The 55,989-nt window shown below is 66.4% G+C and carries 51 protein-coding genes and 1 riboswitch (2 of these 52 cut by a window edge); of the genes, 16 read left to right on the top strand and 35 right to left on the bottom strand.

What is annotated here, in order from left to right; translation table 11 throughout:
* On the bottom strand, window positions 1–244 hold the beginning of the coding sequence (locus ACODS0_RS08680) for a peptidylprolyl isomerase (protein WP_488834289.1). The gene continues 1,172 nt to the left of window position 1, outside the view; 244 of the gene's 1,416 nt are visible here — the first part of the coding sequence; the start codon lies at window positions 242–244; its stop codon lies beyond the left edge, outside the window.
* Between the two features lie 26 nt (window positions 245–270).
* Complete coding sequence (locus ACODS0_RS08685; protein ID WP_488834374.1) at window positions 271–2,643, bottom strand: LPS-assembly protein LptD; 2,373 nt, start codon at window positions 2,641–2,643, stop codon at window positions 271–273.
* Window positions 2,644–2,807: 164 nt separating this feature from the next.
* On the opposite strand from ACODS0_RS08685, the gene ACODS0_RS08690 reads away from it, so the two are divergent.
* From ACODS0_RS08690 to ACODS0_RS08700, 3 genes are all read left to right on the top strand, one after another.
* Window positions 2,808–3,950: an aminoglycoside phosphotransferase family protein gene (locus tag ACODS0_RS08690; protein WP_488834291.1), complete on the top strand. Its 1,143-nt coding sequence runs from the start codon at window positions 2,808–2,810 to the stop codon at window positions 3,948–3,950.
* A 90-nt stretch (window positions 3,951–4,040) separates the two neighbouring features.
* Window positions 4,041–4,778 (top strand): 16S rRNA (uracil(1498)-N(3))-methyltransferase, encoded by a 738-nt coding sequence (locus tag ACODS0_RS08695; RefSeq protein WP_488834292.1) that lies wholly within the window; start codon window positions 4,041–4,043, stop codon window positions 4,776–4,778.
* A gap of 332 nt (window positions 4,779–5,110) precedes the next feature.
* Entirely contained in the window at window positions 5,111–6,265 is a 1,155-nt protein-coding gene (locus tag ACODS0_RS08700) for a diguanylate cyclase (protein ID WP_228897118.1), read from the top strand.
* Between the two features lie 27 nt (window positions 6,266–6,292).
* Here the strand turns inward: ACODS0_RS08700 and ACODS0_RS08705 are convergent, their stop codons facing one another.
* A complete protein-coding gene (locus ACODS0_RS08705; RefSeq protein ID WP_488834294.1) occupies window positions 6,293–7,582 on the bottom strand; it encodes an acyl-CoA dehydrogenase family protein in 1,290 nt (429 codons plus the stop codon).
* A 198-nt stretch (window positions 7,583–7,780) separates the two neighbouring features.
* Here ACODS0_RS08705 and ACODS0_RS08710 point away from each other — a divergent pair, with 198 nt between their 5' ends.
* Window positions 7,781–8,551 carry an SOS response-associated peptidase gene (locus ACODS0_RS08710; RefSeq protein WP_488834296.1) on the top strand — a complete coding sequence of 257 codons (771 nt, stop codon included), beginning with the start codon at window positions 7,781–7,783 and terminating at the stop codon, window positions 8,549–8,551.
* 40 nt (window positions 8,552–8,591) lie between these two features.
* Here ACODS0_RS08710 and ACODS0_RS08715 read toward each other — a convergent pair whose 3' ends face one another.
* From ACODS0_RS08715 to ubiU, 9 genes are all read right to left on the bottom strand, one after another.
* The gene (locus tag ACODS0_RS08715; protein WP_488834298.1) at window positions 8,592–9,851 is read right to left on the bottom strand and encodes a branched-chain amino acid ABC transporter substrate-binding protein; all 1,260 of its coding nucleotides are present in this window, start codon (window positions 9,849–9,851) and stop codon (window positions 8,592–8,594) included.
* 51 nt (window positions 9,852–9,902) lie between these two features.
* Complete coding sequence (locus ACODS0_RS08720) at window positions 9,903–11,543, bottom strand: long-chain-fatty-acid--CoA ligase (RefSeq protein WP_488834299.1); 1,641 nt, start codon at window positions 11,541–11,543, stop codon at window positions 9,903–9,905.
* A gap of 163 nt (window positions 11,544–11,706) precedes the next feature.
* A complete protein-coding gene (gene ubiD, locus ACODS0_RS08725; protein ID WP_488834301.1) occupies window positions 11,707–13,194 on the bottom strand; it encodes a 4-hydroxy-3-polyprenylbenzoate decarboxylase in 1,488 nt (495 codons plus the stop codon).
* A gap of 66 nt (window positions 13,195–13,260) precedes the next feature.
* Entirely contained in the window at window positions 13,261–13,857 is a 597-nt protein-coding gene (locus ACODS0_RS08730) for a UbiX family flavin prenyltransferase (RefSeq protein WP_060987236.1), read from the bottom strand.
* On the bottom strand, window positions 13,850–14,263 hold the full coding sequence (locus ACODS0_RS08735; RefSeq protein WP_488834303.1) for a putative zinc-binding protein: 414 nt from the start codon (window positions 14,261–14,263) through the stop codon (window positions 13,850–13,852). The genes ACODS0_RS08730 and ACODS0_RS08735 overlap by 8 nt, the downstream gene beginning before the upstream one ends.
* Window positions 14,264–14,265: 2 nt before the next feature.
* A complete protein-coding gene (gene ubiT, locus ACODS0_RS08740; protein WP_488834305.1) occupies window positions 14,266–14,787 on the bottom strand; it encodes a ubiquinone anaerobic biosynthesis accessory factor UbiT in 522 nt (173 codons plus the stop codon).
* A gap of 15 nt (window positions 14,788–14,802) precedes the next feature.
* Window positions 14,803–15,423 (bottom strand): PAQR family membrane homeostasis protein TrhA, encoded by a 621-nt coding sequence (gene trhA / locus ACODS0_RS08745; RefSeq protein ID WP_488834307.1) that lies wholly within the window; start codon window positions 15,421–15,423, stop codon window positions 14,803–14,805.
* A gap of 18 nt (window positions 15,424–15,441) precedes the next feature.
* Window positions 15,442–16,404, bottom strand: coding sequence for a U32 family peptidase (locus ACODS0_RS08750; RefSeq protein WP_488834309.1), 963 nt, complete (start codon window positions 16,402–16,404; stop codon window positions 15,442–15,444).
* A gap of 155 nt (window positions 16,405–16,559) precedes the next feature.
* Window positions 16,560–17,594, bottom strand: a complete 1,035-nt coding sequence (ubiU, locus tag ACODS0_RS08755; RefSeq protein ID WP_488834376.1) for a ubiquinone anaerobic biosynthesis protein UbiU — start codon at window positions 17,592–17,594, stop codon at window positions 16,560–16,562.
* 256 nt (window positions 17,595–17,850) lie between these two features.
* Between ubiU and ACODS0_RS08760 the strand changes: the two genes are divergently transcribed.
* Entirely contained in the window at window positions 17,851–19,035 is a 1,185-nt protein-coding gene (locus ACODS0_RS08760) for an MFS transporter (RefSeq protein ID WP_488834312.1), read from the top strand.
* Here the strand turns inward: ACODS0_RS08760 and ACODS0_RS08765 are convergent.
* Entirely contained in the window at window positions 19,021–19,947 is a 927-nt protein-coding gene (locus ACODS0_RS08765) for a LysR family transcriptional regulator (RefSeq protein ID WP_488834315.1), read from the bottom strand. The two genes, ACODS0_RS08760 and ACODS0_RS08765, sit on opposite strands and share 15 nt — an antisense overlap.
* A gap of 158 nt (window positions 19,948–20,105) precedes the next feature.
* Between ACODS0_RS08765 and ACODS0_RS08770 the strand changes: the two genes are divergently transcribed.
* Entirely contained in the window at window positions 20,106–21,476 is a 1,371-nt protein-coding gene (locus tag ACODS0_RS08770; RefSeq protein WP_488834317.1) for a M20/M25/M40 family metallo-hydrolase, read from the top strand.
* A 212-nt stretch (window positions 21,477–21,688) separates the two neighbouring features.
* A complete protein-coding gene (locus ACODS0_RS08775; protein ID WP_218300767.1) occupies window positions 21,689–22,171 on the top strand; it encodes a YidB family protein in 483 nt (160 codons plus the stop codon).
* A 74-nt stretch (window positions 22,172–22,245) separates the two neighbouring features.
* Here the strand turns inward: ACODS0_RS08775 and ACODS0_RS08780 are convergent, their stop codons facing one another.
* From ACODS0_RS08780 to otnI, 6 genes are all read right to left on the bottom strand, one after another.
* Window positions 22,246–23,118, bottom strand: coding sequence for an alpha/beta hydrolase (locus tag ACODS0_RS08780; protein ID WP_488834319.1), 873 nt, complete (start codon window positions 23,116–23,118; stop codon window positions 22,246–22,248).
* Window positions 23,119–23,241: 123 nt separating this feature from the next.
* Window positions 23,242–23,778 carry a peroxiredoxin family protein gene (locus tag ACODS0_RS08785; RefSeq protein ID WP_487255979.1) on the bottom strand — a complete coding sequence of 179 codons (537 nt, stop codon included), beginning with the start codon at window positions 23,776–23,778 and terminating at the stop codon, window positions 23,242–23,244.
* A gap of 148 nt (window positions 23,779–23,926) precedes the next feature.
* A complete protein-coding gene (locus ACODS0_RS08790) occupies window positions 23,927–25,417 on the bottom strand; it encodes a M20 family metallopeptidase (protein WP_488834321.1) in 1,491 nt (496 codons plus the stop codon).
* 184 nt (window positions 25,418–25,601) lie between these two features.
* On the bottom strand, window positions 25,602–26,858 hold the full coding sequence (locus ACODS0_RS08795) for a GGDEF domain-containing protein (protein ID WP_488834323.1): 1,257 nt from the start codon (window positions 26,856–26,858) through the stop codon (window positions 25,602–25,604).
* Between the two features lie 121 nt (window positions 26,859–26,979).
* On the bottom strand, window positions 26,980–29,040 hold the full coding sequence (locus tag ACODS0_RS08800) for a methyl-accepting chemotaxis protein (protein WP_488834325.1): 2,061 nt from the start codon (window positions 29,038–29,040) through the stop codon (window positions 26,980–26,982).
* A 229-nt stretch (window positions 29,041–29,269) separates the two neighbouring features.
* Entirely contained in the window at window positions 29,270–30,082 is an 813-nt protein-coding gene (gene otnI, locus ACODS0_RS08805; protein ID WP_488834327.1) for a 2-oxo-tetronate isomerase, read from the bottom strand.
* A gap of 191 nt (window positions 30,083–30,273) precedes the next feature.
* On the opposite strand from otnI, the gene ACODS0_RS08810 reads away from it, so the two are divergent.
* Entirely contained in the window at window positions 30,274–30,744 is a 471-nt protein-coding gene (locus tag ACODS0_RS08810) for a MerR family transcriptional regulator (protein WP_488834331.1), read from the top strand.
* 72 nt (window positions 30,745–30,816) lie between these two features.
* The gene (locus tag ACODS0_RS08815; RefSeq protein WP_488834333.1) at window positions 30,817–31,458 is read left to right on the top strand and encodes an NAD(P)H-dependent oxidoreductase; all 642 of its coding nucleotides are present in this window, start codon (window positions 30,817–30,819) and stop codon (window positions 31,456–31,458) included.
* On the opposite strand, the gene ACODS0_RS08820 is transcribed toward ACODS0_RS08815, so the two are convergent.
* The 4 genes from ACODS0_RS08820 to ACODS0_RS08835 form a co-directional block, all read right to left on the bottom strand.
* Entirely contained in the window at window positions 31,436–32,572 is a 1,137-nt protein-coding gene (locus tag ACODS0_RS08820; RefSeq protein WP_488834336.1) for a glycerophosphodiester phosphodiesterase, read from the bottom strand. The genes ACODS0_RS08815 and ACODS0_RS08820 overlap by 23 nt on opposite strands.
* An 83-nt stretch (window positions 32,573–32,655) precedes the next feature.
* Entirely contained in the window at window positions 32,656–33,240 is a 585-nt protein-coding gene (metW, locus tag ACODS0_RS08825; protein WP_108498592.1) for a methionine biosynthesis protein MetW, read from the bottom strand.
* A complete protein-coding gene (metX, locus tag ACODS0_RS08830) occupies window positions 33,237–34,367 on the bottom strand; it encodes a homoserine O-succinyltransferase MetX (RefSeq protein WP_488834338.1) in 1,131 nt (376 codons plus the stop codon). Before metX ends, metW begins: the two co-directional genes overlap by 4 nt.
* A gap of 132 nt (window positions 34,368–34,499) precedes the next feature.
* Window positions 34,500–35,066, bottom strand: coding sequence for a TMEM165/GDT1 family protein (locus tag ACODS0_RS08835; RefSeq protein WP_121421696.1), 567 nt, complete (start codon window positions 35,064–35,066; stop codon window positions 34,500–34,502).
* A gap of 9 nt (window positions 35,067–35,075) precedes the next feature.
* Window positions 35,076–35,268, bottom strand: a riboswitch (yybP-ykoY riboswitch).
* Between the two features lie 333 nt (window positions 35,269–35,601).
* Between ACODS0_RS08835 and rbp (ACODS0_RS08840) the strand changes: the two genes are divergently transcribed.
* Together rbp (ACODS0_RS08840) and rbp (ACODS0_RS08845) are read left to right on the top strand one after the other, a co-directional pair.
* Window positions 35,602–35,991, top strand: a complete 390-nt coding sequence (gene rbp, locus ACODS0_RS08840; RefSeq protein WP_057271457.1) for an RNA-binding regulator — start codon at window positions 35,602–35,604, stop codon at window positions 35,989–35,991.
* 272 nt (window positions 35,992–36,263) lie between these two features.
* The gene (gene rbp / locus ACODS0_RS08845) at window positions 36,264–36,791 is read left to right on the top strand and encodes an RNA-binding regulator (RefSeq protein ID WP_488834342.1); all 528 of its coding nucleotides are present in this window, start codon (window positions 36,264–36,266) and stop codon (window positions 36,789–36,791) included.
* Between the two features lie 132 nt (window positions 36,792–36,923).
* On the opposite strand, the gene ACODS0_RS08850 is transcribed toward rbp (ACODS0_RS08845), so the two are convergent.
* The 4 genes from ACODS0_RS08850 to ACODS0_RS08865 form a co-directional block, all read right to left on the bottom strand.
* Complete coding sequence (locus ACODS0_RS08850) at window positions 36,924–37,703, bottom strand: SDR family oxidoreductase (protein ID WP_218300754.1); 780 nt, start codon at window positions 37,701–37,703, stop codon at window positions 36,924–36,926.
* Window positions 37,704–37,730: 27 nt separating this feature from the next.
* Window positions 37,731–38,354 (bottom strand): LPS export ABC transporter periplasmic protein LptC, encoded by a 624-nt coding sequence (gene lptC, locus ACODS0_RS08855; protein ID WP_121421699.1) that lies wholly within the window; start codon window positions 38,352–38,354, stop codon window positions 37,731–37,733.
* Window positions 38,355–38,421: 67 nt separating this feature from the next.
* Window positions 38,422–38,985 carry a KdsC family phosphatase gene (locus ACODS0_RS08860; RefSeq protein WP_436129439.1) on the bottom strand — a complete coding sequence of 188 codons (564 nt, stop codon included), beginning with the start codon at window positions 38,983–38,985 and terminating at the stop codon, window positions 38,422–38,424.
* Between the two features lie 120 nt (window positions 38,986–39,105).
* Window positions 39,106–40,107, bottom strand: a complete 1,002-nt coding sequence (locus tag ACODS0_RS08865) for a KpsF/GutQ family sugar-phosphate isomerase (RefSeq protein ID WP_228897095.1) — start codon at window positions 40,105–40,107, stop codon at window positions 39,106–39,108.
* A gap of 125 nt (window positions 40,108–40,232) precedes the next feature.
* Between ACODS0_RS08865 and ACODS0_RS08870 the strand changes: the two genes are divergently transcribed.
* Window positions 40,233–42,218 carry a monovalent cation:proton antiporter family protein gene (locus ACODS0_RS08870; protein WP_055401241.1) on the top strand — a complete coding sequence of 662 codons (1,986 nt, stop codon included), beginning with the start codon at window positions 40,233–40,235 and terminating at the stop codon, window positions 42,216–42,218.
* Between the two features lie 216 nt (window positions 42,219–42,434).
* On the opposite strand, the gene ACODS0_RS08875 is transcribed toward ACODS0_RS08870, so the two are convergent.
* Complete coding sequence (locus ACODS0_RS08875) at window positions 42,435–45,488, bottom strand: EAL domain-containing protein (RefSeq protein ID WP_488834347.1); 3,054 nt, start codon at window positions 45,486–45,488, stop codon at window positions 42,435–42,437.
* 194 nt (window positions 45,489–45,682) lie between these two features.
* Between ACODS0_RS08875 and ACODS0_RS08880 the strand changes: the two genes are divergently transcribed.
* Complete coding sequence (locus ACODS0_RS08880) at window positions 45,683–46,237, top strand: adenine phosphoribosyltransferase (protein WP_121421703.1); 555 nt, start codon at window positions 45,683–45,685, stop codon at window positions 46,235–46,237.
* Between the two features lie 45 nt (window positions 46,238–46,282).
* On the opposite strand, the gene ACODS0_RS08885 is transcribed toward ACODS0_RS08880, so the two are convergent.
* From ACODS0_RS08885 to rpmH, 7 genes are all read right to left on the bottom strand, one after another.
* Window positions 46,283–47,200 (bottom strand): hypothetical protein, encoded by a 918-nt coding sequence (locus tag ACODS0_RS08885; protein WP_055401235.1) that lies wholly within the window; start codon window positions 47,198–47,200, stop codon window positions 46,283–46,285.
* 110 nt (window positions 47,201–47,310) lie between these two features.
* Window positions 47,311–47,802 carry a Crp/Fnr family transcriptional regulator gene (locus tag ACODS0_RS08890; protein ID WP_055401233.1) on the bottom strand — a complete coding sequence of 164 codons (492 nt, stop codon included), beginning with the start codon at window positions 47,800–47,802 and terminating at the stop codon, window positions 47,311–47,313.
* A gap of 143 nt (window positions 47,803–47,945) precedes the next feature.
* The gene (mnmE, locus tag ACODS0_RS08895; RefSeq protein ID WP_207401975.1) at window positions 47,946–49,370 is read right to left on the bottom strand and encodes a tRNA uridine-5-carboxymethylaminomethyl(34) synthesis GTPase MnmE; all 1,425 of its coding nucleotides are present in this window, start codon (window positions 49,368–49,370) and stop codon (window positions 47,946–47,948) included.
* 147 nt (window positions 49,371–49,517) lie between these two features.
* Window positions 49,518–51,227, bottom strand: a complete 1,710-nt coding sequence (yidC, locus tag ACODS0_RS08900) for a membrane protein insertase YidC (RefSeq protein WP_121421705.1) — start codon at window positions 51,225–51,227, stop codon at window positions 49,518–49,520.
* Window positions 51,224–51,517, bottom strand: coding sequence for a membrane protein insertion efficiency factor YidD (yidD, locus tag ACODS0_RS08905; protein ID WP_055401258.1), 294 nt, complete (start codon window positions 51,515–51,517; stop codon window positions 51,224–51,226). The genes yidC and yidD overlap by 4 nt, the downstream gene beginning before the upstream one ends.
* The gene (locus ACODS0_RS08910; protein WP_488834353.1) at window positions 51,514–52,029 is read right to left on the bottom strand and encodes a ribonuclease P protein component; all 516 of its coding nucleotides are present in this window, start codon (window positions 52,027–52,029) and stop codon (window positions 51,514–51,516) included. The genes yidD and ACODS0_RS08910 overlap by 4 nt, the downstream gene beginning before the upstream one ends.
* 73 nt (window positions 52,030–52,102) lie before the next feature.
* A complete protein-coding gene (rpmH, locus tag ACODS0_RS08915) occupies window positions 52,103–52,237 on the bottom strand; it encodes a 50S ribosomal protein L34 (protein ID WP_005798102.1) in 135 nt (44 codons plus the stop codon).
* A 431-nt stretch (window positions 52,238–52,668) separates the two neighbouring features.
* On the opposite strand from rpmH, the gene dnaA reads away from it, so the two are divergent.
* The 3 genes from dnaA to gyrB all read left to right on the top strand — a co-directional run.
* Window positions 52,669–54,093, top strand: coding sequence for a chromosomal replication initiator protein DnaA (dnaA, locus tag ACODS0_RS08920; protein WP_121421707.1), 1,425 nt, complete (start codon window positions 52,669–52,671; stop codon window positions 54,091–54,093).
* A gap of 130 nt (window positions 54,094–54,223) precedes the next feature.
* A complete protein-coding gene (gene dnaN, locus ACODS0_RS08925) occupies window positions 54,224–55,342 on the top strand; it encodes a DNA polymerase III subunit beta (RefSeq protein ID WP_055401227.1) in 1,119 nt (372 codons plus the stop codon).
* Between the two features lie 144 nt (window positions 55,343–55,486).
* On the top strand, window positions 55,487–55,989 hold the 5' portion of the coding sequence (gene gyrB, locus ACODS0_RS08930) for a DNA topoisomerase (ATP-hydrolyzing) subunit B (RefSeq protein ID WP_055401225.1). The gene runs 2,113 nt beyond the window's last position; only the first 503 of its 2,616 coding nucleotides appear in the window; its start codon is at window positions 55,487–55,489; its stop codon lies off the right edge, out of view.

A 55,989-nucleotide genomic window follows, 5' to 3' on the forward strand; every position in this document is an offset into this window, starting at 1 on the left:
CCTCGTTGTTGGTCACGGGCTCGGAATTGACCACGGCGACAATGAAATCCGCCTGCCGGGGTGCCGAGCTGCTGCTACCACTCGCCGTTTCTGCAGGCAGCGTGATCGATGGTGCGGCCGCCGGGCGCGCCGTCAGCCCTTTGCCCGACGGTGCGCCGGAAGGGCGCAGCCCTTGGGCCAGGGCGCCCTGGGAGAGCAGGGAAGCCAGGGTGGCAATGGCCAGTGCAATGACACGGTGATTCATGGCGTTAAGCGTAGGAGCGTTGGGCGTTAGTCGTAGTTGCTGAAACGGCTGGGCGTTGTGACCTGCTCGCGCAGGTTCTGGTAACGCGGCACATTCTGCTTGAAGGTGTCCAGGGGGCTGGAGCCCAGGCTCAGGCGCGAAAAGCCGACGAACTCGATCTGGAACAGCAGGCGGGTGTTGGAGGTGGTCACGCTGCTTTGCAGGCGCTCCAGCACCACACGGCCAATCCAGCAGCAGCTGTCGTACTCCAGGCCGACCACGGTGTCCACCAGCTTGCGGTCCTGCAGGCTGTAGTTCAGACGGCCTACGCTGTACCAGCGCCCGCCGCCCTGGCCACGGCCTGCGCCCAGGTCTTTGCCCTTGTCGCCCCACAGGTCGTTGAGTGGCCACTGCCAGCCGATGTCGATCTGCTCGCTGGTGCCACGCTGCAGGCGGTAGGCCGCGCTCACGGTGCGGTAATTGCCGGGGCTGTAGCGCGCGCCGATGGTCGAGCGGATAGAGCGCCCCGTCTTGGGGTTGTACTGCACGGTGGAGTCAAAGCCCCACTGGGGCGTCCAGCTGATACCCGCGCCCAGCAACAGGTCCGACAGACGCTCGCTCACGGGGGTACCGCCGGGCAAGGTGACCTTCTGGTCCGAGAACCGCAGCCGCTGGGCAATGCCAAAGCGCGCGGCCTCGGCGCCCGTGTTCGGGTCCAGCAGCCGGGTGGTCACGCCCAAGGTGAGCAGGTTGTTGTCGGCCAGCCGGTCGTTACCGCCGAAAGCGTTCTCGGTGTAGATGGTGGCGAAGTTGAAATCATTGGCCGCCGTGTCGTACACGGGCAGCATGCTCTGGTCACGGTAAGGCGTGTAGGTGTAGAACGCGCGCGGCTCCAGCGTCTGCAAAAAGGCGCGGCCAAAGTAGGCGGCATCGCGTTCGAACACCAGCCCGCTGTCCAGGCTGAAGGTGGGCAGGGTGCGGTTGGCTGAACGCTGCCCGTTGGATAGCGCCGAGTCAAACTGGTACTGCGTGGCGTGCAATTGCAGGCGTGGGGTCACGAAGCCACCGGGCGCCAGAAACGGCCGGCTGATCTGCGCCATCGCATAGCTGCGGTTGGCATTGGGCTGGCCTGTCAGCTCGCGGGCGGCCTGGAAGCGGGTGGTGTCCAGCTCCACGCTGGCATCGAGCCCGCCACCCAGCTGCGACGGTGCATAGCGCCACTGCAACTGGGGCAGCCGGTCATACGGCGGCACGATGGGCGAGGTCACGTCCTGCAAGGTCTGCCACTTGAGGGTGCGCACGCTGGCGGACATGTCATTGCGCGCCCACGACAGCGTGGCGTCGCCCGGCAGCAGGCGCTGGCGCAGCAGGTCGGACGCCCGGCCAAAGTCGCGCCAGTAGTTGTCGTCGCTCACGCGGTTGACGTTCAGATTGAGCCCCAGCCCGCCCATCGGCGTGTCAAAGGCGCCTTGGTGCTGGCCCGAAAAGCTCCAGCGCATGCGGTCGCGCAGGCGGTCGGTGGGCATGACATCGGCGCTGATCTGGCCGGTGTAGCTGGGCTCCAGGTAACGGAATTCGCCGCCCAGGTTGGCGCCGCGCTTGGTCATGAGTGCCGCGCGCAGCGTGGCGTCGCGGTTGGGTGCGATGTTCCAGTAGTAGGGCTGGATGTACGCCACCCCGTCGCGGCTGTCCAGCCCGATGGTGGGCGGCAGCAGGCCGGACTTGCGCTTGTCCGACAGCGGGAAGGTGATGTACGGAATGGGCAGCACAGAGACGCCCTTGAACTCCAGCACCGCGTCTTCGGCGGTGCCGACCTCTTCCTCGTTGTCGATGCGAATGGTGGCGGCGCGCAGCACCCAGTCGGGCTGCCAGCTTTCCTCATTGCCGCGCTCGCAGGTGGTGTAGGTGGCGTTGTGCACCACGGCACGGTCGCGGTCGATGAAATCCACGCGCGTGGCGTCGCCGTGCGCGTGGGTGGCCAAAAATTGGTAGCGCGCGTCGCTGAAGAAACCCTCAAAAGCATCCACCCGCAGCTCCAGCGCCGTGCCTTCGTACACGTTGCCCGCGCGGTTGATGCGCACCTTGCCGTTGGCCTTGGCCAGGTCTTCGGGCACGTTGTAGTCCAGGCGGTCGGCACGGATCACGGTGTCGCCCCGGCGCAATTCGGCATTGCCTTCGATGACGGCGTTCAGGTCGGTCTGGCCGCTGATCCGGTCCCCCGTCACAAAAACGGGGAGCTGGGGCCGGACCGCCTCGGGAATCTTTTCCTGAAGCAGGGGCGAGGTGCGCAGCGCAGGAGGTGCATCCCAAGCGCTAGCAGGCGGGGCGGCGTCAGGCGCCTGCGCCAGCACAGAGAGCGGCAGACCGCACCAGGCCAGCGCCACGCCATAAGCCAGGGCCCGGGGTACGGGAGCGCGCAGCCGCTCGGGCTTCGCCTTGGCGGGCCGGGGCCGGAGGGAGGATGTCTGCACGGTGGGGGGCTTGCAGCGTGGCACGTGGGGCGGTGGGCAGGGGCGGATCAAAGAAGGAGGAACCCGCCCACCTCAGAGCCTGGGGGGAGCGGGTTTGTAAAATCGGATTATCCATGAGCCACCCATCTTCCCCTTCTCCCGCCTGCCCGCCCCCGGGCACGGCCGTGGCACCCCCCGCAACTTCCACCGTGGCCTGGCCCGATGCGGCCCGCCAGACAGCCTTCGAGGCCTGGCTGGCGCCCCTGGTGGGCCCGCACCAGCTACTGCCCGCCACGCTGCGCCCCGCCTCGGCGGACGCGAGCTTTCGGCGCTACCTGCGCATCGACAGCGCCATGGGCAGCAGCCGCATCGTGATGGATGCGCCGCCGGACAAGGAAAACTGCAAGCCCTTCGTGCAGGTGCAGGGCCTGATGGCCGCTGCGGGCCTGAACGTGCCGCAAATCCTGGCCTGGGACGAGCCCGGCGGCTTCATGCTGCTGTCCGACCTGGGCCACCAGACGCTGATCGAGCTGCTGAACCCCGAAAAGCCGCAGGACGCCTACGCCTGGTACCAGCAGGCCACCGATGTGCTGCTGGACTGGCAAAAAGCCTCCCAGCCCGGCGTGCTGCCGGCCTATGACGAGGCGCTGCTGCGCCGCGAACTGGCGCTGTTCCCCGACTGGTACCTGGCCAGGCACCGCAGCGTCACGCTGGACGACAAGCAGCAGGCCACGCTGGCCAGCGCCTTTGATGCCATCGTCGCCCACAACCTGGCCGCCCCCCAGGTCTATGTGCACCGCGATTTCATGACCCGGAACCTGATGGCCCCCACCGAACAGGGCGCGCCCCTGGGGGTGCTGGACTTCCAGGACGCCGTCTACGGCCCTATCACCTACGACATTGCCAGCCTGCTGCGCGATGCGTTCATCAGCTGGGAAGAGGAATTTGTCATCGACATTACGGTGCGTTACTGGGAGAAGGCGCGCAAGGCCGGACTGCTGGGGGCCCGCAGCGCCAGCGGCTGGGGCGATGACTTCGGCGAGTTCTACCGTGCCGTGGAATGGATGGGCCTGCAGCGCCACCTCAAGGTCGCCGGCATCTTTGCGCGCCTGACCCTGCGCGACGGCAAGCCCAAGTACCTGGCCGATGCGCCGCGTTTCATGGCCTACATCCGCGCCACGGCCAACCGCTACCGGCAGCTGGGGCCGCTGCTCAAGATGCTCGACCAGATCGAAGGTACCGAGCCGGTGGTGGGCTTTGCCTACGGCCGGATGTAGCGGCGCGACTGGGCGCACACAGTAAAACAGAATAAAACTAGGCTCTAGCGCTTGTCTATCAAGCGCAAGTAGCTATAAATTAAGTAGCAAATGCCCCGTTTCCATTGCCCGGCCCTTCTGGCCACCGGCGCCGAGCTAGACCTGCCCCCCGGCGCTGCGCGCCACGTGCAGGTGCTGCGCCTGCAGCCGGGCGACACCATCACGCTGTTCCACGGCGGGCAAGCCGAGAGCGACCCGGGCGGCGAATTCGACGCCACCATACTGAAGATGGGCCGCAGTGACGTGCGTGTGGTGGTGGGCGCCCACCATGCCACCGAACGTGAAGCCCCGCGTGCCGTGCACCTGCTGGCCGGTATCACCGCCAACGAACGCATGGACTGGCTGGTGGAGAAAGCCACCGAGCTGGGCGTGGCGAGCATCACGCCCCTGGTGGCCGAGCGCAGCGTGCTCAAGCTCAAAGGCGAGCGGGCCGAGAAAAAAATCGCCCACTGGCAGGCCGTGGCCGTGGCCGCCTGCGAGCAGTGCGGCCGCAACCGCGTGCCCGTGGTGCACAACGCCGTGGACCTGGCCGGCTGGGTACGCGCCCAGGCCGAGGCCACCACAGTGCAGCGCCTGCTGCTGTCGCTGCGCGCGGGCACGGCGCCGCTGCACACGGCGGCGGGCCCGGCCGGGCCCGTGGTGTTTCTCTCCGGCCCCGAAGGCGGGCTCTCCAGCACCGAGGAAGACCTGGCACTGCAACACAGCTTTGCCCCGATCACGCTGGGCCCCCGTGTGCTGCGCGCCGAGACCGCACCGCTGGCCGCCTTGGCGGCACTCACGCTTCTTTAAGGATGACCTGCATAACTCCCTGCGGTCTGTGATAGCGCGGCCTCGGGCGGTTCGCTGCGTTGCTTTTCTTGCCAATAGCCCGGCTATTGGCTGCCAGAAGACGCCTTGCGCCCCATCCCGATCCGCACTACCACCGACTCGCGAGGGTTATGCAGGACATCCTTAACGGGGTCAGGGTCCTTCGGCGAAACCCCAGGCCGCGCCTGGGCAGGGCTGTACGCCGGGCGATGACCCTCCTAGAATGAAAAGCGCACGGCCAGGCCCCGTTGCACGCCGCAGCGCAGCCCCACCCATCCACACGCCACCCGACCGCCCGGGCAGGAGCACCCACCTTGCGCACACCTTCCCGCTGGCACCGCATTCGGGACGTGGTTCTCTCCACCGACCGTCGGCGGCGCACGCTGGTGGCCATGGCGTTGCTCGCGCTGGTGCTCATGACCAGCAGTGCGGGCGTCATGCTGATGGTGGCAACGGCGAGCAGCGCAGTGAACGCCGTTGCCGTGCAATGGTGGGCCGCCATCTCGGTCGGCGGGATGGTGGTGATGACCGCGTTCATCCGTTCGGGCGAGACCGCGCGGCTCAGCGACCCCTCACTCACCGTGCCCCAGATGGTCTGGACCATCACCAGCGGCGCCGTGGCTTATGTGCTGGCGGGCGACGCGCGGGGCGTGGTGCCCGCCGTGCTGGCCATGATCCTGTTCTTTGGCACCTTTGGCCTGACCGTGGCCGAGGTGATCGGCATCGGCGTGTATGCACTGCTGGCCTTCGGCTGTGCGGTGGCGGCCACCACGCGTTTTAACGCCAGCCCGTTTGGCTACCTGGATACCGCCTATGCGCTCATGGTGCTGATCGTGCTGGGGGGCAGCATTGCGCTGAACCTGCGCATCCAGCGTATCCGCGCGCGGCTGCAGGAGCAGCGCGAGGCGCTGGCCCAGGCGCTCGCCGTCAACCGCGATCTGGCCACCCGCGACGAGCTGACCGCCCTGCCCAACCGCCGCGCCATGCAGGACCTGATGGAGCTGGAACGCCGCCGCAACCTGCGCAACGGCCGCCCCCTGCTGCTGGCCCAGCTGGACATTGACCACTTCAAGCGCGTCAACGACACCCATGGCCACGCCACGGGCGACCGGGCGCTGCAGGCCTTTGCGGGCATCGTGCGGGCCAGCGTGCGCGACACCGATGTGCTGGCCCGCTGGGGTGGCGAAGAGTTTGTGCTGCTGCTGTCCGACACCCAGATGGACGATGCCCGCGACCTGCTGGAGCGCGTGCGCCAGGCCGTGGCCGCGATGGAGATTCCGCACGCTGCCGGCGTGCTGCGCATGACGGTATCGGCTGGCCTGGCACTGCACCTGCCCGGCGACATGGTGGAGCAGACGCTGGAGCGCGCCGACCAGGCGCTGTACACCGCCAAGTCGCTGGGGCGCAACCGCGTTGTGGTGGCGCCCTCCGGCCCGCGCGCCGCGCGGGCGTCGGCCGCGTCCTCCTGACTCCCGCAGCCTGGCCGGTGCAGGTGCTCAGGCACTCAGCCGTGGCGGCGCGCGCATCTGCTCCGGGGTGGTGAAGTAGGCGGCCAAGGTGCCGAGCTGCTCGCGCGCCTGACGCAGCTCGTGCCGCGCCACAGTGCGCAGGTGCACCTCGTCGGGCCCATCCATCAGCCGCAGCGCGCGGCCCCAGGTCCAGAACGCCGCCAGCGGCGTGTCGGGCGACAGGCCCATGGCGCCAAAGATCTGCATGGCGCGGTCCACCACGCGCTGCTGCAGGCGCGCGGCCACCACCTTGATGGCGGCGACCTGGGCACGCACAGTGCGCGCATCCGCAGCGTCGCCCTGGTCCAGCAGCCAGGCCGCATGCAGCACCAGCAGGCGCGCCTGGTCGATCTCGATGCGCGACTCGGCCAGCCATTCCTGCACATTGGCCTGCTCGGCCAGCGGCTTGCCAAACGCCGTGCGCTCCAGCGCCCGCTCGGTGGCCAGGGAGAGCGCCAGCTCGCACTGGCCGATGGTGCGCATGCAGTGGTGCACACGGCCGGGGCCCAGGCGCGCCTGCGCCATCGCAAAGCCGGCGCCCCAATCGCCCAGCAGGTGGTCCGCAGGCACACGCACACCCTGCAGCAATATCTCGCAATGCCCCTCGGGCGCATGGTGGTGCAGCACGGGGATGTTGCGCACGATCTGCACACCCGGCGCGTCCACGGGCACCAGCACCATGCTGTGGCGATGGTGGCTGTCGGTCTGGTCGTCACCTGCATTGCGGCACAGCACGATGAGCAGCTGGCAATGCGAATGCGCCGCGCCGGTGATGAACCACTTGCGACCGCTGAGCACCAGGTGGTCACCCTCGCGCCGCACCGTGGTCTGCAGGTTGGTAGGGTCGGACGAGGCCACGTCGGGCTCGCTCATCGCAAAGGCCGAACGCATCTGGCCGTGCAGCAACGGCACCAGCCAGCGGGCGCGCTGGGCGGGTGTGGCAAAGCGGTGCAACAGCTCGATGTTGCCGGTGTCCGGCGCGTGGCAGTTGAACACCTCGGCCGCCCAAGGCAGGCGGCCCATGGCCTCGGCCAGCGGCGCGTAGTCGAGGTTGGACAGCCGCGTGCCGGGCTCGTCGTCCTCAAGCGTGGGCAGGAACAGGTTCCACAGGCCTTCTTCGCGCGCCAGCGCCTTCAGGTCCTCCACAAAAGGCGGCGGGTAGTCGCCCGCCAGCACGGCCGCATGCCAGGCAGGGTTGTAGGGCAGCAGATACCGGTCCATGAACGCCAGCAGGCGATCACGCCATTGAAGGACCAGAGGAGAAGGTGCGAAGTCCATGCGGACATTGTGAAAACAGCGCCAGCGCGCGTCACAACGCAGGCGACAACGGGCTTGATACAAGTCAGGACCGGGCCGGATGGGTGACACAGCGGGCTCGAAAATGCTTCTGTTTTTATAGCTGTTAACGCTTATCAAACAAGCGCTAGAGCCCTATTTCATGCAAGAAACCCCAACGCCACACGCTACCATCGCCCCATGAGCACCCATTACGAAACCCTGCCCCACGCCGACACCTACCGCGAGGCCTTTGCGGTCGAGCCACCGCAGGCCCTGGGTGAACGCCACCTGTGGCCACGCAAGCCCGGCTTCTTCATCGTGCATGCGGCCACGGCAGCCGCCATCGCCCAGCCAGTGGTGGCCAAAGCGGCGGCCGACGCCGAACCCAGCCCTCCGGCAGACACGCCCACAGACGCACCCGCCGCCAGCACGGAACGCGTGCTCGTGCCCGCGCAATGGGGCCTGGTGCCGCACTGGGTCAAGTCGGCATCCGATGCCAAGCTGCGCGCGCCCAAGCTGGTCAATGCCAAGTCCGACACCGCCTCCACCGGCACCGCGTTTCGCGACGCGTGGCTGAACGGCCAGCGCTGCATCGTGCCCATGGTGGCGTTTTACGAAGACGACCTGCGCAGCGGCAAGGCCGTGCCCACCCGCGTGGCGCGCGTGGACGGCAAGCCCATGGGCGTGGCGGGCCTGTGGGCGCGCTGGCAGGGGGCCGATGGCGAGGTGATCATCAGCTACTGCCTGCTCACGGTGAACGCCAACAACCACGCGCTGCTGCACCGCTATGGCCAGCCCGGCAGCGAAAAAAGCATGCCCGCCATCCTGAACGAAGGCGCCTACGACGCGTGGCTCACGGCCCGGCCAGAGAAGGCCAAGGAGTTCATGCGCCAGTACGCGGCCCAGTGGCTGCTGGCCAACCCGGTGGAGAAAAAGGCAGACAAGGTGCCCAAGGGCCTGCTGGGCTGATGCCGCGCCGCGTGAGCGGCACGGTGGCGCGGTGGGAGACTCAGGACGGCCGCTTCATCTGGCAGGACGTTGGCTGGGCGCTGATGTAGTTGTCCCAGGCCACTTCGGAGCGGAAGCCGTAGCCGGTCTTCTCGGCGTCGTATTTCACGCCCTTGCTGCCCTGTTTGGCCCAGATGCCCAGGTACAGCGGCGCTTCGAGCTGGTGGTCGGTCTTGCGCATGCGCACCTCGCCCATGGGGCTCTTGTAGGTCATGCCTTCCAGGGCCAGGGCCACCTTCTTCGCGTCGGTGGACTGGGCCTTGCGCATGGCTTCACGCAGCATGTGCATGCTGTTCCAGTGGGCCGCAAACACAAAGTCGTCGCCGGTCTTCTTTTTGTAGTCCACGTAGATCTTTTCCAGATCGGGGGTGGGGGCGTTGTGCACCCAGTTCCAGATCACCCCGACCTTGCCCTCGCCCCAGGGCCCGATCTGCGCGGGCGTGCCGGGGTTGTTGGCGTTGAGCGTGAAGTAGTTGATGTTCAGGCCATAGTCGCGCGAGGACTTGAACAGCAGTGTCAGGTCGCTGCCCCAGTTGGAGGTGATGACCGTGTCGGCCTTGGCGGCGGCCATCTTGGCCACATAGGGGGCAAAGTCGCGCGTCTGCGCGATGGGGATGAAGTCGTCGCCCACGATCTCGATGTCGGGCCGCTTGCGAGCCAGGTACTCCTTGGCGGCCTTGGAGACCTGGCGGCCGTGGGTGTAGTCCTGGTTGAGCAGGTACACGCGCTTCACATCCTTGCGGCCTTGCAGGTAGGTGGTCAGCGCCTCCATTTTCATCTCGCTCGATGGATAGAAACGGAAGTGCCAAAAGCTGCAGCGCTCGTTGGTGAGTTGCGGGTCCATGGCGGCGTAGTTCAGGTACACGGTGGCGCGCTCCGGGTCGCGCTCGGCGAGCTTGTTGAGCCCGTCCACCAGCGCCAGGGCCACCCCCGATCCGCCCCCTTGGGTGATGTAGCGCACGCCCCGGTCGGTGGCAGCCTTGAGCGCGTTCAGGCTCTCCTGCGGCGTGCCCTTGTTGTCAAAGTCCATCACCTCGAACTTGGGCTCGTTGGGTCCGGCCTTGGCATTGACCTGCGCCACCACTTCGCGCAGCTGGTTGAGCGAGCTTTGGCCGGTGAGCGCAAACGGACCGGACAGCAGGTCGATGAAGCCGATCTTCACCGTCTCGGCCGCGCCGGCGTGCGCCGCCATCACCAGCGCTGCGGCGCATGCGCCGGCCTTGAGCCATTGATGAGGCCATTTCCTGGGAACCATGTTCATGGGTGTCTCCGTGGGGTGGGTGAGTAGGAACTGGGTCAATGTGGGGCGATGTCAATCGCCGCCGAACACCGAGCCATGGCGTTGCCGCAGCTCGTTTTTCTGGACCTTGCCGGTGCCGCCCAGCGGCAGGCTTTCGACAAACAGCACGTCGTCGGGCAGCCACCACTTGGCAACACGCTCTGCGAGGAAGTCCAGGATCTGCACCTTGTCGAGCGACTGGCCGGGCTTGCGCACGATGAAGAGCAGCGGGCGTTCGTCCCACTTGGGGTGCTTGACGCCGATGACAGCGGCCATGGCCACCGCCGGATGCGCCACGGCGGCGTTCTCCAGGTCGATGGAGCTGATCCACTCGCCGCCCGACTTGATCACGTCCTTGGTGCGGTCGCGAATCTGCACCACGCCCTGCGGGTTGATGGTGGCGATGTCGCCGGTGGGGAACCAGCCATCGACCAGCGCCGAGCGCTCGGCCTTGTGGTACCGGTCCACGATCCACTGGCCGCGCACCATCAGCTCGCCCTGCGCCACGCCGTCGCGCGGCAGGCTGGCTCCGTTTTCATCCACCAGTTGGAGTTCGATGCCGAACACCGACTTGCCCTGCTTGGCGACCAGCGTGTGGCGGTCCTCGGGCGGCAGTTCGGCGTCGGCAGCGCCCAGCACGCTCATGGTGGCAATCGCCGTAGTCTCGGTCATGCCCCAGCCGTGGCGCACCTCCACGTCGTACTCGTCGTTGAACTTGGCGATCAGCGCCTTGGGCATGGCCGAACCGCCCACGCCCGTGCGCCGCATGGTGGTAAAGCGCAGCTGGTGCTGCTCCACATGCTGGATCAGGCCCATCCAGATCGTGGGCACGCCCGCGCTGACGGTGACGCGCTCGGACTCCATCAGCTCGTACAGGCTGGCGGCGTCCAGGCGCGGGCCGGGCAACACCAGCTTGGCGCCGCCGATCAGGGCCGCATAGGGCAGGCACCAGGCGTTGATGTGGAACATGGGCACCACGGGCAGGATGGTCTCCCGCGCGCTGATGCTCAGCACGCCCGGCATGCAGGCCGACAAGGCACTGAGCACCAGCGCCCGGTGCGAATACAGCACGCCCTTGGGGTTGCCGGTGGTACCGGATGTGTAGCACAGCGCTGCGCCGGTCTTTTCATCACATTCGGGCCACTCAAAGCGGTCATGCTGGCCGGCCACCAGTGTCTCGTAGGCCTCGACCCTGGACACCCCTTGCAGGTCGATGCTGCCCAGCGTGTCCGCATCACACAGCGCCACCCAGTGCCGCACGCGGGGGCACGACGCCGCAATGGCGCGCACCAGCGGTGCAAAAGTGGTGTCAAACAGAACCACTTCGTCGTCGGCATGGTTGACGATGTAGGCCAGCTGCTCGGGGTGCAGGCGTGGGTTGCAGGTGTGCATGACCATGCCGCTGCCGGACACAGCGTAGTACGCCTCCAGGTGGCGGTGGTTGTTCCAGGCCAGCGACCCCACCACGCCGCCAGGGCGCAGGCCCAGCGCCTGCAGCGCGTTGGCCAGCTGCCGGGCGCGCCGGGCCATGTCGGCAAAGCGGTAGCGGTGCAGGCTGCCATCGGTGTCGCGCGAGACGATCTGCTGGTCGCCGTACTGGTTCTCGCCATGCTCGAGGATGGCCGAAACCAGTAGTGGCAGGTCCATCATGCTGCCGGGCTGGTGCTGCTGCATTGCCGTTGTCTCCTAGGGATGTGCGCTGTGCTGCATCGCGGCATCCGTCGGTGCCGGTGCAGAGCCCTCTGTGCTGGGGCTGGCACATCGTCGCAAACAACGCGGGGCGTGCTTGTCTTCTACGTGACTGGGGAGCTCTGCACCGCCGCGGTGCGCGGTGGTGTCACAGGCCCAGCGCCATAAAAAGCCCGTCCATGCGCGCCTGCACGGCGGCGTCCATCGCCATGGGGCGGCCCCATTCGCGCTGGGTCTCCCCCGGCCACTTGTTCGTGGCATCCATCCCCATCTTGCTGCCGAGGCCGCTCACGGGCGAGGCGAAGTCCAGGTAGTCGATGGGTGTGTGCTCCACCAGCAGCGTGTCGCGGGCAGGATCCATGCGGGTGGTGATGGCCCAGATCACGTCTTTCCAATCGCGCACGTCCACATCGGCATCCACCGCCACGATGAACTTGGTGTACATGAACTGGCGCAGGTGACTCCACACGCCCATCATCACGCGCCGCGCGTGGCCCGCGTAGGCCTTGCGGATGCTGACCACCGCCATCCGGTAGCTGCAGCCTTCCGGCGGCAGGTAGAAGTCCACGATCTCGGGGAACTGCTTTTGCAACAGCGGGATGAACAGCTCGTTCATCGCCAGGCCCAGCACGGCGGGTTCGTCGGGCGGCTTGCCGGTGTAGGTGCTGTGGTAGATCGCGTCCTTGCGCAGGGTGATGCGGTCCACCGTGAGCACGGGGAACTCGGCGCATTCGTTGTAGTAGCCGGTGTGGTCGCCGTACGGCCCTTCCAGCGCGTGCTGCCAGCCGCTCGCGTGATGGGCATCGGGCTGGATGTGGCCTTCGAGCACGATTTCGGCGGTGGCGGGCACCGAGAGGGGCACGCCCAGCGCGGGCGTGACTTCGGTGCGTGCGCCGCGCAGCAGGCCTGCGAACTGGTATTCGCTTAAAGAATCCGGCACGGGCGTTACGGCCCCCAGCAACGTGGCCGGGTCGGCCCCCAGCGCCACGGCCACGGGGTAGGGCTGGCCGGGGTGGGCGACGCAGTGGTCGGCAAAGTCCAGCGCCCCGCCCCGGTGGGCCAGCCAGCGCACGATGACCTGGTTGCGCGAGAGCACCTGCTGGCGGTAGATGCCCAGGTTCTGCCGCGCCTTGCGCGGGCCGCGCGTGATGGTCAGACCCCAGGTGATGAGCGGGGCCACGTCGCCGGGCCAGCAGTGCTGCACGGGCAGGCGGGCCAGATCCACGTCCGGCCCCTCCCACACCTCCTGCTGGCAGGGTGCGCCGCGCGCCACGGTGTGCGGCGCCATGTTCCAAAGGGTCTTGAGCAGCTGGCCCATGCCCAGCATGTCCTTGAAGCCTTTCGGCGCCTCGGGCTCCTTGAGGGTGGCCAGCAGTTCGCCCAGGGCGCGCACGCCGTGCAGGTCGGCCACGCCCATGGCGCGGGCCACGCGGTCTGTGGTGCCAAACAGGTTGGTGAGCACCGGCATGCGGTGGCCCGTGGGCTGGGTGAAGAGCAGCGCCGGGCCGCCTGCGCGCAGCACGCGGTCGCTGAGCGCAGTCATCTCCAGGTGGGGCGACACGGGCTCCGCCACGCGACGCAGGTCGCCCGTGGCTTCGAGCTGGGCCATGAAGTCGCGCAGGTCGCTGTAGGCCATGTCAGGTTCAGGATTTGAATGAAATCGGCCGTTAGCGCAGGTATTGATTGCGCTAGCAGCTATCAATTAAGGAGCATTGAGCTCCAAACCCTGCCACCGGGGCGCCAGGGCGTGCGGCACATCCATGAGGTCGAGCACGCGCGCCACGCTGTAGTCCACCACCTCGCCCACGGTCTGCGGGCGCAGGTAGAAGGCGGGCAGCGGCGGGCAGATGATGCCGCCCATCTCGGTCACGGCCACCATGTTGCGCAGGTGCGTGAGGTGCAGGGGCGACTCGCGCACCATCAGCACCAGGCGGCGGCGCTCCTTGAGGGCCACGTCGGCCGCACGCGTGAGCAGGTTGTCAGCCAGCCCATGCGCTATGGCAGCCAGCGTGCGCATGGAGCAGGGCGCGACCACCATGGCATGGCACTGGAACGAGCCGCTGGCGATGGCCGCGCCCACGTTGGCCACGTCGTGCACGCGGTGGGCCAGGGCCTCGACGGCGGGGCGGTCCATGTCCAGCTCGTGCTGCAGGTTGCGCCAGCCGGCGTCGGAGACGACCAGGTGGGTCTCGATGCCGCTTTGGCCTTGCAGCACCTGCAGCAGGCGCGCGCCGTACACGGCGCCGCTGGCGCCCGAGATCGCGACGATGATGCGGCGGGTGTGGGCAGCATCAGCCATGCGAGGGCTCCATGGCGGCAGAACGAACCAAGGGCTGCGCCTGCTGATCGGCCTCCACCTGCTCCAGCACCAGCGCGGCCTGCACGGGGTCGAAGTCTTCGTGGGCGCGCTTCTTCACGCCGTACTGTTGCAGCTGGTAATGCCGGTCGGCCACGATGCCATGGCGCGCCAGCGTGCTTTTGACGCAGACCAGCGGACAGCCGTCGAGCGCGATGATGGGCCGGCCCGAGCGCACGGTCTTCATCAGGTGCGGCACATCGCCCCCCACGCCCGCAATGCACGACATCTCGGCCACGCCGCGCCGGTCGAGCTGCAGCGCCACGTGGTTGGCCAGCTGCGCGGCGCTGGAGCAGCCGGAGCAGGAATAGACCAAGGGGTGGTTCTGGGGATGGGTGTCGGTGGTCATGCTCACCCTCCGTTGCGGGGTGTCGGGTCCAGGCGGCGCCGCAGGTGGCTCAGCACCTGGCGCGGCGCCAGCTTGTGGACCCACTGGCGCGGGTCCAGCACGGGCAGCTCGATCGCATCGAGCGCGTTCTTCACCACCAGGCCCAGCTCGGTGTCGCCCTCCATCGACAGGCGGCGGCTGAAGAACAGCGTGTCGGGGTCTTGCTGGCGCTGGGCCAGCAGCAAAAAATCACGGGCCGTAGCGCTCAGCGTGACGTCGGCCACCTGCGGCGGCACCAGCGGTGCATGGGGGGCGAAGCGCTGGCCCGTCCAGGCAAAGTCGAACGCCACGCGCGCATCGCGCACCTGCACCCGCATCTTCTTGTGCAGCAGCACCTGGCCCACGTCCGCAGGCAGGTGCCGCGCCAGCGCCAGGTTGAGCGCGGTTACCAGCAGCTGCGAGCCAGGGTAGGCGGGCAGGCGCGCCAGCACAGCGCCCACGGGCGCAGGAACGAGCAGGGGGAAAGGAAGGGGAGAAGCCGCCATGAGACAGAAGGGCCCTCAGGCCACGTAGAAAAACACGGTGAAAAAGTGGCAGACGCTGCCGCCCAGCACAAACAGGTGCCACAGCCCGTGGCCGTGGCGCACGCGGTGGTCCAGCGCATAGAAGACGATGCCCAGCGTGTAGCAGGCCCCACCCGCAAGCAACCAGGCAAACCCAGCTGGCGTGAGCGCCTGCCACAGCGGCACCACGGCCACCAGCGCCAGCCAGCCCATGAGCACATAGATGACCAGCGACAGCACGCGTGCACCCCGCGCCCACCAGATCTCCTGCGCAATGCCCAGCAGGGCCAGGCCCCACACCACGCCCAGCAGCGACCAGCCCCAGGGCCCGCGCAGCGACACCAGCGCAAACGGCGTGTAGCTGCCCGCAATCAGCAGGTAGATGCTGCAGTGGTCCAGCTTTTGCAGCACGGCCTTGATGGTGCGCCGACGCACGCTGTGGTACGCGGTGGAGGCGGCGTACAGCGCCACCAGCATGGCGCCGTAGATGCTGAACGCCACCACCTTCCACGGATCGCCCAGGCGCGCCGCGAGGGTGATGAGCACGGCCGTGCCTGCCGTGGCGAGCAGGGCACCCACCAGGTGGCTGATGCTGTTGAAACGTTCTCCGGGGACCATGCGGTGATTCGCTTCGCGTTATGGATGCATGGCAGGCCGCGCGGCAGCACCACCTACAGCGCCATGCAGCCCCTGCTCCAGGCCCGGTCGCCCGAACCAGTAGCCGTTGCAGGGCAGATCGGGCATGAAGGGCTGCATGCGCTCCACAAAGTCGGGTGTCTTTTCAGGAGTCTCTTTCGCAACCACTGCGCGGCGGGCTTCGTCAAACGCGGCGATCACCTGCGGCATGCGCTGGGCCTGCGGGCTCAGGCGCACCACGTCCACGCCTTGGGCGCGCATCGCCGCCAGCTCGTTGGCCAGGTTGTAGACGCGGGCCGACTGGGTCTGCGTGCCGTTAAGCACGAGAAAGCCCTCGCCCTCGCGCGTGCGCAGCGGCAGGCCGTCAGGATGGTCGAGGCAGCTGAACTGGCAGTCGTCCTTGGGCAGGTTGCGGTGGCGCGCGGTGAAGCAGCGTGCCGAATAGGCCAGGGGCATGCGCCCGTAGGCAAACACCTCGGTCTCGATGCCTGCGGGCCGCTGCGCCAGCACGGCAGCGAGCGCGGCCTGCGACATTTCGAGCGGCATGACCCAGCGCGTGGCACCCAGCTGCGCCATCCATTGCAACGAGTGCGCGTTGTACAGGTTCAGGTGCGGCCCGGCCACAAAGGCCTGCGGCCCGGCGGGTACGCGCGCAAGACAGCTCACGGCGCCCATGTCATTGGCCTCAACCAGAAATTCGCCGTTGCCTGTGATCTTGTGCATCACGCCCACGTCGGCGCTGGACTCGATGAGCACCTGGCTGGACAAGACCGCCTCCTTGCCCGCGTCCCGCAGCATGCGCGCCAGCGCCAGCCAGTCGGCCAGGCGCAGCTCATGGCGGCGCGAACACACCGTCTCGCCCAGGTACACCACATCCACAGGCGTGGCGGCCATGGCCTCGTAGAACGCGAACACGGTGTCGCGGGGCCAGTAGTACAGCAGCGGGCCGAGAGAGAGTTTCATGGGGCGGTCTCCGGGGTTTTTATCGTGGGATCCAGACGCTAGTAGCGGCTCACAAACCTCAGCGAAGCGGTTCTGGCTAGGCGCCGCGTCGCAGGCAGTACGGCCAGTACGACAAGACGCGGCAACGACGCCAGAAGAGGTTTGTGAGTCGCTCATCATTTCCAGGGGCGGTGGTAGGCGCCCAGCGTGTGCTGCTGGCCTTCTGCCACCTGGTCCAGGCTGGCCATCCAGCGCGTCTTGGGCGCATAGCGGTGCGGGTAGGACAGGCACTGGTCCATGGCCTCGCGCCAGACCTGGGTGACCTGCGCCACATACGCGGGGCTGCGCTGGCGGCCTTCGATCTTGATGGCGCGCACACCCATCTTGAGCAGCTGGGGCAGCAGCTCCAGCGTGTTGAGGCTGGTGGGCTCTTCGATGGCGTAGTAGTTCTCGTCATCCCCCACGTCGAAACGCCCCTTGCACAACGTGGGGTAGCCCGCGTTCTCGCCGGGTGCATAGCGGTCGATGAGCACGCCGTTCAGGCGCGACTCGCGGCCCTGCGGCGTCTCCACCCAGCGCACGGCCTTGGGCGGAGAGCACACGCCGTGCGTGTTGGGCGATTCGCCGGTCACGTACGACGACAGCGCGCAGCGCCCCTCGACCATCACACACAGGCTGCCAAAGCCGAAGACTTCGATCTCGACCGGCGTACGGTCGATGACCTGGCGCACCTGCTCCATCGACAGCACACGCGGGAGCACGGCGCGCACGATGCCGAACTGCTCGCGGTAGAAGTTGATGGCCTCGTAGTTGGTGGCCGAGCCCTGCACCGACAGATGCAACCGCAGCCGGGGATGGTGCTGCAGCGCGTATTGCATGAGGCCGGGGTCGGCCAGGATGACGGCGTCCACGCCCAGGTCGACCGCCTTGTCCAGTGCGCTGCGCCACGGCCCCGGGTTGGCCGCCTGCGGGTAGGTGTTGAGCGCCATGAAGACCTTGCAGCCGCGACCATGCGCATAGGCAATGCCGTTGGCGATGGCGGCCTCGTCAAAGTTGAGGCCCGCAAAATTGCGCGCATTGGTGGCGTCGCGCAGGCCCAGGTAGACGCAGTTAGCGCCGTGGTCCACAGCGGCCTTCAGGGCGGGCAGGCTGCCGGCGGGGCAGACGAGTTCCAGTCCGGGGGTTGCAGCTTCAGGCAGCACCGCCTCCATCGATTTCAGGGGTTCCATCACAAACATTCAAACGCGGGCCCCGGGCCGGGCCACAGCACTGGGCGCCACCATAATGAGGACACCCCACGCATCCGCTGATCTTCATCAACGGCGGTGCACAATTCCGGAGCAAACCAGTCGGGTTTTGATGTGGCCCGCCTCCGCAGCGCACCCCATAGCCGCCAGGCCTTGACTTGCGTCTACGCTGTCCCACTTTTCGTTCCTTCCTTTTGCCCAACCCGGGCGCTGCCCTGTCATGAACAAGAACCTGTGGCTGCTGGCGCTGTGCCAAGGCCTTTTCCTCACCAACAACGTTGTCTTCATTGCCATCAATGGCCTGGTGGGCCTGCAGCTGGCGCCCTTTGGCTGGATGGCCACGCTGCCGGTGATGGGCTACGTGGTGGGCGGGGCGCTGTCCACCCCGCTGGTGGCGCGCACGCAATCGCGCTGGGGTCGCAAGGTGTCGTTCCAGATCGGGCTGGCCGTGGCCGTGGCATCGGCCGCGCTGTGTGCCTGGGCGGCGTTCAGCGGCAGCTTCTGGCTGCTGTGCACCGCTACGCTGGTGGCGGGCTACTACAGCGCCAACGGTGGCCTGTACCGCTTTGCGGCCGCCGAGCTGGCGGCCCCGGACTACCGCGAGAAGGCCGTGTCGTTGGTGCTGGCCGGTGGCCTGCTGGGCGCCGTGGCAGGCCCCAACCTGGCCAGCGCCACGCGCACGCTGTTCCCGGTGCCGTTTGCGGGCGCGTACATCGCGCTCATCGGCGTGGCGCTGTTGTCCATGCTGTGCATGGCAGCCATCCGGTTCGAAGCGCAACCCGTGGTGCTCAACGCTGCGGGCCAACGCGAGCAGGGGCGCCCCCTCTCTGTACTGATGCGCCAGCCTGCCTTCATCGTGGCCATTGTGGGCGCGGCGCTGGGCTATGGCGTGATGAACCTGCTGATGGCGGCCACGCCGCTGGCCATGCAGGTGTGTGGCTTTGACTTTGACGCCTCGGCGCTGGTGCTGGAGTGGCATGTGATTGGCATGTTCGCTCCCGGCTTTGTCACCGGCCACCTCATCAAGCGGTTTGGCGTGCTGCCCATCATGGGCACGGGGGTGTTGCTCAACTTCGCCTGCGTGGCCGTGGCGCTGATGGGCGTGGAGCTGCACCACTTCGGCGTTGCGCTGTTCTTCCTGGGGGTGGGCTGGAACTTCCTGTTCACCGGCTCCACCACGCTGGCCATGACGGCCTACCGGCCTGAGGAGAAGGATCGCGCCCAGGCGGCCATCAACTTCTGCGTGTACGCCACGCTGGCGCTGAGTGCGTTCTCGTCGGGTGTGCTGGTCACCACACAGGGCTGGACGCTGCTGAACGCCGGGTCGCTGGTGCCCATTGTGGTGACGGGGCTGGCACTGGCCTGGCTGGGTCTGCAGCGCAAGCGCGTTTCACGCGGCGTCTGAAGGCATCTCAGCCACAGCGCCTTCTGCGGCCACCGTGGTGCGCAGCCACTGTGCAAAGGCCGCCACCGCCCGGTCTTCCAGACGCCCCGGCGCCACGAACAGGCTGTAGCCCCGCGCACCGCTGTCGTGGTGCGGGTGGGCCAGCACCAGCTCGCCCGATTGCAGTTCGCGCTCCACAAAATACCGGGGCACCAGGCCTAGCCCCAAGTCGGCGCGCACGGCCTCCACCAGCATCGAGAACAGATCAAAGCGGTGGCCTCCCAACGTGTGGCCGGGGATGCGCGTGATGCCCGCACGGGCCAGCCAGTAGTCCCAGGCGCCCAGGCGCGAGCTGAGCTGCAGCAGCGGAACGGCCCGAAAATCGCCGCGCTCCGTCGCACGCCGGTGGCGCGACTGCGGTGCACACACGGCCACGCAAACCTCGGGCATCAGGGGCGCTGGCACCACACCGGGCCAGGCCGCGTCGTCGTACTGCACGGCCACGTCGAACGGTATCTCCGCCATGTAGATCTGCGTGGGGTACACCTGCAGGTGCAGGCTGCAGCCTTTGTGCTGCGCAAGGAAGGCAGGCAGCCGGGGCAGCAGCCAGCGCTCGGCAAACACCGGCACGCAACCCACCAGCAGGCGCGCGCCATCGGGCCGCTGGGCCATGGCTTCGAGGGTGTGGTTCTGCAGCCGCAGCAAGTCGCCCACGATCTGCGCGTGGTAGCGGCGGCCTACGTCGGTGAGCGTGGAGCCGCGTGCGCCGCGCTGCACCAGCTGCAGGCCCAGCTGGCCCTCCAGCAGGCGCAGCTGCTGGCTCACGGCGCTGTGCGTGAGGCAGAGTTCTTCGGCGGCCTTGCTCACGCCGTGGTGGCGTGCCACGGCATCGAAAACAAGCAGGGCGCGGGTGCTGGGGATGTGTTTGCGCATGTAAGAAAAACTGTCGGCTGGGCAGATTAAAGCAGAGCCCAGGGGCGGGGTTCGGTCCAACAATTGCATGGCCCTGCATGCTGGCCCACGGCTCCATCCACGATGGCTGGACAGGCCGGTCACTCCTTCCGTTTGTGTTTGTGTTTCGCTGGATCACCATGACTCTCCCTCTCCATACCTTCCGTGCCACAGCCCTTGCGGGTGCCATGGCCCTCGCCTGCGCCGCCTTGCTGCCCGGTGCCGCCCATGCGCAGTTCGGTGCCGTGGCGCCCACGCCCACCACGCTGCGTCCCGCCGTGGACAAGGCCTATGGCCAGCTCATGGCTGCGCCCCAGATCCTGCAGCTGCTCGATGCCGTGAAGGCCGACCACGACCGCGCCACCGAAGACCTGCGCATGCTCACCGAGATCGAGGCGCCTCCGTTCAAGGAACAAAAGCGCGCCGAAGCTTTCCTGGCCCGGCTGCAGGCCCTGGGCCTGACCAACGCCGCGATCGACGCCGAAGGCAACGTCGTGGGCGTGCGCAAGGGCACGGGCAACGGCCCCAAGCTGGTCATCTCGGCCCACCTGGACACCGTGTTCCCCTCTGGCACCGATGTGAAGGTGAGGGAGCGCGACGGCAAGCTGTATGCGCCCGGCATTTCCGACAACACACGCGGCCTGGCCGTGCTGCTGTCGTGGCTCAAGGTGCTGAACGACCAGAAGATCGCCACCGTGGGCGACCTGGTGTTCGTGGGCAATGTGGGCGAGGAAGAGCTGGGCAACCTGCGCGGCATGAAGCACCTTTTCAAGGAACACCTGGACATCGACGGCATGGTGGCGCTGGAGCCCGCGCCCGATGGCACGGTGCTGGTGCTGGGCACGGGCAGCCACCGCCACGAGGTGACCTTCAAGGGCCCGGGCGGCCACAGCTACGCCGCGTTTGGCGAGGTGCCCAGCGCCATCCACGGCATGGGCCGCGCCATTGCCAAGATCGCCGACATCCGCACGCCCAAGAGCCCCAAGACCACGTTCACCGTGGGCACTGTGGGCGGCGGCACATCGGTCAACACCATCGCGCCGGATGCGCGCATGGCGGTGGACATCCGCTCCGACGAAACAGCCCCGATGCTGGCCACCGAAAAGCAGGTGCTGGCCGCCGTGGACAGCGCCGTGACCGAAGAGAACGCGCGCTGGGGTGTGAACACCCTGAGCGCATCGACCAAACTCATCGGCGACCGGCCCGGTGGCCGTACGGCGGCGGATTCGGTCATTGTGGAAGCGGCCGTGCGCGCCAACACGGCGTTTGGCCGCAAGACGGTGCTGGGCGGCGCGAGCACCGATGCCAACGTGCCCATGTCGCTGGGCATCCCCGCCATCGTGATCGGGGGCGGCGGCAAGACGGGCGGGTTCCACGCGCTGTCCGAATGGATTGACCTGACGGACGCCTGGAAAGGCGCGCAGACCTCGCTGGTCACGGTGCTGGGGCTGGTGGGGGTGCAGGGTGTGAGTGCACCGCTGCTGGACAAGCGCCCACCCCGCGCCAAGTAGTTGCGCGGCAGCGGGGCGCCCTCTCAGCGACACACACCAGCGCGGGAGTGGAGCGGGCCGTGGATGGCGTGTTGCCGCGTGCCCTGCCGGGCAGGGCCCGCAGCACCACAATTCACGATTGTTGACATGAAGGAGACGCCAAGGTGCGTACCATGGGTGGTTCCGTCCGGGGCGGCGCACCGCCGTCCTTTATCCCTCTGCAGGAGAACACCATGGGTTTGCTCGATTCCGTTCTGGGTGCCGTTATCAACAATGCATCGCAAGGCGGCAATGGCGCCGCTGCAGCCGGTGGGGCCGGGAGTGGCCTGGGCGGCTTGATCAGCCTGGCTGCGCAGAACCCGCAGCTGGTGCAGGCCGTGATGTCCCTGATCAGCAACGACGGCCCGGTGGGCGGTCTGCCGGGGTTGATGGCCAAGTTTCAGCAGGCGGGGCTTGGCAATGTGATTGCGTCCTGGCTGAGCGCGGGGCCGAATCAGGCGATCTCCGGCGAACAGTTGTCCAGCGTGCTGGGCAGCGGCCCGCTGTCGCAGATCGCGTCGCAACTGGGCGTAGGCCCCGGCGCGGCAGCAGGCCAGCTGGCCCAGGTACTGCCGGGCCTGATCGACCAGCTCAGCCCGCGCGGCGAGGCGCCGCAGGGCGGGTTTGGCACCTCGAACGACCTGTTCGGAATGCTGGGCGGATTGTTGCAAAAATGATAGCTGCTAGCGCTTTATAGATAAGCGCTGGCGGCCATTTTGGCTTGAAATTTTGGGTAACCGCGACGACCCGGCTACCTCACTGCCGGACAGCGCCGCACCAGCCACTGCTGCAGCAGGTTGAACACCGGCTCGGCCAGCTCCGGGCTTTCATTGAACAGCTCGTGGAACAGGGGTTCAAAGCAGTGTGCATGCACGACGGCCTTGGGGGCTGCGGCCGCAAAGGCACGGCTGCCCGCAGGGTGGACCAGCTTGTCGCTGCCCGCCCACATCAGCAGCGTGGGCACGCTCCAGTGCGCGGCGCGGGCCACGGTGGCGGGGCCGCCGTTGGCGATGAAGCGGGCCAGACGGGCGCTGATGCGGTCGTGGCACAGCGGGTCGGCCAGGTAGGCCGCGACCACGGCCGGGTCGTGCGAGAGGTACTGCGCATCGAGCCCATTGCCCACGCGCAGGTTGGGTGCGATGCGCGGCAGCGTGGCCAGCAGCAGCTTTTGCACGGCGCCCAGGCCCGCATCCAGCGCGGGGGATGACAACACCAGGGCGTCCACAGGTCTTATCTTCAAGGACACAAAACGCGAAGCCACAAGCCCGCCCATGCTGTGGCCCAGCAGCACGAGGGGCTGGCCTGCGGGCATGCGGGCGCGCGTGGCGTCCACCAGGTCGGCCAGGTCATCCAGCAGGCGCAGGTCCGAAGTGAGGCCGCCACGTGGCCCACCAGATTCGCCGTGACCATACTGGTCGTAACCCCGCACGGCAAAACCCCAGTCGTTGAGGCGGCGGGCCACCGCGTCGTAGCGGCCCACATGTTCGCCCAGGCCATGCACTAGCAGCACGGTGCCCCGGCAGGGCTCGCCCTCGGGCAGGGGCCAGTCCTGCACAGCCAGGTTTTCGCCGTCGCTGGCGGTGAAGGTGGTGAGGGTGGAGGGAATGGGGTCGTCAGAGATCATGGCGGGCGGTGCTGTTGAGCGGGCAATCGCTCAACCAGGAAAGAACAGGAAGGCAATCCCATAAAAAGGCGGTACGGCATGGCCCGGCGGTGGCCGAACGAATCACGCGTGGCGCAACCCACGTCAGGCGATGGAGGCCCAGAGGTCGTCCCAATCCGTGGGCAGAAAATTGCCTTCGCGGCGCAACACCTGCTGGTGCTGGCGGTTGAGCACATAGTGCGTGGGGCGGCGGGTGATGGTGCCAAAGCTGTCCTGGTGCCCCACAGCGTTGCGCCAGGCAATCGGAAAGCGCTGCTCGGCAGGCACGGACACTTTGAGCAGCTCGATGTACTGCATGAAGTCCGCGTTTTTTTCGTCCATGTTCACGCCCAGCAGCACAAAGTCGCGCTGGCGGTTGTTCGTATAGAACTCGCGCATCAGCCGCAGCTCGTTGGTGCACAGGGCGCAGCCAGCGGTGAAGAAGCTCACCAGGCACACCTTGCCCGCAAAGTCGGTCAGTGCGACAGGCTTGCCTTCGCTGTTGGTGCCCAACAGCGTGTGGCGCGGGCCAGGAGCGGCAACCCCCGCCGTTGCCGCAGGCGCCTGGGCGTGGACGAGAGGGTGTACCGCAGCGGCCAGTGTGGTGGCCGTACAGGCGTGGAGAAAAGCGCGTTTGTCCATGGTGATCTTGCCTGCCAGAAGGGTGTGAGGACTTGCGCAAACCGGAACGCAGCGGCCGCATCGCTTGGATGCGTGCCGGCTGCCCATGCCCATTTTTGCGTCAGTCGTGGGTGTGAAAGAACGGTGAAAGCTGAAAAGATCGCGCCTATCAGCCCGCTGCGGCAGGTGCGACCGCCTGCTGTGCCATGCCTGCAATCACCTGCGCCACGGCGGCGGTGAGCTTCTTGGCGTAGGGCACATGCAGGAACTCGTTGGGGCCGTGGGCGTTGCTTTTGGGGCCGAGCACACCACACACCATCATTTGCGCGGTGGGGAAGCCTTCGCTGAGCATGTTCATGAGCGGGATGGTGCCGCCCTGGCCGATGTAGCCGCAGGGTGCGCCGAAGTGGGCCTGAGATGCGTCGTTCAGCGCCTGCTCGAACCAGGGCGTGGTGCTGGGCGCATTCCAGCCCGTGGCGCCGCTCGTGCCCTGGAAGGTGACCTTGGCCTGGTAGGGCGCGTTGTCTTCGAGCAGGGCCTTCAGCTCCTGCACAGCCTGGGCCGCATCCACCAGGGGCGGCAGGCGCAGGCTGAGCTTGAAGGCGGTGTAGGGGCGCAGCACGTTGCCAGCGTCCTGCAGCGCGGGGAAGCCTTCGGCGCCGGTCACGGAGAGTGTGGGCTCCCAGGTGCGCTTGAGCAGGGCCTGCAGCGGGTCGGTGGTGGTGGGCAATGCAAAGGTGGTGGAACCGCCGCAGTCGTAGTGCGCCCAGGGGAAGCGCTTGTACACCTCTTCGCCCAGGATGCCCGCCGTGGCGCGGGCCTGGGCCAGGCGGTCGGCAGGCACTTCGCAATGAAAGCTCTGGGGCAGCAGCCGGCCGGTGGCGCTGTCTTCGAGCCGGTCGAGCACCTGCCGCATGATGCGGAACGACGAGGGCACCAGGCCCGAGGCGTCACCGGAGTGGATGCCTTCGGTGAGGATCTCGACCTTGAGCGTGCCGGTGGCCATGCCGCGCAGGCTGGTGGTGAGCCACAGCTGGTCGTAGTTGCCGGCGCCCGAGTCCAGGCACACCACCAGTGCCACGTTGCCCATGCGGGGCTTGAGGGCGTCGATGTAGGGCAGCAGGTCGCGCGAGCCGCTTTCCTCGCAGGTCTCGATCAGGCCCACGATGCGCGGGTGGGGCACGTTCTGGCGCTTGAGCTCCTGCACGGCGGCGATGCTGGCATAGACCGCGTAGCCGTCGTCGGCGCCGCCCCGGCCATAGAGCTTGCCGTCTTCGTATTTGGGCGTCCAGGGACCCAGGTCGTTGCGCCAGCCGCTGAACTCGGGTTGCTTGTCGAGGTGGCCGTACATGAGCACGGTATCGGTGGCGCCGGCCTGGGTGGAGTCGATTTCAAAGAACAGCACGGGGGTGCGGCCTTCCAGGCGCACGATTTCGAGCGTGAGGCCTTCAACCTTCTGCGACTCGACCCACGCGGCGGCGTTGCGCACCACGGTGTCGAGCAGGCCCTGCTCGGCCCAGTCGGGCGAGAACATGGGCGACTTGGCGGGGATGGCGATGTAGTCGGTGAGCTGGCGAACAATGTCGTTGTCCCAGGCTTGGCTGACCCGTTCGAGGGCCAGGGCGGGTTGCAGGGCGTGGGGGGGGACTCGGGCGTTCATGGGCAGCTCTCCTGAATACGGCGGATCTTGTGGACCGAAACCAGCATTCCAACACAACGCCTGTGCGGGCGCCATGGCAGGTATCCATAGACCCGCGACATAGTCTGGCAGCGCTGTGGCAGGGGGCGCAGCTCTTCTTCGGGTGGTGTGCCCAGCGTGGCCCGTCCCGCGTCCCTCTTGGGGGTCAATACCGGGAAACAGGATGCGTGTCGGGATTGGCCTGTGCCGCCGCCAGGGAGGCGGGGCGCCGCAGGCTGGTGGACACCTCCACCCGGTTGCGGCCGTTTTCCTTGGCCTGGTAGAGCGCACGGTCGGCTGCGGCGATCAGCATGTCCCAGCTGTCGCCGGGCTCCAGCCGGCCGCCAAAGACGCCAATGCTGACCGTGACGGCAATGCCCAGGGCCGCGTCGGTGGTTGCATCTGGCGCGGCTCCGCCGACTGCGCGGATGCGGCAGCGCGATTCCTCCACCGCCTTGCACAGTTCCCGCGCCAGCTGCTCGGCCCCCAGCAACGTGGTGTCGGGCAGCACCACCATGAATTCCTCACCCCCGTAGCGGCCCACCAGGTCCTGCGCCCGCACGCGCTCGCTCAGCACATTGACCACGCTGCACAGCACCTGGTCACCGGCGGGGTGCCCGTAGCGGTCGTTGACCCGCTTGAAGTGGTCGATGTCCACCATCATGAGCGCGATGGATTCGCGCGAGCGCACGGCGCGCGAGACGTCGCGGTCCAGCGCCGCGATCAGCGAGCGGCGGTTGGCCACGCCAGTAAGCGGATCCAGCGCCGCCATGATGCGGTTGTTCTCGTCGGCACGGTCGCGAGACATGAACACAAATCCCATGGAGCTGATAAGCACCACAGAAAACGTGGCCATGAAGGTCAGCGTCTGCAGCAGGCTGCCCTGGAGGATGCTGGTGGCCGTCTGGCTTTCGCCCAAGGCCAGCAGCGCGCGGCCGCCCAGCACCAGGGCCTCCAGGCCCAGCCCTGCCACCAGCAGCCACTGCCCGCGCCCCACGGTGGCATGGCGGCGCTCCAGGGCCGCCATCAGAGCCCACACGGCCTGCAGCCCGATGACCAGGCCCACAAAACTCGCGCGCGCCGGAAAGTTGTCGATAGACACGATGACAAAACACGTGACCAGCGCCGACGGTGTGAGCAGCAGCAGCCACCGTGGCGGGCGCCCCTGGAACTGGTAGATCGCGGCGATCATCCCCACAAACACGCAGGACAGCAGCAGGTTGCCCAGCACGATGGACACCACATCCGGCACCAGGCCCCGCAGCATGATCAGCAAATGCCCGACGGCATTGACCATCAGGGCGGCCGCCCACCGCCCCAGGCCATCGCGCCGACGCCCCCAGCCCACCACAGCCATGGAGGCGGCCATCATGAGCGAACTCACGATGATCATGACCAGCATGGTGGGAACGTGGGCGGCCATGGATGGGGGTGGGCGGTGTGGTGGGGGGTTTCAGATCAGCATAAACGAAGGTCTGCAGACCGCAAACCGCCAGATGACCACGCGTCCCCCGCCGCACAGCCGATTGGTCGGGTGCAGTGGGCTATTGCAACTGGGCGGGTGCGCGCGCGCCACTGCCGGGGGCGTGCACCGCCTCGCCCTCGCCCGTTTGTGCCATGGGCGCGGCCAGGGCCGCGCGCTGGGTGTAGCCGATACCGCCACCGGCCGCGCCCTCGGTCCGCGAGAGCTTGAACACCTGCACCGCCCCCGCCAGGCGGGAGGCCTGCTCCCGCAGGCTTTGGGCTGCGGCAGCGGATTCCTCCACCAGGGCAGCGTTCTGCTGTGTCATCTGGTCCAGTTGGTTCACGGCAGTGTTGACCTGGCCGATGCCGTCGGACTGCTCGCTCGATGCCGCTGTGATCTCACCAATGATGTCGCCCACGCGTTTGACCGAGCCCACGATCTCGTCCATGGTGGTGCCCGCGTTCTGCACCAGGCGTGCGCCCGATTCCACCCGCTCCACCGAGGCGCCAATGAGCGCCTTGATCTCGCGCGCGGCCTCGGCACTGCGCCCTGCCAGACTGCGGACCTCGCTGGCCACCACGGCAAAGCCCCGGCCTTGTTCACCTGCGCGGGCGGCTTCCACCGCTGCGTTCAATGCCAGGATGTTGGTCTGGAACGCAATGGAATCGATCACGCCGATGATATCGGCAATCTTGCGCGAGCTTTGGTTGATGTCGCCCATGGTGGTGACCACCTCGCCCACCACCCGGCCACCGCGTGCGGCCACGGCGGCGGCGGTGCTGGCCAGCTGGTTGGCCTGGCGCGCGGCGTCGGCCGACTGGCGCACGGTGGAGGTGAGGTGCTCCATGCTCTGCGCGGTCTGCGCGAGGCTGCTGGCCGTGGCCTCGGTGCGGGCCGACAGGTCCTGGTTGCCGCTGGCGATCTCGGCGCTGGCGGTGGTGATGCTGTCCACTGCCGTGCGCACCTGCTGCAGCATCTGCGTGTAGCGCTGGCGCATGCCTTCCACCTCCTGCACCAGCGCGCCGATTTCGTCGCGCCGCGTGGTGCGGAATTCTTCGGTCAGGTCGCCCTGCGCTACCAGGGTGATGGCCTGGGTCAGATCCTGCAGCGGGCGGCTTACGCCCCGGCGCAGCATGAGGAACAGGCCAATGGCCAGCAGCACCACGGCTACGGCCATCAAGCCCCACACGGCGAGCGTGACGCGGCGCTGGCTGGCCATGGCCTCGCCGTCGGCCACCTCCGCCACCACCCACCAGCCGCCGCCGGTTTTGCGCACCAGGGCCCAGGGGTCTTCGGCGCCTGCGCCCAACACGGGGGCGGCTTCACGAACAAAGCCATCGGGCGATGCGGCCAGGGCTTCAAAAAACGGGCGGGCCTGGGGGTAGGCCTCCAGCACACGCTTGCCGCGTGCGGTGGGGTGGTACACGAACACCGCCTTGTCGAGCGAGGTGCCGGGGTTGATCACGTACGTGCCGCCATGCTCGAAGAATTTGGTCTGCGCTACCTGCTTTTGCAGCATGGCGTGGAACACGCTGATATCGTTGCCGATGAACAGCAGCGCAATCACCTTGCCCGATGCATCCTTGGCGGGCAGGTAGTGGCCCATGAAGGGCTTGCCGCCCACCACGGTGACTCCGGTGTAGGGCTCGCCTTTGGCCACGGTGGCATAGGCCGGGTCGTCCTTGCCCAGCGGCGTGCCCTGCTGGCGCGCGCCCTGTTCGTTCTTGACCGAGGTGGTGATGCGCACGAAGTCATCGCCCTTCTTGGCGAACACGGTGGCGATACCGCCGGTCTCGCTGGCGAACTTGTCGACCGAGCCGTAGTCCTCGTTGACCAGCGCGCCATAGCTGCGCAGCTCGCCCGAGGCTTCGTCGAGCTGCATGGTGGCCTCGAAGTAGCGCTGAAAGCCCTTCATGGTGAGCTGCACCAGCTCGCGGTTGGTATTGTCGGCAGCGTCCAGCGACTGCGCCACGCTCTGCGCGGTGTCGCCCACACTGGAGGCGACCAGGGCGCGGGTGCTGCGCTCGGTCAGCACGGCAATGGCCAGCCCCACCAACACCAGCACCAGGGCCACCAGCGCAATGGCGGTCAGCGTGACCTGGCGCGCGACGGAACGGTTGTTGGCAAGGGAAGCAGCCATGCAGTGTGTCTCCTGGAGATTGAAAGCCCAAAGCCGGCTGTCGCCGGTCTGCGGTCACTCTACGTCCAGAGGCTTGTTACATTTATTCACGCATTCCCTTACGCAAAGCTGCGTACCTCAACGCCGCCGATGTGTGAGTCATGGCCTGCGAAACTGGCACTGCCCAAGCCGAGGACGCCGAGCAAGTACCGCCCCACAACGAAGGCGTAGGGGGAAGGCGCAGAGCGACTCAGCGGATCTTCCCAGTCATCCAGCCCAGGCCTTGCGAGGTGCCCGCTGCGGGCCGGTATTCGCAGCCGACCCAGCCGCCGTAGCCCAACGCGTCGATGGTGTCGAAGAGAAAGGGGTAGTTCAGCTCCCCCCGGTCCGGCTCGTGGCGCCCGGGCACACCGGCAATCTGAACATGCGCCACCCGGCCCGTGGGCAGGTACTGGTGTAGCTTGGTGGCCACGTCACCCTCCACGATCTGGCAGTGGTAGAGGTCCATCAGCACCTTGAGGTTGGGGGCCTGCGCCGCATCAAGCAGCTCGTGCGCGTGATCCTGCCGGTTCAGAAAGTAGCGAGGCATGTCGCGCAGGTTGATGGGCTCGATGAGGATGTCGCACCCCGCGCCCGCAGCCTCGGCCGCCGCCCAGCGCAGGTTGCCAACGCACAGGTCCTTGAGGGATTCGCGCTCCACGCCGGGCGGCACGATGCCCGAGAGCACGTGGATGCGCGGGCAGCCCAGCACCTCGGCATAGCGCAGGGCTTCTTGCACGCCCGCGCGGAACTCGGCCTCATGCCCAGGCAGCGCTGCGGTGCCGCGCGCGTTCTGGTCCCACGCCGCCGCCATGCGGCTGCGGTCGGTGCCGCCAGGCGGGGCATTGAACAGCACCAGCTGCAAGCCGTTGTCCGCAAGCCGGGCCGCCACCTCGATGGGCTCGAAGGCATAGGGAAACAAGAACTCCACCGCCGTGAACCGGTCGCGCGCCGCAGCGGCAAAACGGTCCAGAAACGGCAGCTCGGTGTACATCAGGCTCAGGTTGGCGGCAAACTGGGGCATGGCGGGCGCGGGCGGAAGGTGGAATCAGAGCGCAGCAGCTTATCGTGCAGCATCGGGGCAAGCAGCCCTTGACAAGCCTCAACCAGGCTCCACCCATGAAAAATATGAGCAAAATTGTCACCTAGCGCTTAATGGATAAGCGCCAGTAGCTATTAATTTGATAGTATTTTGCCCTCCTACCAGGACACCCAATGCGCATCGGAGAACTCGCCCAACGCACCGGCACCACGCCCAAGGCCATCCGGCTGTACGAGGCCCGGGGCCTGCTGGGCACGGTGGCGCGCGCAGGCAGCTACCGCCACTATGGCGAGGCCGATGTAGCCCGCGTGTTGCTGATCCGCCGGGCCCAGGCGCTGGGTTTTCGGCTGTCGGAGCTGGATGGCCTGCCCCGCATCGACACCGCTGCAGGCTGGGAACGCATGGCCCAGCTGGTGGCCGGGCGGCGGGCCGCCGTGGCGCAGGAGCTGGCGCGCCTGTCAGCGCTGGACGCGCAGCTGGCGCTGTTGGAAGCCGAGCTGCACACCTGCGACACGCTGGCCGTGCCCGTGGCACCCGAAGCCTGCGCTGCGCCCTCCACACTGGCGGTGGCACCTCCAGCGCACAACCCCGCGCAATTTGGTGCAGCTACCAAGGCGGGCGCTGCGAGATTCACCGCGACTTGACCTGACCGCTTGACTCTGCCCCGTGGGGCAGGGTGACCATGGCGCCATCAACAACACCGTGATGGAGCGTCTGTGGCAGAGCAACAAAACATTCTGGTCATCCTGGGCCACCCCACCGCCGAGAGCCTGTGCGCAGGCATGGCACGTGCCTATGCCGAGGGCGCCAGGCGCGCAGGGGCGCAGGTGCGGTTTCTGGACGTGGGTCAGCTGACCTTCAACCCCCTGTTCCAGGGCTATGGCGCTGCCCAGCCGCTGGAACCCGATTTGCTGGCCGCGCAGGCCGACATCAGCTGGGCGCACCACCTGGTGTGGGTGTACCCCATCTGGTGGGGCGCCATGCCCGCGCTGCTCAAGGGTTTTATCGACCGCGTGCTGCTGCCCGGCTATGCCTTCAAGTACCGCAAAGGCTCATCGCTGTGGGACAAGCTGCTGACCGGCCGATCGGCCGAGCTGCTGGTGACCATGGACTCGCCGCCCTGGTACTTCCGCTGGGTCACGCGCATGCCGGGGCACCACCAGATGAAGAAGGCCATCCTGGAGTTCTGCGGCATCCGGCCCGTGCAGGTGCACAGCTTTGGCCTCGTGCGCAGCGCCAGCGCCGACCGGTTGGCACTGTGGGTGGAGAAGGCGCGGCAACTGGGATTGCGCCAGGGGGCACGCTCCGCGCCGGGCAAGCCGCGCCCGGCACCTGTTACTTCGTCGCCTTCGCCGTGAAGGCCTGCACTGCAGCACGGCCCACCGCCGAGTCGTCGGTGAAGAAACCGTCGATGCCCGCGCGCAGATAGGCCGTGATCTCGGCCACGCTGTCGCCGCGCACGGTGCCATCAGTGATCGGCGCCTTCTTCAGACCGGCGGGCAGGAAGGCGTTTTCGGGCCGCAGCGTCCAGATATGCACTGCCAGCCCGGCGGCATGGGCCTGCGCGACCAGCGGCATGGGCTCGCCGGGCACACCGTCCTTCACCGGCACCACCAGGGTCTTGAATGGCCCAATGGCGTTGGCGTAGGTGGCCACCTGCTTCAGGCCCTCGGGCGTGATCAGGTCGGCATAAGCGCGCGTGTTGGCCGCGCCCTGGGCCACAAAGTCATACGGCCGGCCCGAAGGGGCAACCAGCTGCACCAGACGCACGCTGCTGAGCTTGCGGATCGCCTGCAGGTTGCTGACCTCGAAGGACTGCACGAACACGGGCGCGTCCTTGTAGTTCCAGCCGTTTTTCTCCAGCACGGCCAGCAGCGGCGCCTCCAGCGGCAGGCCGATGGACTGGAAGTAGGTGGGGTGTTTGGTCTCGGGGTAGATGCCGATGGTGCGACCGGTCTTGGCCGTCGCCGCCTTGGCCAGGTCGATCACCTCCTGCAAGGTGGGCACCTCGAACTGGCCGTTATAGGCCACGTTGGCCGGGCGCTGCGCAGGGATGCGCTCGCGGGCGCGCAGGGTTTTGAGCTCGGCCAGGGTGAAGTCTTCGGTGAACCAGCCGGTGATGGCCTGGCCGTCGATGGTCTTGGTGGTTTTGCGGCCCGCAAACTCGGGGCGGTCCACCACGTCGGTGGTGGCTTCCTTCACAGAGCCATCGGCGCCCAGGATGGCGATGGCGTTCTCGTGCCGCGCCACCAGCACGCCGTCCTTGGTGATGACCAGGTCGGGCTCGATGATGTCGGCGCCGTCGTCAATGGCCTTCTGGTACGCGGCGAGCGTGTGCTCCGGCCGCAGGGCCGATGCGCCCCGGTGGGCAATGACGGTGGGGGTGGGCGGCCAGGCCTGGGCCACGGCGCCCAGCGCCCAGGTGGTCAACAGCGCGGCAGCGGTCACGGCGCGCAGTGCAATGCGTTTCATGCGGGTCTCCTACAAACGGAGCCCGCACCTTAGCCGATGCGGTTGACAGCGGTGTGTCGCCGGGGCGTACACCCCGGTAAGCGCTATGCGTGTTCGAAGTGGAAGACCGCCGTGCCCGCGCGCGCGTTGGGCAGCCAGCGCACTTCCTGTCCATCCTGCAGCCCGAAGGAATCCAGGATGCGCAGGCTGTTCTTGGTGGCCAGCACTTCGAAATCCTTGTAGGTGCCCACGCGGATGTTGGGCGTGTCGTACCACTGGTAGGGCAGGCGCCGCGTCACGGGCATGCGCCCGCGCAGGATGGACAAGCGGTTGGGCCAGTGCGCAAAGTTGGGAAACGCCACCACGCCGGTACGGCCCACGCGCGCCGTCTCGCGCAGCATGGTTTCGGCATTGCGCAAGTGCTGCAGCGTGTCGATCTGCAGCACCACGTCAAAGCTGTTGTCGTCGAACATGGCCAGCCCCTCGTCGAGGTTGAGCTGGATCACATCCACCCCGCGCTGCACGCAGGCCAGCACGTTGGCGTCGTCGATCTCCACGCCATAGCCGCTGCAGCCGCGCTCGCGCTGCAGGTAGTCGAGCATGGCGCCGTTGCCACAACCGAGGTCGAGCACGCGCGAGCCGGGGGGCACCAGGCGCGCCAAGGCTTGCATCGCCGCTTTTTCGGTCATGCTTGCAACTCCTTGGAAATGCTATCGAAGTAAGAGCGCATGACGCCCATGTACCGGGCGTCATCGAGCAAAAAGGCATCGTGCCCGTGGGGCGCGTCGATCTCGGCGTAGCTCACGCTGCGGCGGTTGTCGAGCAGGGCCTTGACGATCTCGCGGCTGCGCTTGGGCGAAAAGCGCCAGTCGGTGGTGAAACTCACCAGCAGGAACCTGGCCTGCGCCCGGGCCAGGGCCCGCGTGAGGTTGCCGGCATGGGTGCGCGCGGGGTCGAAGTAGTCCAGCGCCCGGGTGATGAGCAGGTAGGTGTTGGCATCGAAGTAGTCGCTGAACTTGTCGCCCTGGTAGCGCAGGTAGCTTTCGATCTGGAACTCGATGTCCTGGGTGCTGTATTTCAGTTCCAGGCCTTCGCGCAATTGGCGTCCGAATTTCTCGTTCATCACATCGTCGCTCAGGTACGTGATGTGGCCAATCATGCGGGCGATGCGCAGGCCACGCTTGGGAATCACGCCGTGGCGGTAAAAGTGGCCGCCGTGGAAGTCCGGGTCGGTCACGATGGCGCGGCGGGCCACTTCGTTGAAGGCAATGTTCTCGGCTGTGAGGTTGGGGGCGCTGGCCACCACCACCGCGTGGCGCATGCGCTCGGGGTACTGGAGCGTCCAGCTCAGCGCCTGCATGCCGCCCAGGCTGCCACCCAGCACGGCGGCCAGTTGCTCGATACCCAGGCGGTCGAGCAGGCGGGCCTGGGCGTTGACCCAGTCTTCCACCGTGACCACCGGGAAGTCCGCGCCATAGACCTCGCCCGTATCGGGATGGTTGTGCATGGGGCCGGTGGAGCCAAAGCAGGAGCCCAGGTTGTTCACGCCGATCACGAAGAAGCGGTCGGTGTCCACGGGCTTGCCGGGGCCGATCATGTTGTCCCACCAGCCCTCGCTCTTGTCCTGCCCGGCGTAGACGCCCGCGACGTGGTGCGAGGCATTGAGGGCGTGGCACACGAGCACGGCGTTCGAGCGGTCGGCATTGAGCGTGCCGTAGGTCTCGTAGGCCAGGTGGTAGTCGCGGATGGACGCACCGCTTTGCAGCGGGAGCACCTCCGGAAAATGCATGGACTGGGGCGTGGCAAAAAACGACATAAAAAAACCCGGCGTCGCTAAAAACGAGGCCGGGCGGATGTGTCGGACGGGTCTTTAGCAGGATTTATAAAGCGCCCGCAAGCTGTGGCAAATCGGCGCGTCTGGCAAATATACCAAAACGGCCGCTGCTGCTCACCCGGCGGGCGTGAAGATCGCCACCAACCCCAGCACCAGAAAAATCACCGCCGAGACCACATGGACGGCGCGAATGGGCACGCGGCGAGTGATGCGCTCGCCCAGCCAGACCACCGGCGCGTTGGCGATCATCATGCCGAGCGTGGTGCCCGCCACCACCCACAGGTAGGCGTTGTACTGCGCGGCCAGCATGACGGTGGCGATCTGGGTCTTGTCGCCCATTTCGGCCAGGAAGAATGCGACCACGGTGGTGCCAAACACCCCCCAGCGTGGCGATCCGTCGGCTTCGCCTTCGTCCAGCTTGTCGGGGATCAGCATCCACACCGCCATGGCGATGAACGATGCACCCAGGATCCAGCGCAGTACCTGGGGGCCGAGGAACGTGGTCACCCAGGCACCCAAAGCCCCGGCCAGGCCGTGGTTCACCAGGGTCGCCACCAGGATGCCAAGCACGATCGGCCAGGGTTTGCGAAAACGTGCGGCCAGCACGAGCGCGAGCAGCTGCGTCTTGTCGCCCATCTCGGCGAGCGCGACGATGGCGGTAGAAATGAAGAAGGCTTCCATGGGGGAGGGGGTCCTATCCGGCCGGATGGGTGGAAAACGCATTGACTGCACCCCGACTCCGGCCATGTGGATCGGTTTGCAGTCAATGGTCTCGCCCAGCTCAAAAGCCGCATACGCCATAGGTTTCGAAGAACCCAAGTGTGTTGACGCATGCCCCCGACGCATTGCGCGGCCGGGCGGGCTACTCCCCAAAGACTCGTGGATTTTACCCTGCTTCCGACAGGGAAAACAGGCGGGTGGTTGCCGAAAGGTGGCGACGGGCCAGGTTCGGGTGGCTGTTCAGACCCCGCGGGTTTCCCCTGAAAACCGCCGTTGCACGCTCCGAAATACCCACAAATTTGTGCAGGATGGATGGCTTGATCAAGAAATAAACCCCACACGCCTCATAAAGTGATTAATAATGGGTTCGCTTTTCTGCTTGCAGGAAAGCAGTTAGCTTAGCGGTGAATGGTCAGTTTCGCGTCTTTGAAGTCGTCACAGGTTTGTTGATTGCGTCGGACTCCATCGCGTTTTTGTGTTTTTTCAGGAGTCCTTCATGGGCAACAAACTTTACGTGGGCAACCTGCCCTACTCTTTCCGCGACGAAGATCTGCAACAGACCTTCAGCCAGTACGGCTCGGTCGGCAGCGCCAAGGTCATGATGGAGCGCGACACCGGCCGCTCCAAGGGTTTCGGCTTTGTCGAAATGGGCAGCGATGCTGAAGCCCAAGCCGCCATCCAAGGCGTGCATGGCACCAATTTCGGCGGCCGTGACCTCGTGGTCAACGAAGCCCGTCCCATGGAGCCCCGCGCTCCCCGTAGCGGCGGCTTCGGCGGCGGCAATGGTGGTGGCGGCGGCTACGGCGGTGGTGGCGGCGGTTACGGCGGTGGCCGTAGCGGCGGCGGCGGCGGTGGTGGTTACGGCGGTGGCCGTAGCAGCTACTAAAAAGACCTTGCTGGCAGACCTTTGCGGTCTGCCAAAGGCAAAACAAAGGAGCCCCTGGGCTCCTTTTTTCATGCTTGCGCGGCATCGCCACCACAGTCGGCATTGCCGCTTGCTTTTTCCGCAAAAGTGTGGCGCATAATGAGCCAGCGGGGTTTCCCCCGCTTAAAGTTTGCGGTGATCCGTCAGTTTCGCGCTGAGAGCGTCATTGAGATTAGCTGGCTGCGTTTTCGGGACTCCATCGCTTTTTCCATGTGTTTTTGAGGAGTCCCTCAATGGGCAACAAACTGTACGTCGGCAACCTGCCGTACTCGGTGCGCGACAGCGATCTCGAACAGGCCTTTGGCCAATTCGGCGCAGTGACCAGCGCCAAGGTCATGATGGAGCGCGACACAGGCCGCTCCAAGGGCTTTGGTTTCGTGGAAATGGGCAGTGACGCGGAAGCCCAGGCCGCCATCAATGGCATGAATGGCCAGCCACTGGGTGGCCGCAGCATCGTCGTGAACGAAGCACGCCCCATGGAGCCCCGCCCACCCCGCAGTGGCGGATTTGGCGGCGGTGGTGGCGGTTACGGCGGCGGCGGTGGTCGCAGTGGTGGCGGCGGTTACGGCGGTGGCCGTGAAGGCGGCGGCGGTGGTGGTTATGGCGGCGGCCGCGAGGGTGGCGGCGGTTACGGCGGCGGTGGCGGCGGTGGCCGCAGCGAAGGCGGATTCCGCAGCCCCTACGGCTCTGGCTCCCGCAACGGCGGTGGCCGCAACGGCGGTGGTGGCGGCTATGGTGGCGGTGGTGGCAACGGCTACTAAAGCAGGCCAGTGACGTTTCTCTGAAAGCCCCCTCGGGGGCTTTTTTCATGCACGACCGCCACGTCTTGCTTCTATCGCAGCCAGGACCGCCCCGAACCGGCGGCCAAAAACCACCTCCGGTGGACCTAGGAGCTACTGCTCGCTCTGCCGCCGCTTGCGCGGGCGCCCGGCCAGCAGCTTGTCGAACAGCACGTTCGGCACCATGCGCAGCAACTTGGCAACCACCCCCATTTGCCAGGGGATGACCCGGTAGCTGACACCGGCCGTGATGGCCCGGAAGGCACGGTCCGCAAAATCATCGGCCTGCATCAGAAACGGCATGCTGTAGCGGTTCTGGCGGGTGAGCGGCGTGTCGATGTAGCCCGGAGAAATGGTGACCACACGCACTCCGTGGGGGCGCATCTCCCCGCGCAGGCTCTCGCAGTAGCTGATGACGGCCGCCTTGCTGGCGCAATACGCACCATGCCCGGGCAGGCCACGGATGCCTGCCACGCTGCCGATGCCCACCAGCGTGCCGCTGCCACGCTGCGCCATCGCGTCCGCAAAGGGATGGAAGGTGGCCGCCACACCGATGTTGTTGGTGGCAAAGGTGCGTGCCATCACGTCGATGTCGTCGCGCACTGCCGTGTCCATGCCCACGCTGATACCCGCATTGGCAATGACCACGTCAGGCACCCCTTGGCGTGCGATGCAATCGCGGCCCGCAGCAACGATGCTGTCGGTCACGGCTACATCTGCACTATAAATTTCGTAGCTGTCAGCGCTTATTCCTTGAGCGCTAGCCCATGTTTTGACCTCAGAGGTGCGGCGCGCCACCAGGGCCAAGCGGTAGCCCGACCGGTGAAAGCGCAGGGCCAGGGCCTGGCCGATGCCGCTGGACGCGCCGGTGATGAAGACAAGGGGAGTGGTCATGCAGGTTCCGGACGTGGGCAACGCGTACTAGGGTTTGGCCGCGCCGGGCTGGAGCACGCCACGCACACGTCCGCGCAGCTGCAGCACCTGGTCGAGGTTGTCGTAGTCCATGCCGTCGGCCGTGAAGCGATCATTGCCGCGCGTGAGGGTGACGGGCTTGTCGGAACGCACGCGTTCGGTGTTGGTGTAGGCGTGCAGGAATTCGCTGCGGAACTCCAGCCGAGGCTGGGCGGGTGACCCTGGCTTGGCGGGCAGGGGCTCGCGCGTGACGATGGCATTTCCAAACAGCTGCACCTCCGAGCCATCGGCGTTGGTCAGGGCGCGGTCTGCCGTGGCCACGGTGAGGCGGCCCTGCGGCGTCACCGAGCGCATGCGCGCTTTGTCGATCTCCAGCGTGTCGGAGTCGGGGTAGTGCCGCGCTTCTTCGCCCTGCACTTCGCTTTGCAAGCGCCCGCTCGCGTCAAAGCTTTTTACCGAGAACGACTTCATGAAATAGTCGGGCTGGTTGCCTTGTTGGCGCTCGATGGCAGGCAGCAGGGGCATGGGCGCGTTGCGCACCAGCCACCAGGTGCCCAGCGCCAGCAGCCCCATGAGCACGACGGGCAGATAGAGCGAGAACTGTTCCCAGCCCTGGCGGACCCAGTTGCGCATCACGGTGTTGCCTCCGGGCCAGGCACGACAACCTGGCAGGTGGGGAAAGAGCGCAGAAAACCCCGGTTCATGCGGTGTACTCCGCCAGCAGTGCGGCATAGCGGCCCGAGGCCACCAGCAGCAGATCACACAGTTCGCGCGCGGCACCATCGCCGCCCCGGGCCTGCGTCACAAAATGGGCGGCATGGCGCACTTCGGCCTGGGCGTTGGCCGGGGCGCACGCAAAAGCACTGCGGCGCATCACCGGCAGGTCGGGCCAGTCGTCACCCATCGCAGCAGCCTGGGACCAGTCCAGCCCCAGCGTGGCCAGCATCTGTTCAGCGGCGGGGCGTTTGTCTTCGGTGCCGAACACCGCGTGTTCGACCCCCAGCGCCTTCAGGCGCACGCGCAGCGGTGCGGAGTCGCGGCCCGTGATGACCGCAGGCGTGATGCCTGCCTTTTGCAGCAGCTTGAGCCCATGCCCGTCCAGCGTATTGAAGCGCTTGAGCGTTTCGCCCGATTCGCTGAAATACAGGCCGCCATCGGTCAGCACGCCATCGACATCGAAGAAGGCAATGCGCACGCCTTGGGCGCGCAGCAGCAGCTCGGGGGGAAATTGCAGCACGGGCAGGGTCATTTCAATAAGGGGCATGCAGATCGAACGGGCACAGCCAAGACCAGTGCACCCGTGGAACCGGCTTCGCCGGGCCACCGGGTGCGTCCCCTAAGGGGGAAGGCGCGCAGCGACTCAGGGGGGTCATTTGAAGTGAGGTCATATGACTTTGGCTCGCATCAGGTCGCCGATGTGCACCACCCCCGTGAGCACCCCTCCCGCATCCACCACCAGCACGCTGGTGATGGCATGCGCCTCCATCATTTCGGCGGCGTCCACCGCAAGGGCGTCCGGGGCAATGCGGCGCGGGTGGGGGTGCATGACCTGGCCCGCCGTGGCAGTGCGCAGGTCGGCCCCGGCCTCGATGCGGCGGCGCAGGTCGCCGTCGGTGAAGATCCCCAGCACCTGGCCGGCGGCATCCACGACGGCCGAGGCGCCCAGGCCCTTGGCACTCATTTCGCGCATGAGGTCGCTGAAGGAGGCGTCGGGAGCCACACGCGGCACCTCGCTGCCGGTGCGCATGACATCGCTCACATGGGTGAGCAGCTTGCGCCCCAACGCACCGCCAGGGTGCGAACGGGCAAAGTCTTCAGGGCGGAAGCCCCGGGCGTCGAGCAGGGCCACGGCCAGCGCGTCGCCCATGGCCAGCTGGGCTGTGGTGCTGGCGGTGGGGGCCAGGTTCAGGGGGCAGGCCTCACGCTCCACGCTGCAGTCGAGCACCAGGTCGGCATGGCGGGCGAGCGTGGACTGCAGCCCGCCGGTCATCGCGATCAGCGGGGCGCCCAGGCGCTTGAGCACGGGCAGGATGGCCGTCAGTTCACCACTTTCGCCGCTGTTGGAGATCGCCAGGACCAGGTCGTCGCCCGTGACCATGCCCAGATCGCCGTGGCTGGCCTCGGCCGGGTGCACAAAAAACGCTGGCGTGCCCGTAGATGCCAGCGTGGCTGCAATCTTGCGGCCCACGTGGCCGCTTTTGCCCATGCCCATCACCACCACACGGCCACGGGCCTGCAGCACCATCAACACAGCCTCGGCAAACACGCCATCGACGCGGGCCGCCAGCCCGGTCAGCGCCGCCGCCTCAATGTCAAAGGTCTCGCGGGCCAGGCGCAGGGCCTGTTCGGCGTCAAAAGGGGGCAGCGTGGCGGGCACAGGGGTCATCCGGTGGATTCTATCGACCGGGCATGCCTGCGCGGGTGGCAGATTTTTTGCCCTGGCTCTGGCATGGACCCTGCTTCGGACAGAAAACACCGAGGGCCGCAGGAAGGCTCGGATAGCATCGAACCATGTCCTCACTCGCCCTCACCTTGCTTTACCTGTTGGCCGCAGTGCTGGGTGTTGTGGTCTGCCGCAGCCTCAAGCTGCCACCCATGCTCGGCTACCTGGCTGCGGGGGTGCTCATCGGCCCCCATGCGCTGGCGCTGACGCAGAACTCGGAAGGGGTGCGGCACCTGGGCGAGTTTGGCGTGGTGTTCCTGATGTTCGCCATCGGGCTGGAGTTCAGCCTGCCCAAGCTGCGCGCCATGCGGCGCCAGGTGTTCGGCCTGGGACTGATGCAGGTGGTGCTGACGATGGTGGTGGTCACCGGCGCGGCACTGGTGCTCTCCCGCTGGGTGGGCGGCGTGTGGGATATGGGCTGGCAGACGGCGCTGGCGCTCTCGGGCGTGATGGCGATGAGCAGTACGGCCATTGTGGTCAAGCTCATGGCCGAGCGGGCCGAGCTCGAAAGCGAACATGGCCGCCGCGTGATGGGTATTCTGCTGTTCCAGGATCTGGCCGTGGTGCCGCTGCTGGTGTTGATCCCCGCGCTGAGTTCCTCGTCAGACCAGCTGCTGACCGCGCTGGCGTGGGCGCTGGTCAAGGCCACGGTGCTGGTGGGCATTCTGCTCACGGGCGGGCAGCGGTTCATGCGCTGGTGGCTCACGCTGGTGGCGCGGCGCAAGAGCGAGGAGCTGTTCATGCTCAACCTGCTGCTGATCACGCTGGGCCTGGCCTGGCTGACCGAACTGGCGGGGCTGAGCCTGGCGCTGGGCGCCTTCATCGCGGGCGTGCTGGTGTCCGAGACAGAGTACAAGCACCAGGTGGGCACGGACATCCGCCCGTTTCACGATGTGCTGCTGGGGCTGTTTTTCATCACCATCGGCATGATGCTGGACTGGCACATCCTGGTGGACCGCTGGGCGCTGGTGCTGGCCCTGCTGACGGTGCCGCTGGTGGTCAAGCTGGGGATCATCCTGGTGCTGGCCCGCAGCATGGGGGCCACCACGGGCGTGGCCCTGCGCACCGGGCTCTACCTGGCCCAGGCGGGGGAGTTCGGATTTGTGCTGCTGTCGCTCACGCAGGCCAACGGGCTGGTGCAGCCCGCGCTGATGAACCCCATCCTGGCGGCCATGGTGCTGTCCATGCTGGCGACGCCGTTTCTCATCATGTACAGCAACCGCATCGTGATGAAGCTGGTGGCCAGCGACTGGCTGCAGCAGTCGCTGCAGATGACGTCCATCGCGCGCAAATCCATCAACACCAGCAAACACGTGATCATCTGCGGCTACGGCCGCTGCGGACAAAACCTGGCGCGAATGCTGGAGCATGAAGGCATCCCCTACATGGCGCTGGACCTGGACCCGGACCGTGTGCGCCAGGCCGCCGCTGCGGGCGATTCGGTGGTGTATGGCGACGCCACCCGCCTGCAGGCGCTGATGGCCGCTGGCCTGGTGCGTGCCAGCGCGGTGGCGATCACCTACATCGACGTGCCGGCCGCCCTGAAGGTGCTGGCCAACGCGCGCTCGCACGCACCGCAGGTGCCCGTGGTGGTGCGCACGCAGGACGACCTGCACCTGGACAAGCTGCAAGAGGCGGGCGCCACCGAGGTCGTGCCCGAGGCGATCGAAGGCTCGCTCATGCTCGCCAGCCACGCGCTGGCCCTGGTGGGCGTGCCCATGCGCCGCGTGCTGCGCCTAGTGCAGGACCAGCGCGATGCGCGCTACAACCTGCTGCGCGGCTACTTCCACGGCGCCGACGACGACACGGCCAACGAGCGCGACCAAGAACGCCTGTCCACCATCAACCTGCCGCCCGGCTCCACAGCCCTGGGCCGCAGCCTGGGCCAGCTGGCCCTGCCCGCCATGGGCGTTCGGGTGGTGAACCTGCGGCGTGGCAACGGCCACATCAGCGCAGCGGAGGACGACGCACAGCTGGCCGAAGGCGACACGCTGGTGCTCTCAGGGCACCCGGCGGCGCTGGCACTGGCGGAGGACAAGTTGTTACGGGGGTAGCAGGGTACATCCCCCTGAGGCACTGCGTGCCTTCCCCCTTCTCTCTAAGCGCTACGCGCTCCGGGAAGGGGGACGATGCCCTCGCTGCGGGGCGGCCCTTGCTTGGCATCTCTCGCCTAGTGCGTGCCAGTGGCTGAGGCTGGCGCCAAAATTTGAACTAAATATGGCCCTAGCGCTTATCTATCAAGCGTCAATAGCTATATATTTAATAGCAAACTACAAAAGCTCGGCGGGCCCTGGCCGCCCGAACAGATAGCCCTGGAACTGCTGGCAACCGTTGCGCAACAGGAACGCGCGCTGCCCTTCGGTTTCCACCCCTTCGGCCACCACGTCCAGGCCCAGGCTGTGGGCCAGGGTGATGATGGTGCAGGCGATGGTGGCGTCGTTGGGGTCGGTGAGCACGTCGCGCACAAAGCTCTGGTCGATTTTGAGCTGGTCCAGTGGCAGGCGCTTGAGGTAGCTCAGGCTCGAATAGCCCGTGCCAAAGTCGTCCAGCGAGAAGCCCACGCCGAGCGTGCGCAGTGCCTGCATCTTGAGGATGCTGTCTTCCACGTCATGCAGCAGCAGGCTTTCGGTCAGTTCGAGCTTGAGGTGGGCCGGGTCCGCCCCGCAATCGCGCAGCACGCTGAGCACTTCGTCGGCAAAGCCGGGTTGGCGAAACTCCTGCGCGCTCACGTTCACGGCCACGGTCCAGTCCGCAGTGTGCGGCGCTGTTGCCCAGAGCGCCAGCTGGCGGCAGGCCATGGTCAGCACCTGGCGCCCTAGCGCCAGGATCAGTCCGGTCTGCTCTGCCAGGGAGATGAAGTCGCCGGGAGGCACCATGCCGCGCTGCGGGTGGTTCCAGCGCACCAGCGCCTCGGCCCCCAGCACCTTGCCGGCCTCGTCCACCACCGGCTGGTAATGCAGCAGGAACTCATTGCGCAGAATGCCCTGCCGCATGTCGCCTTCCAGCGCCGACCTCGCAGACGCCGCCGCCTGCATGGCGGGGTCAAAGAAACACAGCGTGTTGCGGCCCTGCGCCTTGGCCTGGTACATGGCCAGATCGGCGCGCTGGAGCAGCTCCTGCACGGGCAGCTGCACACCGCGAAAAAGGGCAATGCCGATGCTGGGCGTGCTGTGCACTTCGCTGTTTTGCACCACGTAGGGCTCGTTCAGCGCCGCCAGCACCTTTTGCGCCACGGCCTCGGCTTCGGCGGCCGCAACGTCCACCTCGGCGTGGAGGCCCTGCAGCACCACCACGAACTCGTCGCCACCCAAACGCGCCACCGTGTCGGTGGCGCGGACGCACGCGCCGATGCGCCCGCCCACCTGCACGAGCAGCCGGTCTCCCCACTCGTGGCCCATGGTGTCGTTGATGCCCTTGAAGTTGTCGAGGTCCAGGAACAGCAAAGCCCCGTGGCATCCCTCCCGCGCACACGCGTTGGCCGCGCGGTCCAGCCGGTCCATGAGCAGCCGCCGATTGGGAAGGCCGGTGAGTTCGTCATAGAAGGCCAGGCGCTGGATCTCGGCCTCGGCCAGCTTGCGTTCGGTGATGTCGCGCGCCACGCCCCGGTAGCCCGTGAACTGGCCGGCACCATCAAAGATGGGCTCCCCGCTGATGGAGACCCACACGGGCTTTCCGTCTTCGGTCAGACGTTGCATTTCAAAGTCGTGGAACACCTCGTGCGCCTCCAGTTGCCTGCGGTGCTCCCGCCATTGGCCCTCGCTCACAAAGGTATTGGGCAGCTCCCAGCGCGTGCGCCCGTAGTGCATCTCGTCGGGTACACCGGCATCGTTGTAGGGGTTGCCGTCCAGGCGCACAAAGCGGAACTGCGCATCCTGCTCCCAGTACCAGTCGGAGGACAGGTGGGTGAGGCTGCGCCAGCGCGATTCGCTCAGGCGCAAGGCCTCCAGGGTGCTCAGGTAGTCGGTCACGTCCGTGAAAGTGCGCACGCGCCCCCCTGGCTCCAGGGCCCGGGTGCGCACTTCGATGTAGCGGCCGTTGTGGGTGCGCCGCACATAGGTGTCCGGCATGGTGAGCTTGCCACCGTGGGCCGCATATTCCGACGCCACATAGTTGCGCGCTGTGGGTTCTATCAGCTCAAATCCGGTGCCGAAATCGCCCCGTTCGGTCTGAAACCGCACCACGTCCTCGACTTTGGGCTGGGCGGCCAGCAGGGATTCGGGCAGGTCGAGCAGCTCCAGATAGCGCCGGTTGTAGACGCGGATACGTCCCTCCGCATCCACGTTGGTAATGCCTTGCGACACGCTGGCCAGCGTGCCTTCGAGGGCGCGCGTCTTCTCGGCCAGCAACGCGCTGGTGCGCGCGAGTTCCACCTCAACCGCGCTGCGCGCCAGCTCGGCTCGGCGGGCCATTTCCAGCTGGCCCACGGTGTTGAGCAGGGGCTGGAGAAACTGCACGTCTGCCGCCGAATACCCCTCGGGCCGATTGGCCAGGCCCACCATGGCCACCAGTTCGCCCGCCGCATGGATGGGCAGCCCCAGATAGGTGTGCAGCGGGGGATGGCCCGGGGGCGTGCCCGCGCTGCGCGTGTCGTGGCCTGCATCGTTGGTGAGCACCGGCTCGCCCGACACCAGCGCCGCGCCTACCAGGGACTGCAGGTTGTCGAACACCATGCCTTCTTCTGCGTGCTGGGCATAGAGGGCATGGGAGGCCTCGTCCCAACTGATGTCCGTCATCGCATGCACCCGCAGGAAGGGATGCCCGTCGGCGGCACGTTGTACCTGGCCCACCAGGCCAAAGGCACTTTGCGTGAGCGACATCAGCTCCTTGAGTAGGGCCTCGAACGCGGCGCGCGGGCCCGAACTGGCGATGAACATGGCCTGCGCAAGCGATATCGCCTGCAGCAACCGGTGCTGGCGCGTCAGCATGGCCTCTGCCACCAGCCGGGCACGGGCGCTGGAACTGCGCTCCAGCACCGCATCGATCTGCGCGGGCAGGGTCAGCAGATAGTCCAGCGCAGGGTCCTGCACAGCATAGTCATCAAAGCCGTGGCGCAGGGCCTGGGCCGCATGGGTCTCGGCGCCCTTGCGCACGATGATCATGGCCGGGACGCCATCGAGCAGCCGCAGCAGGTCAAAGGCCGAGCCATCGACGCTGCGCTGCGCCGCCAGCACAATGTCCGGCCTGCTGTGCTCCAGGTGGTCCCGGGCCTGCGCCAGCGACTGAGCCACATCCACCCGCCAGCCGGACCAGGGGTCTGCGAGCGCATCCACCACCGCCTGCGCGTGGTGGTGATCGCTTTCGATCAGCAGGATGGAGATGGGCATGGCCGATCGGCGTTGTGGAGTGGTCCAACGGGGGGCGTTACCAAGGGTGTAACAGCACGGAAACATTATGGGGGCTTGCAGCGCTCCGGGCACACCCCCAGGGCACCCACCCCCACCTGGATACACTTTGCCCCACAACGGCCTTTGGCCTGCGCACGTTTGCGCGTGCAGCCTTTCTTTACCCCCTCGACCCCATGCAGCCACTCAGCGTCAACGAATACCTCCGCCAGCACATCCGCACCGTACCCGACTGGCCCGCGCCCGGGGTGCAGTTCCGGGACATCACCCCGCTGCTGCAGGACCCCAAGGTGTTCCGCGTGCTGATCGACGCCTTTGTGCACCGCTACATGGACAAGGCGCTGCGCCCGGATGTGGTGGCCGGGCTGGATGCACGCGGCTTCATCCTGGGTGCCGTGGTGGCCTATGAACTCAACGTGGGTTTTGTGCCCATCCGCAAGAAGGGCAAGCTGCCCTTCACCACGGTGGAGGAAACCTATGAACTTGAATACGGCAGCGCCACGGTGGAGCTGCACACCGACGCCGTAAAGGCAGGCGACCGCGTGCTGCTGATCGATGACCTCATTGCCACGGGCGGCACGATGATGGCGGGCCGCAAGCTGCTGGAGAAACTGGGCGCGACGGTGACCGAGGGCGCCGCCATCGTGGACCTGCCCGAGCTGGGAGGCTCCAAACGGCTGCGCGAATCCGGCCTGCCGCTGTACACGCTGGTGGACTTCGAGGGCCACTGATCACGGCCGCCCAGAGTCCGACGTGCTGCGGCCCGCAGGGTCAGTTCAGTTCAGCTCGCCGTACTGGGTGCTGCTCAGGTCCGGCGCGGGGCCATCGGACCCGGGCATTTCGGTGTCTTCAAACCCCGTAGGCTGCGAAGGCGGCAGCAAAGGCCCCGAACGCACAGGCACACCGGGCTTGGCCGCTGCCAGCGGCACTGCGGCGGTGGTGCCTGCCGCCGAGGCCAGGGCGCGCTTGAACGCCGCCACTTCGTCCGCCTCGATGGGTTCGTACCGTGGTGCTGGGCGTGGTGCGGCGGCGGGCGCAGTGGGCGCCGCAGCAGGCGCAACCGCCGGAGCAGCCAGGGGAGGGCGCAGTGGCGCGGGGGCCGTGGCGGCGGCTGTCGGCACGGGCGCCACCGGGCGGGCCGGGGTGGCCACCACCGGAGCGGGTGCCGTAGCCACCGGAACCGGCCGCCGGGCCAGCGGTGGCGCTGCCTGCAGGGAAGCCCCCTGGGGCGCAACCCCCTTCTGGGGGATACCCACTGCCACGTGGTCATTGATGCGCCAGTACACGGCGGTTACCAGGATGTCGTAGCGGGTTTTGGCCGTCTGGGCAATCAGCGCCTCGATTTCGGACAGGCGCACAGTTTCTCCACCGTATTCACGCGCCAGGTCCATCATGACCAGAAACTGGCGCCCCCGCTGGTCCAGCGACAGCACCTTGAACTTGTAGCTGGCCGACAGCACACCGGCCCGCACCATCGCGTCGCGGACCACCGTGTAGAGCAGCTCGCGGCGCTCCATGCGTTCGTTCTTGCGGTTGGCGGCGTGCTCGGGAGGCAGGGGCTCCACCAGCGGTTTGCCCTGGCGGCCTGGCGAGAGCGGTACCGTGGCATCGGCATTCAACAGGCCCGACGGTTCGGCCATGGGCCGGGGCTTGGGGGGAGCAGGTTTGCGGCTAAACCAACTGAACAGAGACATGGCTTGCTTTCTACGGGACGGCGCCAGAAAAATCCAAATTGAGTGTAACTTGCTGTACACCCATTCTTGCCCCGCAAAAGCCCGCAGGCCACCACCACATCGGTGGTCTGTCAGGTGGCAGCAACGCGGCGGCGGCGATTGCCCAGCCGCTTGGCCAGTACCGCACCAGCGGCCATCACCAGACCCAGCGCAATGGCAGGCTGGCGGATGGAAAGTTCGGTGAAGCGGATGGCGGTCAGGCTCCACAGCTTGCAGGGCGCGCTGGCCTGCACGGTGGCGCTACGGGAGCGGTGCGAGAAAAACGCACCTTCGCCCACCACGGAGCCTGCCCCGACGATCGCCAGACGCAAGCGCTCTTTTTCGTCCTGGTAGTGCACGCTCAGGCTGCCGCTTTCCACCAGGTACAAGGTGCGGTCTGTAGCGCCCTGCGTGAACAACACCTGTCCGGCGGGCATGACCACGGGCAGAAGGTAAGACGAGAGGATGTCCCACTGCGCCTGGGTCAGCGGGTTGGTCATGCTGTCGTCGGCACTGGCCTGTGCGATGGCATCGATCAGACCTTGCAGGTCTACCTTGGAAACAACAGGCGTGGGAACATTCATGGTTTGCCGAAAGTACCCTTGTTACAGATTGCGCACAAGCGCTGTTTACGTCCATTTACAACATAAGCGACAGGCGGCGGCCTGTGCGCCCTGGTCGGAGGCCAGCCCGTTCAAACTGCACGAACAGTCGCACTTCTGCGGACCTATTTGCCAATACAGAAACTGGAAAAAATGACGCCCAGCAGGTCATCCGAGCTGAACTCGCCGGTGATGGCGCTGAGGGCATTCTGAGCCAGGCGCAACTCTTCGGCCAACAGATCCAGCGCCGGGCCCTGGGCCTGCAGCTGGTCGGCCGCCTCCTGCAGGTGAGCCCCCACGGCCTGCAGTGCCTCCACATGCCGGGCGCGGGCAATGTAGAGGCCTTCCGGCGCGGACTGCCAGCCGGCTACTTCCAGAAGCAGGCGCCGCAGGCCATCCAGCCCCTCGCCCGTCCGGGCAGACAGGTGCACGCCAGGCCGGGCGTTTTCACCCGCCGCCGCAGCCGCCCCTGGCGCCCGGTCGAGCTTGTTCCAGACGTCAATCACGGGAATGCTCTTGGGCATTTTTTGGGCCATCGCGTTTGCTATATCGGCGTCACCAGCTATGTATTCAGGAGCATCCGCACGCTCCAGGTCATGCAGGAACAGCACCGCGTCGGCCCCGGCAATTTCGTCCCAGGCGCGGGCGATGCCGATGCGCTCCACCTCGTCCTCGCTGTCGCGCAGGCCGGCGGTGTCGATGATGTGCAGGGGCACACCTTCGATCTGGATGGTCTGCTGCACCTTGTCGCGGGTGGTGCCTGCAATGGGGGTGACGATGGCCAGCTCGGCCCCCGCCAGCGCGTTGAGCAACGAGCTTTTACCGGCATTGGGCTGGCCTGCGATCACCACCTTGATGCCCTCGCGCAGCAGCGCGCCCTGGCGCGCCCGCTGCATCACCGAGGCCAATGTTTGCTGCAAATTCGATAGCTGTCCATGCGCATCTGCCTTGCGCAGGAAGTCGATTTCTTCCTCAGGGAAGTCCAGCGTGGCCTCCACCAGCATGCGCAGGTGGATGAGGGCATCACGCAGGCCATGGATCTCAGCCGAAAAAGCCCCGGTCAGCGAGCGGCTGGCGCTGCGGGCAGCCGCCTCGGTGCTGGCGTCGATCAGGTCGGCAATCGCCTCGGCCTGGGCCAGGTCGATCTTGTCGTTCAGAAAGGCGCGCTCGGTGAACTCGCCCGGCTGGGCGACGCGCAAGCCGCGCAGATTGGGCTGGCCGGTAGCGGGGTCGGTGGCGGCACCCGCCTCCAGGCAGCGTGCCAGCAGCAGTTGCAGCACCACCGGGCCGCCGTGGGCCTGCAGCTCCAGCACGTCTTCGCCGGTGTAGCTGTGCGGGCCGGGAAAGTACAGCGCCAGCCCCTGGTCGATGGCCTGGCCCTGCGCATCGCGAAAGGGCAGGTAGGTGGCCTCGCGGGGCTTGAGGGTGCGCCCGCAAACCGCCTGCACCAGCGCATCCAACCCGCGCCCTGACACGCGCACGATGCCGACGGCCCCACGCCCCGGGGCGGTGGCAATGGCGACGATGGGGTCTTGGTGGCGGGCAAGCATGTGCGGCGATTTTGGGAAGAGAGCGCCAAAAATTGGCGCGGCCCAAGCGCGAGACACCGCGCAAGGGCCGCCCCGCCGCGCTGGTGTCGTCCCCCTTCCCGCGCGCAGCGCGAGAGAAAGGGGGAAGCGGCGCAGCCGCTCAGGGGGTTACTTAAATTTTGGCAGGTTGAACTGCGGTGGCACGCCCATGCGGGTGTTGATGAGCCACTGCTGCGCAATCGACAGGATGTTGTTGGTCAGCCAGTACAGCACCAGGCCGGCCGGGAAGAAGAAGAACATCACGCTGAAGATCAGCGGCATGAACCACATCATCTTGGCCTGCATCGGGTCTGGCGGCGCGGGGTTCAGGGCTGTCTGCAGCAGCGAGCTGGCGGTCATCAACAGCGGCAGGATGAAGAACGGGTCAGGCGTCGACAGATCGTGAATCCAGCCGATCCAGGGCGCGTTGCGCATCTCAACGCTGGACAGCAGCACCCAGTACAGCGCAATGAACACGGGGATCTGGATCATGATGGGGAAGCAACCACCCATGGGGTTGACCTTTTCCTCGCGGTAGATGCGCATCATCTCCTGCTGCATCTGCTGCGGCTTGTCCTTCAGGCGCTCGCGCATCTCCATGATCTTGGGGTTGATGGCCTTCATCTTGGCCATGCTGGCGTAGGCCTTGGCATTGAGCCAGTAGAACGCGATCTTGAGCAGCAGCACCAGGGCGACGATGGACCAGCCCCAGTTGTTCAGCAGCTTGTGCAGCTGGTCCAGCAGCCAGTACAGCGGCTTGGACAGGATGGTGAGCCAGCCATAGTCCTTGACCAGCTCCAGGCCGGGGTACAGCTTTTCCATCATCGTTTCGACCTGCGGGCCAGCGAACAGGCGCGCATCGATGGTCTTGGTGGCACCGGGCTCGATGGCGCCCAGCGAGGTCAGCATACCCACGGAGTACAGGTTGGTGTCCACCTTGCGGGTGAAGGGCTCGCGCTGCACACCGTCGGCCAGCAGCCATGCTGTGGCGAAGTAATGCTGCACCATGGCCACGTAGCCGTTGGGCGAGTCCTTGGGGATGTCGATCTTGCCGTTGTCGATGTCCTTGAACTCGATCTTCTGGTACTTCTTGGCGTCGGTGTAGACGGCCGGGCCGGTGAAGGTGGAGTAGAACGACGACTCTCCGGGAGGCTTGTTGCCATCGCGCACCAATTGCAGGTACAACTGGGGCGACACCGCCGCGCTGCCCGTATTGACGATGTCGTGCTTGACCGCGATGTCATAGGCGCCACGTTTGATGGTCCAGGTCTTGACCAGCTTCACGCCGCCCTGTGCAGGCGATTCGAAGCGAACGCTGATTTCATCTTCACCGTCCTTGAGTTCACGCGGGCCGGGCACCACGGTCATGGCGGTCTTGTGGGTGGGGAACGTGCCACCGATCAGGCCGGTTTGCGCCACATAAACGCGCTGGGCGCTTTCGTCGAGCAACAGGAAATTGCGGGCCTTGTCGGCCATGTCGGCGTGCTTGAGCAGCTCGGCATGCGTGAGCGAGCCGCCTTCGCTGTCAAACACTAGGCGATACAGGTCGGTCTTGACTTCGATGCGCTCGCGGGGGGCAGGTGCTGCCGCAGCAGCCGCTGGCTGGCCCGGCACGGCGGAGGCCCCCGTCGCTGCAGCGGCCACGGGTGCACTCGTGGAAGGCACGCTGGCAGCCCCGGTCGCACCCGACGCAGCGCCAGCAGCGGCGGGTGCCGTCACGGCGGGCGTGGTGGGGAAAAAGGTGGCCTTGTTGCCGTTGTGCAGCTGCCACTTGTCCCACAGCAGAACCATGGAAAAGCCAAAAATCACCCACAGGATGGTGCGGCGAATGTCGTTCATGAAGACTTCTTTGGTGAGGATGGTTGGGTGTTGGAAGGATGAAGCCGCGAGAAAAGCCGCATGCTGCGCGGCAATTGTTGCGGGACCGGGTCATGGCCCCCGTCACACCAGGGGTGGCAGCGTACCAGCCTGCGCACCGTGAGATAGCTACCCGCCGCAGCGCCATGCTGCTCCAGCGCCTGTAGCGAATAGGCCGAGCAGGTCGGTTCAAACCGGCACGACGAACCCAGCCAAGGGCTCAGGAACAGCCGGTAGCCCTTGACGACACCGATCAAGAGGCGCTGCATCAGCATGGCACCACCGGCTCTGCAACACCACCTTGTTGCTGCGCAGGGGCAGCAGCACCGGCCCCACCTGCACGCCGTGCGGCGTAGCCAAACAGCTGCAGCAGCTCTGCCCGCACCGCCTGCTTGAGCTGGTCGGACGTAGCGCTCACGAACTGCTTGCGGTCAAACGCCGTGCGCAGACGCACCACATGGGCGGCCTGCGGGAGCCGCGCTTCAAACGTGGCGCCCACGGTGTAGATCTGTCGCTTGATGGTGTTGCGCGTCACCGCGCGGCGCGCCCAGCGCTTGGGCACCATGGCACCCAGCCAGACGCCCTGCACGGCAAACAGGGCCTGCGGCCCTTGCTGTTGTGGCAAGGAGCCGGGCCCTGTGGGTAAAGCAGCACTGGCTTGGCGGTCAGCCGCAGCACCTTCGGCATCCAGCACCAGACGGTGCAGCACAAAATGCACTGTACGGGAGACAGTGCCCCCCGCCATGGTGGCCTGGAACTGCGGACGGGTTTTCAGCCTGTGCATGCAAGCGCCCCGTTTGGAACCTGGCGGTACAAGCCGGGAACAGGCGGGGAGCAGGCCGTAGACCGTAGCGGCCTTAGACGGCCAGGCGCTTGCGGCCCTTGGCGCGGCGTGCGTTGATAACGGCACGGCCGCCGCGGGTCTTCATGCGGACGAGGAAACCGTGGGTGCGCGCGCGGCGCGTCTTGGAGGGCTGATAAGTACGTTTCATGGTGCTATTCCTTGAGGTTCAGTTCCGGACTGCTGCTCTTGAACCCCCTGCAATCTGCGCAGCCACGCCCTGTACAACAGGACTTTGGCGGCAGATCCACGGGGCAGAAATAACGGCGCGCCGGGTCAAATCACCCTGAACACATTCAGGGAAACCCGAGATTATCGCAGGCTAGCCAGCTGCTGGCAATGCCTTTTGGCTGGCAGGCTTATCTCCGGATCACGTTTCGGCTTGTTTTATCGCGGCTTATCACGGGTTCTCGGCAACTACGGCTGCGATTTTCAATGGGTACACGCCAGCATCACAGCGCCCCCTGAACGACTATCAACACCTCTGACCACCGCAGTTTTCAAATTGTGGATAACTATTTGACAAGCTACAATCCGCCGCCCAGCCCCGTTCCTCCTATCCACAACAAGAATCCCCCTGAAATGATCGAGGAACCCTCCCGCAGCCCCCAACATTCACCCGGTGCAGATGCCGGCCAGGGCCTGTGGCAAGCCTGCGTAGAGCAACTGGCGCAAGACCTGCCCGAGCAGCAGTTCAACACCTGGATCAAGCCCCTGATTGCCCAGGTGGCCGAAGACTTCTCCAAGGTCACAGTGCTGGTGGGCAACCGGTTCAAGCTCGACTGGATCCGGGCGCAGTATGCGGGCCGCATTGCCGCATTGCTCGAAGGCCTGTATGGCCAGCCCGTCACCCTGGAGTTAGCGCTCGCTCAGCGGGAATCCGTTGTACGCACTTACGCACGACCCGCAGCGTCTGAACCATCGAACACCGCAACGCAGTCCGAACCGCCATCGAGCCACAGCGATGAAGCCTCGGCGGGCGCCTTCCGCAACCGGCTCAATGCAGGCCTCACCTTTGAGACGCTGGTGGAAGGCACGGCCAACCGCATGGCGCGCTCGGCCGCCATGCACGTGGCGGGCATGCCCGGCCACCTGTACAACCCGCTGTTTATCTATGGCGGCGTGGGCTTGGGCAAGACCCACCTGGTGCACGCTGTGGGCAACCGCCTGCTGCAGGACAAGCCCGACGCCAAAGTTCTCTACATCCATGCCGAGCAGTTTGTGTCGGATGTGGTTAAGGCCTACCAGCGGCGCACCTTTGATGAATTCAAGGAGCGCTACCACTCGCTCGACCTGCTGCTGATCGACGATGTGCAGTTCTTCGCCAACAAGGACCGCACGCAGGAAGAATTCTTCAACGCGTTCGAAGCCTTGCTGGCCAAGAAGTCGCACATCGTGATGACGTCGGACACGTATCCGAAGGGCCTGGCCAACATCCACGAGCGGCTGGTGTCGCGCTTCGACTCGGGCCTGACGGTGGCCATCGAGCCACCCGAGCTGGAAATGCGCGTGGCCATCCTGATCAACAAGGCCCGCGTCGAAGGCACCGAGATGCCCGAAGAAGTGGCCTTTTTCGTGGCCAAGAACGTGCGCTCCAACGTGCGCGAGCTCGAAGGCGCGCTGCGCAAGATCCTGGCTTACTCGCGCTTCAACCAGAAAGAGATTTCCATCCAGCTCGCCCGCGAGGCACTGCGCGATCTGCTGTCGATCCAGAACCGGCAGATTTCTGTGGAAAACATCCAGAAAACGGTGGCTGACTACTACAAGATCAAGGTCGCCGACATGTACAGCAAGAAGCGCCCGGCCAGCATTGCCCGGCCGCGCCAGATTGCGATGTACCTGGCCAAGGAACTGACGCAAAAGAGTCTTCCCGAGATCGGAGAATTGTTTGGCGGGCGCGACCACACCACCGTTTTGCATGCAGTGCGCAAGATTTCGGGCGAGCGCCAGCAGCTGACCGAGTTGAACCAGCAGTTGCATGTGCTGGAACAGACCCTGAAAGGCTGACAACCGGTGGGAGAGACCCCGAAAAGAACCCGCCCGGTAAACGGGCAAAATGGCGGGTTATACAGCAGGGGGAGGCACGACCTGTGCCGCTGTCCACGCACCGTCCCAAAAACCACAAGAGGTTGAAGACATGATCGTCCTGAAGGCAACACAAGACAAGGTTCTCGCGGTTCTGCAATCCGTGGCTGGCATCGTGGAGCGCCGCCACACGCTGCCCATCCTGGCCAATGTGCTGATCCGCAAGACGGGCAATGCCCTGCAGCTGACGACCAGCGACCTCGAAATCCAGATCCGCACCACGGCTGAGCTGGGCGGCGACACCGGCGACTTCACCACCACCGTGGGGGCGCGCAAGCTCATCGACATCCTGCGCACCATGCCGGGCGACCAGACCGTTAGCCTCGAATCGGCCCAGTCCAAGCTCATCCTGAAAGGCGGCAAGAGCCGCTTCACGCTGCAAAGCCTGCCGGCTGAAGACTTCCCGCTGGTGCAAGAGTCTGCCGCCTTCGGCCCCGTGTTCGCCGTGCCGCAAAAGACGCTGAAAGATCTGCTCGGTCAGGTGTCGTTTGCCATGGCGGTGCAGGACATCCGCTACTACCTCAACGGCATCCTGTTCGTGGCTGAGGGCAAGCAACTGTCCCTGGTGGCCACCGACGGCCACCGCCTGGCTTTTGCCAGCGCCACGCTGGATGTGGAAGTGCCCAAGCAGGAAGTCATCCTGCCGCGCAAGACCGTGATCGAGTTGCAGCGTTTGCTCAGCGATGCGGGCGGCGAGAACCAGCCCCACATCGAGATGCAGTTCGCCAACAACCAGGCCAAGTTCACCTTTGGCGGCATGGAGTTCGTCACCAAGCTGGTCGAGGGCAAGTTCCCCGACTACAACCGCGTGATCCCCAAGAACCACAAGAACAGCATCACCCTGGGCCGCGCCCCGCTGCTGGCCAGCCTGCAGCGCACGGCCATCATGACCAGCGACAAGTTCAAGGGGGTGCGCCTGAACCTGGAGCCCGGCACCCTGCGCGTGGCGTCGAACAACGCAGAGCAGGAAGAGGCCGTGGACGAGCTCGACATCGACTACGGTGGCGACACCATCGAGATCGGCTTCAACGTGACCTACCTCATCGACGCCCTGGCCAACATGGGCCAGGACATGGTGAAGGTGGAGCTTTCGGACGGCAACAGCTCTGCGCTGCTGACCATCCCCGAGAACGACAGCTTCAAGTACGTGGTCATGCCAATGCGCATTTGAGGCGGCCCCCGCCCTGCTGCACAGCCTGACCACGACGACTACCGTTTTGATAGCTGCTAGCGCTTACTGGATAAGCGCTAGAGCCCAATTTGACCCATATTGACACATTGGAAACCCCGGTTTCCACGGATCCCAAGGCCCACCATGACCGTTGACAACATCCCCTCCGAGCCCGAAGACACCGGCGTCTCCGGCCATGTTGAGCCCACCCTCGCCAAGATCGACACCAACCAGGCCGGGGCCAGCGAAAGCTACGGCGAAGGCGCCATCACCATCCTCGAAGGCCTGGAGGCCGTGCGCAAGCGCCCCGGCATGTACATCGGCGATACCAGCGACGGCACCGGCCTGCACCACCTGGTGTTCGAGGTGGTCGACAACTCCATCGACGAAGCCCTGGCCGGCCACTGCGACGACATCGTCGTCACCATCCATTCCGACAACTCCATCAGCGTCACCGACAACGGCCGGGGCATCCCGACAGGCGTGAAGATGGACGACAAGCACGAGCCCAAGCGCTCGGCCGCCGAGATCGCACTGACCGAACTGCACGCGGGCGGCAAGTTCAACCAGAACAGCTACAAGGTCTCGGGCGGCCTGCACGGCGTGGGCGTGAGCTGCGTGAACGCGCTCAGCAAGATGCTGCGCTT

Source organism: Acidovorax sp. FG60 (assembly GCF_057808995.1).

Excerpts from the sequence above, each read along its gene's own strand:
- ACODS0_RS08780 (WP_488834319.1), bottom strand. The coding sequence starts at position 23,118 with ATGATCTCTGACGACCCCATTCCCTCCACCCTCACCACCTTCACCGCC.
- ACODS0_RS08835 (WP_121421696.1), bottom strand. The coding sequence starts at position 35,066 with ATGGAAGCCTTCTTCATTTCTACCGCCATCGTCGCGCTCGCCGAGATG.
- ACODS0_RS08790 (WP_488834321.1), bottom strand. The coding sequence starts at position 25,417 with ATGAACGCCCGAGTCCCCCCCCACGCCCTGCAACCCGCCCTGGCCCTC.
- rbp (WP_057271457.1), top strand. The coding sequence starts at position 35,602 with ATGGGCAACAAACTTTACGTGGGCAACCTGCCCTACTCTTTCCGCGAC.
- ACODS0_RS08795 (WP_488834323.1), bottom strand. The coding sequence starts at position 26,858 with ATGGCCGCCCACGTTCCCACCATGCTGGTCATGATCATCGTGAGTTCG.
- ACODS0_RS08800 (WP_488834325.1), bottom strand. The coding sequence starts at position 29,040 with ATGGCTGCTTCCCTTGCCAACAACCGTTCCGTCGCGCGCCAGGTCACG.
- ACODS0_RS08785 (WP_487255979.1), bottom strand. The coding sequence starts at position 23,778 with ATGGACAAACGCGCTTTTCTCCACGCCTGTACGGCCACCACACTGGCC.
- metW (WP_108498592.1), bottom strand. The coding sequence starts at position 33,240 with ATGACCGAAAAAGCGGCGATGCAAGCCTTGGCGCGCCTGGTGCCCCCC.
- ACODS0_RS08720 (WP_488834299.1), bottom strand. The coding sequence starts at position 11,543 with ATGCAGCAGCACCAGCCCGGCAGCATGATGGACCTGCCACTACTGGTT.
- ACODS0_RS08775 (WP_218300767.1), top strand. The coding sequence starts at position 21,689 with ATGGGTTTGCTCGATTCCGTTCTGGGTGCCGTTATCAACAATGCATCG.
- ACODS0_RS08765 (WP_488834315.1), bottom strand. The coding sequence starts at position 19,947 with ATGCGCAAACACATCCCCAGCACCCGCGCCCTGCTTGTTTTCGATGCC.
- ACODS0_RS08715 (WP_488834298.1), bottom strand. The coding sequence starts at position 9,851 with ATGAACATGGTTCCCAGGAAATGGCCTCATCAATGGCTCAAGGCCGGC.
- ACODS0_RS08885 (WP_055401235.1), bottom strand. The coding sequence starts at position 47,200 with ATGTCTCTGTTCAGTTGGTTTAGCCGCAAACCTGCTCCCCCCAAGCCC.
- yidC (WP_121421705.1), bottom strand. The coding sequence starts at position 51,227 with ATGAACGACATTCGCCGCACCATCCTGTGGGTGATTTTTGGCTTTTCC.
- ubiD (WP_488834301.1), bottom strand. The coding sequence starts at position 13,194 with ATGGCCTACAGCGACCTGCGCGACTTCATGGCCCAGCTCGAAGCCACG.
- trhA (WP_488834307.1), bottom strand. The coding sequence starts at position 15,423 with ATGGTCCCCGGAGAACGTTTCAACAGCATCAGCCACCTGGTGGGTGCC.
- mnmE (WP_207401975.1), bottom strand. The coding sequence starts at position 49,370 with ATGCTTGCCCGCCACCAAGACCCCATCGTCGCCATTGCCACCGCCCCG.
- ACODS0_RS08875 (WP_488834347.1), bottom strand. The coding sequence starts at position 45,488 with ATGCCCATCTCCATCCTGCTGATCGAAAGCGATCACCACCACGCGCAG.
- ACODS0_RS08695 (WP_488834292.1), top strand. The coding sequence starts at position 4,041 with ATGCCCCGTTTCCATTGCCCGGCCCTTCTGGCCACCGGCGCCGAGCTA.
- ACODS0_RS08735 (WP_488834303.1), bottom strand. The coding sequence starts at position 14,263 with ATGACCACCGACACCCATCCCCAGAACCACCCCTTGGTCTATTCCTGC.
- ACODS0_RS08770 (WP_488834317.1), top strand. The coding sequence starts at position 20,106 with ATGACTCTCCCTCTCCATACCTTCCGTGCCACAGCCCTTGCGGGTGCC.
- ACODS0_RS08870 (WP_055401241.1), top strand. The coding sequence starts at position 40,233 with ATGTCCTCACTCGCCCTCACCTTGCTTTACCTGTTGGCCGCAGTGCTG.
- ACODS0_RS08865 (WP_228897095.1), bottom strand. The coding sequence starts at position 40,107 with ATGACCCCTGTGCCCGCCACGCTGCCCCCTTTTGACGCCGAACAGGCC.
- ACODS0_RS08910 (WP_488834353.1), bottom strand. The coding sequence starts at position 52,029 with ATGCACAGGCTGAAAACCCGTCCGCAGTTCCAGGCCACCATGGCGGGG.
- ubiT (WP_488834305.1), bottom strand. The coding sequence starts at position 14,787 with ATGGCGGCTTCTCCCCTTCCTTTCCCCCTGCTCGTTCCTGCGCCCGTG.
- rpmH (WP_005798102.1), bottom strand. The coding sequence starts at position 52,237 with ATGAAACGTACTTATCAGCCCTCCAAGACGCGCCGCGCGCGCACCCAC.
- ACODS0_RS08820 (WP_488834336.1), bottom strand. The coding sequence starts at position 32,572 with ATGAAACGCATTGCACTGCGCGCCGTGACCGCTGCCGCGCTGTTGACC.
- ubiU (WP_488834376.1), bottom strand. The coding sequence starts at position 17,594 with ATGGAGGCGGTGCTGCCTGAAGCTGCAACCCCCGGACTGGAACTCGTC.
- ACODS0_RS08690 (WP_488834291.1), top strand. The coding sequence starts at position 2,808 with ATGAGCCACCCATCTTCCCCTTCTCCCGCCTGCCCGCCCCCGGGCACG.
- ACODS0_RS08860 (WP_436129439.1), bottom strand. The coding sequence starts at position 38,985 with ATGCCCCTTATTGAAATGACCCTGCCCGTGCTGCAATTTCCCCCCGAG.
- ACODS0_RS08810 (WP_488834331.1), top strand. The coding sequence starts at position 30,274 with ATGCGCATCGGAGAACTCGCCCAACGCACCGGCACCACGCCCAAGGCC.
- lptC (WP_121421699.1), bottom strand. The coding sequence starts at position 38,354 with ATGCGCAACTGGGTCCGCCAGGGCTGGGAACAGTTCTCGCTCTATCTG.
- ACODS0_RS08760 (WP_488834312.1), top strand. The coding sequence starts at position 17,851 with ATGAACAAGAACCTGTGGCTGCTGGCGCTGTGCCAAGGCCTTTTCCTC.
- dnaA (WP_121421707.1), top strand. The coding sequence starts at position 52,669 with ATGATCGAGGAACCCTCCCGCAGCCCCCAACATTCACCCGGTGCAGAT.
- ACODS0_RS08730 (WP_060987236.1), bottom strand. The coding sequence starts at position 13,857 with ATGGCTGATGCTGCCCACACCCGCCGCATCATCGTCGCGATCTCGGGC.
- ACODS0_RS08710 (WP_488834296.1), top strand. The coding sequence starts at position 7,781 with ATGAGCACCCATTACGAAACCCTGCCCCACGCCGACACCTACCGCGAG.
- metX (WP_488834338.1), bottom strand. The coding sequence starts at position 34,367 with ATGTCGTTTTTTGCCACGCCCCAGTCCATGCATTTTCCGGAGGTGCTC.
- dnaN (WP_055401227.1), top strand. The coding sequence starts at position 54,224 with ATGATCGTCCTGAAGGCAACACAAGACAAGGTTCTCGCGGTTCTGCAA.
- ACODS0_RS08705 (WP_488834294.1), bottom strand. The coding sequence starts at position 7,582 with ATGGACTTCGCACCTTCTCCTCTGGTCCTTCAATGGCGTGATCGCCTG.
- ACODS0_RS08850 (WP_218300754.1), bottom strand. The coding sequence starts at position 37,703 with ATGACCACTCCCCTTGTCTTCATCACCGGCGCGTCCAGCGGCATCGGC.
- ACODS0_RS08880 (WP_121421703.1), top strand. The coding sequence starts at position 45,683 with ATGCAGCCACTCAGCGTCAACGAATACCTCCGCCAGCACATCCGCACC.
- ACODS0_RS08890 (WP_055401233.1), bottom strand. The coding sequence starts at position 47,802 with ATGAATGTTCCCACGCCTGTTGTTTCCAAGGTAGACCTGCAAGGTCTG.
- rbp (WP_488834342.1), top strand. The coding sequence starts at position 36,264 with ATGGGCAACAAACTGTACGTCGGCAACCTGCCGTACTCGGTGCGCGAC.
- ACODS0_RS08750 (WP_488834309.1), bottom strand. The coding sequence starts at position 16,404 with ATGAAACTCTCTCTCGGCCCGCTGCTGTACTACTGGCCCCGCGACACC.
- otnI (WP_488834327.1), bottom strand. The coding sequence starts at position 30,082 with ATGCCCCAGTTTGCCGCCAACCTGAGCCTGATGTACACCGAGCTGCCG.